The sequence below is a fragment of the Rickettsiella grylli genome (assembly GCF_000168295.1).
Taxonomy (GTDB): Bacteria; Pseudomonadota; Gammaproteobacteria; order Diplorickettsiales; family Diplorickettsiaceae; genus Aquirickettsiella; species Aquirickettsiella grylli.
Genome location: NZ_AAQJ02000001.1, coordinates 275001 through 332671, shown reverse-complemented (window position 1 = coordinate 332671; position 57671 = coordinate 275001). Strand labels below are relative to the sequence as shown.

General features: G+C 39.9%; 46 protein-coding genes, 1 tRNA gene, 2 rRNA genes and 1 pseudogene (2 of these 50 cut by a window edge). 10 read left to right on the top strand and 40 right to left on the bottom strand.

Translation table 11 applies throughout. The features are described 5' to 3' along the window. On the bottom strand, window positions 1–1546 hold the 5' portion of the coding sequence (locus RICGR_RS01475) for an NACHT domain-containing protein (RefSeq protein WP_040615088.1). The gene continues 1178 nt to the left of window position 1, outside the view; only the first 1546 of its 2724 coding nucleotides appear in the window; its start codon is at window positions 1544–1546; its stop codon lies beyond the left edge, outside the window. Between the two features lie 143 nt (window positions 1547–1689). Between RICGR_RS01475 and RICGR_RS01470 the strand changes: the two genes are divergently transcribed. Continuing rightward, on the top strand, window positions 1690–3033 hold the full coding sequence (locus RICGR_RS01470; RefSeq protein ID WP_006035871.1) for an FAD-dependent oxidoreductase: 1344 nt from the start codon (window positions 1690–1692) through the stop codon (window positions 3031–3033). 47 nt (window positions 3034–3080) lie between these two features. Here RICGR_RS01470 and RICGR_RS01465 read toward each other — a convergent pair whose 3' ends face one another. From RICGR_RS01465 to RICGR_RS07625, 7 genes are all read right to left on the bottom strand, one after another. Beyond that, window positions 3081–4703 carry a hypothetical protein gene (locus RICGR_RS01465; protein ID WP_006035273.1) on the bottom strand — a complete coding sequence of 541 codons (1623 nt, stop codon included), beginning with the start codon at window positions 4701–4703 and terminating at the stop codon, window positions 3081–3083. Window positions 4704–4879: 176 nt separating this feature from the next. After that, entirely contained in the window at window positions 4880–7705 is a 2826-nt protein-coding gene (locus tag RICGR_RS01460) for an RAP domain-containing protein (protein WP_006035283.1), read from the bottom strand. Window positions 7706–7996: 291 nt separating this feature from the next. Beyond that, on the bottom strand, window positions 7997–8293 hold the full coding sequence (locus RICGR_RS01455) for an integrase core domain-containing protein (protein WP_240992173.1): 297 nt from the start codon (window positions 8291–8293) through the stop codon (window positions 7997–7999). A 21-nt stretch (window positions 8294–8314) separates the two neighbouring features. Beyond that, the gene (locus RICGR_RS07855; protein ID WP_240992172.1) at window positions 8315–8461 is read right to left on the bottom strand and encodes a hypothetical protein; all 147 of its coding nucleotides are present in this window, start codon (window positions 8459–8461) and stop codon (window positions 8315–8317) included. A gap of 166 nt (window positions 8462–8627) precedes the next feature. Beyond that, window positions 8628–8774 (bottom strand): hypothetical protein, encoded by a 147-nt coding sequence (locus RICGR_RS07850; protein ID WP_240992182.1) that lies wholly within the window; start codon window positions 8772–8774, stop codon window positions 8628–8630. A 23-nt stretch (window positions 8775–8797) separates the two neighbouring features. Continuing rightward, window positions 8798–8971, bottom strand: coding sequence for a hypothetical protein (locus RICGR_RS07845; RefSeq protein WP_240992181.1), 174 nt, complete (start codon window positions 8969–8971; stop codon window positions 8798–8800). Beyond that, window positions 8932–9090 (bottom strand): transposase, encoded by a 159-nt coding sequence (locus tag RICGR_RS07625; RefSeq protein WP_081441657.1) that lies wholly within the window; start codon window positions 9088–9090, stop codon window positions 8932–8934. The genes RICGR_RS07845 and RICGR_RS07625 overlap by 40 nt, the downstream gene beginning before the upstream one ends. 231 nt (window positions 9091–9321) lie before the next feature. On the opposite strand from RICGR_RS07625, the gene RICGR_RS01445 reads away from it, so the two are divergent. Then, a complete protein-coding gene (locus RICGR_RS01445; RefSeq protein ID WP_240992180.1) occupies window positions 9322–9522 on the top strand; it encodes a hypothetical protein in 201 nt (66 codons plus the stop codon). Window positions 9523–9574: 52 nt separating this feature from the next. Here the strand turns inward: RICGR_RS01445 and RICGR_RS01440 are convergent. From RICGR_RS01440 to RICGR_RS01425, 4 genes and pseudogenes are all read right to left on the bottom strand, one after another. After that, window positions 9575–10779: pseudogene (locus tag RICGR_RS01440) on the bottom strand (IS256 family transposase). Window positions 10780–10850: 71 nt separating this feature from the next. Beyond that, window positions 10851–11156: a type II toxin-antitoxin system RelE family toxin gene (locus RICGR_RS01435; RefSeq protein WP_006035741.1), complete on the bottom strand. Its 306-nt coding sequence runs from the start codon at window positions 11154–11156 to the stop codon at window positions 10851–10853. Continuing rightward, window positions 11143–11397 carry a type II toxin-antitoxin system Phd/YefM family antitoxin gene (locus RICGR_RS01430; RefSeq protein WP_006034881.1) on the bottom strand — a complete coding sequence of 85 codons (255 nt, stop codon included), beginning with the start codon at window positions 11395–11397 and terminating at the stop codon, window positions 11143–11145. Before RICGR_RS01430 ends, RICGR_RS01435 begins: the two co-directional genes overlap by 14 nt. Before the next feature lie 181 nt (window positions 11398–11578). Further along, a complete protein-coding gene (locus RICGR_RS01425) occupies window positions 11579–11794 on the bottom strand; it encodes a hypothetical protein (RefSeq protein ID WP_006035201.1) in 216 nt (71 codons plus the stop codon). Window positions 11795–12005: 211 nt separating this feature from the next. Between RICGR_RS01425 and RICGR_RS07385 the strand changes: the two genes are divergently transcribed. Next, window positions 12006–12524 carry an Rpn family recombination-promoting nuclease/putative transposase gene (locus tag RICGR_RS07385; RefSeq protein WP_050763967.1) on the top strand — a complete coding sequence of 173 codons (519 nt, stop codon included), beginning with the start codon at window positions 12006–12008 and terminating at the stop codon, window positions 12522–12524. Continuing rightward, complete coding sequence (locus RICGR_RS07840; RefSeq protein WP_050763965.1) at window positions 12512–12931, top strand: RpnC/YadD family protein; 420 nt, start codon at window positions 12512–12514, stop codon at window positions 12929–12931. Before RICGR_RS07385 ends, RICGR_RS07840 begins: the two co-directional genes overlap by 13 nt. A 1586-nt stretch (window positions 12932–14517) precedes the next feature. Here RICGR_RS07840 and RICGR_RS01410 read toward each other — a convergent pair. The 3 genes from RICGR_RS01410 to RICGR_RS01400 form a co-directional block, all read right to left on the bottom strand. Then, entirely contained in the window at window positions 14518–15741 is a 1224-nt protein-coding gene (locus tag RICGR_RS01410; protein ID WP_006034850.1) for an IS256 family transposase, read from the bottom strand. 581 nt (window positions 15742–16322) lie between these two features. Beyond that, window positions 16323–16832 carry a nucleoside deaminase gene (locus tag RICGR_RS01405; protein WP_006035469.1) on the bottom strand — a complete coding sequence of 170 codons (510 nt, stop codon included), beginning with the start codon at window positions 16830–16832 and terminating at the stop codon, window positions 16323–16325. Between the two features lie 423 nt (window positions 16833–17255). After that, window positions 17256–17332, bottom strand: a tRNA-Ile gene (locus RICGR_RS01400). 351 nt (window positions 17333–17683) lie between these two features. On the opposite strand from RICGR_RS01400, the gene RICGR_RS01395 reads away from it, so the two are divergent. After that, a complete protein-coding gene (locus tag RICGR_RS01395) occupies window positions 17684–17962 on the top strand; it encodes a hypothetical protein (RefSeq protein WP_006034834.1) in 279 nt (92 codons plus the stop codon). A 120-nt stretch (window positions 17963–18082) separates the two neighbouring features. On the opposite strand, the gene RICGR_RS01390 is transcribed toward RICGR_RS01395, so the two are convergent. The 4 genes from RICGR_RS01390 to RICGR_RS01375 form a co-directional block, all read right to left on the bottom strand. Further along, entirely contained in the window at window positions 18083–18715 is a 633-nt protein-coding gene (locus RICGR_RS01390) for a hypothetical protein (RefSeq protein WP_040615085.1), read from the bottom strand. Between the two features lie 81 nt (window positions 18716–18796). Next, window positions 18797–19171, bottom strand: coding sequence for a hypothetical protein (locus RICGR_RS01385; RefSeq protein ID WP_240992179.1), 375 nt, complete (start codon window positions 19169–19171; stop codon window positions 18797–18799). A gap of 361 nt (window positions 19172–19532) precedes the next feature. Beyond that, window positions 19533–19730: a hypothetical protein gene (locus RICGR_RS01380; protein WP_040615084.1), complete on the bottom strand. Its 198-nt coding sequence runs from the start codon at window positions 19728–19730 to the stop codon at window positions 19533–19535. Continuing rightward, window positions 19723–20241, bottom strand: coding sequence for a hypothetical protein (locus RICGR_RS01375; protein ID WP_006035544.1), 519 nt, complete (start codon window positions 20239–20241; stop codon window positions 19723–19725). Before RICGR_RS01375 ends, RICGR_RS01380 begins: the two co-directional genes overlap by 8 nt. Window positions 20242–20444: 203 nt before the next feature. On the opposite strand from RICGR_RS01375, the gene RICGR_RS01370 reads away from it, so the two are divergent. Beyond that, window positions 20445–21665: an IS256 family transposase gene (locus RICGR_RS01370; RefSeq protein ID WP_006034785.1), complete on the top strand. Its 1221-nt coding sequence runs from the start codon at window positions 20445–20447 to the stop codon at window positions 21663–21665. Between the two features lie 5 nt (window positions 21666–21670). Here RICGR_RS01370 and RICGR_RS01365 read toward each other — a convergent pair whose 3' ends face one another. The 11 genes from RICGR_RS01365 to RICGR_RS01315 all read right to left on the bottom strand — a co-directional run bounded on the left by RICGR_RS01365 (window position 21671) and on the right by RICGR_RS01315 (window position 43311). Further along, window positions 21671–21979: a hypothetical protein gene (locus RICGR_RS01365; RefSeq protein ID WP_006034955.1), complete on the bottom strand. Its 309-nt coding sequence runs from the start codon at window positions 21977–21979 to the stop codon at window positions 21671–21673. A gap of 207 nt (window positions 21980–22186) precedes the next feature. Beyond that, the gene (locus RICGR_RS01360) at window positions 22187–22549 is read right to left on the bottom strand and encodes a hypothetical protein (RefSeq protein ID WP_006035532.1); all 363 of its coding nucleotides are present in this window, start codon (window positions 22547–22549) and stop codon (window positions 22187–22189) included. A 17-nt stretch (window positions 22550–22566) separates the two neighbouring features. Then, window positions 22567–22956 carry a ParB/RepB/Spo0J family partition protein gene (locus RICGR_RS01355; RefSeq protein ID WP_006035921.1) on the bottom strand — a complete coding sequence of 130 codons (390 nt, stop codon included), beginning with the start codon at window positions 22954–22956 and terminating at the stop codon, window positions 22567–22569. Continuing rightward, window positions 22934–23227: a hypothetical protein gene (locus RICGR_RS01350; RefSeq protein ID WP_040615082.1), complete on the bottom strand. Its 294-nt coding sequence runs from the start codon at window positions 23225–23227 to the stop codon at window positions 22934–22936. Before RICGR_RS01350 ends, RICGR_RS01355 begins: the two co-directional genes overlap by 23 nt. 126 nt (window positions 23228–23353) lie before the next feature. Beyond that, the gene (locus RICGR_RS01345; protein WP_006034687.1) at window positions 23354–23731 is read right to left on the bottom strand and encodes a hypothetical protein; all 378 of its coding nucleotides are present in this window, start codon (window positions 23729–23731) and stop codon (window positions 23354–23356) included. 19 nt (window positions 23732–23750) lie between these two features. Further along, window positions 23751–24206 (bottom strand): hypothetical protein, encoded by a 456-nt coding sequence (locus RICGR_RS01340; RefSeq protein WP_240992178.1) that lies wholly within the window; start codon window positions 24204–24206, stop codon window positions 23751–23753. 11 nt (window positions 24207–24217) lie between these two features. Further along, window positions 24218–26368, bottom strand: coding sequence for a hypothetical protein (locus RICGR_RS01335; protein ID WP_006035938.1), 2151 nt, complete (start codon window positions 26366–26368; stop codon window positions 24218–24220). A 51-nt stretch (window positions 26369–26419) separates the two neighbouring features. Further along, entirely contained in the window at window positions 26420–26734 is a 315-nt protein-coding gene (locus RICGR_RS01330; protein WP_240992177.1) for a hypothetical protein, read from the bottom strand. 116 nt (window positions 26735–26850) lie between these two features. Then, on the bottom strand, window positions 26851–27237 hold the full coding sequence (locus RICGR_RS01325) for a hypothetical protein (RefSeq protein WP_006035277.1): 387 nt from the start codon (window positions 27235–27237) through the stop codon (window positions 26851–26853). Between the two features lie 11 nt (window positions 27238–27248). After that, on the bottom strand, window positions 27249–39881 hold the full coding sequence (locus tag RICGR_RS01320; protein ID WP_006035920.1) for an RHS repeat domain-containing protein: 12633 nt from the start codon (window positions 39879–39881) through the stop codon (window positions 27249–27251). A gap of 58 nt (window positions 39882–39939) precedes the next feature. Continuing rightward, a complete protein-coding gene (locus RICGR_RS01315) occupies window positions 39940–43311 on the bottom strand; it encodes a leucine-rich repeat domain-containing protein (protein ID WP_006035109.1) in 3372 nt (1123 codons plus the stop codon). Between the two features lie 273 nt (window positions 43312–43584). Here RICGR_RS01315 and RICGR_RS01310 point away from each other — a divergent pair, with 273 nt between their 5' ends. Both RICGR_RS01310 and RICGR_RS01305 read left to right on the top strand, forming a co-directional pair. Next, a complete protein-coding gene (locus RICGR_RS01310; RefSeq protein ID WP_006035681.1) occupies window positions 43585–45663 on the top strand; it encodes a catalase in 2079 nt (692 codons plus the stop codon). A gap of 25 nt (window positions 45664–45688) precedes the next feature. Beyond that, window positions 45689–46390 (top strand): M15 family metallopeptidase, encoded by a 702-nt coding sequence (locus tag RICGR_RS01305; protein ID WP_006035616.1) that lies wholly within the window; start codon window positions 45689–45691, stop codon window positions 46388–46390. Between the two features lie 5 nt (window positions 46391–46395). Here RICGR_RS01305 and RICGR_RS01300 read toward each other — a convergent pair whose 3' ends face one another. Continuing rightward, window positions 46396–47049, bottom strand: a complete 654-nt coding sequence (locus RICGR_RS01300; RefSeq protein ID WP_006035569.1) for a histidine phosphatase family protein — start codon at window positions 47047–47049, stop codon at window positions 46396–46398. Between the two features lie 16 nt (window positions 47050–47065). Continuing rightward, window positions 47066–47857 (bottom strand): 3-deoxy-manno-octulosonate cytidylyltransferase, encoded by a 792-nt coding sequence (gene kdsB, locus RICGR_RS01295; RefSeq protein ID WP_006034776.1) that lies wholly within the window; start codon window positions 47855–47857, stop codon window positions 47066–47068. 169 nt (window positions 47858–48026) lie between these two features. On the opposite strand from kdsB, the gene RICGR_RS07615 reads away from it, so the two are divergent. Next, the gene (locus tag RICGR_RS07615) at window positions 48027–48194 is read left to right on the top strand and encodes a DUF1328 family protein (RefSeq protein ID WP_006035433.1); all 168 of its coding nucleotides are present in this window, start codon (window positions 48027–48029) and stop codon (window positions 48192–48194) included. Between the two features lie 22 nt (window positions 48195–48216). Here RICGR_RS07615 and tgt read toward each other — a convergent pair whose 3' ends face one another. Both tgt and RICGR_RS01280 read right to left on the bottom strand, forming a co-directional pair. Further along, the gene (gene tgt, locus RICGR_RS01285; RefSeq protein WP_006035524.1) at window positions 48217–49371 is read right to left on the bottom strand and encodes a tRNA guanosine(34) transglycosylase Tgt; all 1155 of its coding nucleotides are present in this window, start codon (window positions 49369–49371) and stop codon (window positions 48217–48219) included. Window positions 49372–49383: 12 nt separating this feature from the next. Then, the gene (locus RICGR_RS01280) at window positions 49384–50103 is read right to left on the bottom strand and encodes an RNA methyltransferase (protein WP_006035000.1); all 720 of its coding nucleotides are present in this window, start codon (window positions 50101–50103) and stop codon (window positions 49384–49386) included. Window positions 50104–50209: 106 nt separating this feature from the next. Here RICGR_RS01280 and RICGR_RS01275 point away from each other — a divergent pair, with 106 nt between their 5' ends. Beyond that, the gene (locus RICGR_RS01275; RefSeq protein WP_006035836.1) at window positions 50210–51022 is read left to right on the top strand and encodes an inositol monophosphatase family protein; all 813 of its coding nucleotides are present in this window, start codon (window positions 50210–50212) and stop codon (window positions 51020–51022) included. Here RICGR_RS01275 and secF read toward each other — a convergent pair. The 6 genes from secF to RICGR_RS01245 all read right to left on the bottom strand — a co-directional run. Continuing rightward, on the bottom strand, window positions 51019–51930 hold the full coding sequence (secF, locus tag RICGR_RS01270) for a protein translocase subunit SecF (RefSeq protein ID WP_006035051.1): 912 nt from the start codon (window positions 51928–51930) through the stop codon (window positions 51019–51021). The genes RICGR_RS01275 and secF overlap by 4 nt on opposite strands. 16 nt (window positions 51931–51946) lie before the next feature. Further along, window positions 51947–53809: a protein translocase subunit SecD gene (gene secD, locus RICGR_RS01265; RefSeq protein WP_006035805.1), complete on the bottom strand. Its 1863-nt coding sequence runs from the start codon at window positions 53807–53809 to the stop codon at window positions 51947–51949. 6 nt (window positions 53810–53815) lie between these two features. Next, entirely contained in the window at window positions 53816–54154 is a 339-nt protein-coding gene (gene yajC / locus RICGR_RS01260) for a preprotein translocase subunit YajC (RefSeq protein WP_006035177.1), read from the bottom strand. 88 nt (window positions 54155–54242) lie between these two features. Next, on the bottom strand, window positions 54243–55295 hold the full coding sequence (gene queA, locus RICGR_RS01255) for a tRNA preQ1(34) S-adenosylmethionine ribosyltransferase-isomerase QueA (protein WP_006035392.1): 1053 nt from the start codon (window positions 55293–55295) through the stop codon (window positions 54243–54245). A 196-nt stretch (window positions 55296–55491) separates the two neighbouring features. Beyond that, window positions 55492–55607: ribosomal RNA gene (gene rrf / locus RICGR_RS01250) — 5S ribosomal RNA — on the bottom strand. Between the two features lie 285 nt (window positions 55608–55892). Continuing rightward, window positions 55893–57671: ribosomal RNA gene (locus RICGR_RS01245) — 23S ribosomal RNA — on the bottom strand (it continues 1220 nt past the right edge of the window).

Below are 57671 nucleotides of genomic sequence, written 5' to 3'. Positions count from 1 at the left end.
TTAATACATACTCAATTTCTTCATCATTAAATTTATAATAATCTTTTAATAATTGTTTACTATTGACTGTTTTAAAATTTTTATTTCTAAGTCGAGAAACACGCATATAAAAAGGAATTACGGCGCTTTGTATTGAAAAAAAAAAATTCTTTACTATAAACTGGGACAAATAGATCAAAAAACTTGTTTTACCAACGCCGGATTCACCCAAAATCAATAAACTTTTTTGTTTGTTGGTTTGAATAAAAGAAATAACTTTTTCAACCAAAGAAAACTGAGTTTGATGCGGAAAATCAAACTCAAAATAGGCACGCAATGGGATATAAATTTCAAAAATATCTGCAGCTTCCAGATCTTTTTTTAATCGATTATAAATAGCCGATAGCCTATCTTCGTCACTCACTTCTTGTGAAACCTCATGCGTTTTCATCGGTTTACTTTGAGTTAACTGTCCCGTCATAACTTGCATAAATAAATTTAAATCGCTAATATTTTTTTTAATATCCATTAGCTCTTTTTTTAATTCATTCATCTCTTGATAAATTCTATCATCAGTTTTATTTATCGATATGCTATTTAATTCAAAAAATATTTTTTCCTTTTTTTCATCCAGTTCTTCTTCTTTTAAATGAAAAAGTGTTAAGGTGTTTAATGTACTTTCTGAAACAGATGCAGATTTAGTGTATTTTCTGTTGTCAAGCAACGTTATTTTATCCATGCCCCAGGGGATAGATTCATCGGTATCTTCCTCCCATTTAAAAATAAGTCTAAAATCTGTAAGGTCGTGCGCATTATTTCTTTTATAGCAATACATTTCATTCTCAGAAACCCATTTTAATATCGGCGTATCTTCATAAAAACGTTTTGTACTGATGTTATTATCTAATATATGGCCTAAATGCCGCTGAGGTATGGAAAATATATTGCGATATCGTTTCGATTTTCCTAAAATAATTGCTTTAAGAATATTTGAAACGCTTAAAAAATCTTCTTCTTCTAATAGTGATGGGTTTTCACTAAAAAAATTAAACATTCTCTCAACCGCATCACGTGCTAACTTTATCAACGCTAATTCATGATTTTTTTGAAACGTAGCTTCTCTAAATTTAATTTCAAAACTCTTAAAAACTTCAACGCTTGCAACAACGAGATTTTTTCTTATTTTTAATTTATTGTCTTTATTTCTTTGGTAAATCATTAAAAGATTTATCATTCGAAATAGTTTTCTTCTATTATAATGAACACCCAGGTCAACTGCAGATAACGATGCTAAAGGTAAGAGCAATGAGGAAATTGTAGGCGCGCCAACAACCGCTCCTACTGGAGCACCTACTGTAGCGCCGGTAGCACCCAGCAAGGTCCCTGTCGTAATTATTCTAATAACACAGCTCGCTAAATCAGCCCATTTTCCCGATTTTGGTATTTGCTCAATTAAATTACGGGCATACGTTGTTAAAGAATCTTCAAGAAAAAAAACAAATACCTGAGTAAAACTTTCTAAATATCTATCGCGCTCATAATCAAGCGGCTCGTGATCAAGCGGCATAACAATTCAATAATCCATTATTTGAATCGCATTCAATTATACTAAATTTTTTAAATTTTACAAGCTGGAATATTTTTGTTAGACTTGGTTTGATTTTTTTATTTTTATGTTCGAAAAAGATATAGGGAAATAACCATTGTTTCATGTCACGCAATATAAGGATTAATCACCGTTCTATTTATGATGTTATTATTGTTGGCGGTGGTATCTCTGGCTTAGCGGCCGCTGATTATCTCATCACGCATGGAAAACGCGTGCTTCTTTTAGAAGCGACGAACCGAATAGGCGGTAGAATTTTATCTTTACCGTATTTTGAGTATGCGCTTGATTTAGGCGCTTCATGGATCCATGGCATTCAAAATAATCCTATTGCAAAAATTGCAAACGACTTCAATATAAAAACAAGCCCGACTGTTTATTCGTCTCAATGTTTAACGAATAAATTTAATTCTCAAACATTATTTAATTCACAAGGAAAAATAATCAATGCCTCTCAAATCGCGGAACTCCTTCGGCTGAATAAACGTTTTGAAAACTTTCTTGATAAAATGACGATCATTCACGATAAAAATAAAAGTCTGGAAGATGCATTAAATTTTTTCTGTAACCATCATTCACTTTCAAAAAAAGAATACGTCGATTTAAAGTTTACACTCCGTTCTCTCTATGCTTACGAATTTGGAGACGAGTTAAACAGAATATCGGTTAATGTTGAACAACCTTACAATCACTCGGTAATAGCGGGTGAAAATGTTCTATTTCCTTTCGGTTACGCTCAAGTATTAACTCCTTTTTTAAAAAAACAAAAAATTTTACTCTCTCGAAAAGTGAAAAAAATTGTTTATTCTAAAAAAGAAATTTCTATTGTGACCAATCACGGAGAATTTCTGAGTAAACAAGTTATTATTTCGGTATCACTGGGTGTTCTTAAATCTAATCAAATTGAATTTATTCCTCAATTACCTGATTGGAAAAAATATTCCATTTTTAAACTGGGTTTTAATGCCTTCAACAAAATTTATTTAATTTTTAATCACGTGTTTTGGGATAAGGATAAAGAATGGATTGCCTATATGCCTGACGATGAAAATATCAATAAATCATTTGAAATAATGAATTATTATAAATTTACTGGATTACCCATTTTATGTGCATTTGGTGCTGGAGACTTAGCACGAACAGTAGAAACCTGGCCTAATGAAGAAATTATTAGCCACCTTATCATGCTTTTAAATAAACTGTATCACCATAAAAATATAAGACCTATTTCTTATTTTATTACGCGTTGGATTAAAAATAGTTATCAACGTGGTTCTTTTACGTATTTACCTTTTGGAGTCGATCCCACTATTTTTGCAGTTTTAGCGAGACCTATAGACAATAAACTATTTTTTTCGGGCGAAGCAACGTCAGTGACTGATCCCGGAACAGTACATGGTGCTTACTTATCGGGAATCGAGGCTGCCAAACAAATACTCATGCTGTAGGTTGGTCTATTAAAAATTAAAGTGATTTACGAATGATGTTTTTATTTTCACCGCGTAAAATAAGCTGTTGTTCCCCTCTGTAATGGCGTTGTATTTTCTTGTAACGAATTCATGGCACTTAACCGAGCAATCTCCGCGTTAAGACGAATATTTTCTTCATGAGTCGCTTTATTTCTTTTAGCCAGCTCTATCAGTACAGCGAGTGGATTATCACACACATTGGCAGAAAAAGTACTCCCAAACGCTAAACCAGCCATTTCGGCGAGATAAAGATTACTTTCTTTTAAGCCTGCTTTTTGCGAAAAAATAAATAATTTTTCTTTCAAGACGATACCTTCACGCGCATCACTATTTTCTAGTTGACTTAACCGCATTAACGTTAATTCAAATAAAATAGTATATATTTCTTTTTGTCGTTCATTTTGTAATGGCATTTCACAGGTTAAAGACTGACTTACTTCCTCTACAACTTTAAATGTATTTTCCTGCTGCTCTCCATATAAACTATCTCTGGCATGTTGATACAACCGTATCAATAAATGGGTATAATCTATTTCTACCCCGGTTTCTTTTTTTAGATTCAGTAAGAATTTAATTTCTTTATTTAGTTTTTCCCATCGGTGATGATTGATATAATAAGTTAACTGATGCCATCTTTCATCAACACACTCCTCTCCTTTTATTTCTTTCAATGCAAGTAAAGCCCTTTGATAATTGTTATTGTCATAACAATAATACCGACTTCGCTCAGCAGTTATAGGAAGCTGATAGGATGATAATTCTTTTATACCATATTTTTCTAAAATCTTTTTTTCTTTCGTGTGATATCCGAGATCGATTTCATACTGTCCTTCTTTATTGACAGAAAAAAAACGATGATATTTTTCTTTCATAAATTGATTGATTCCAACTGGAATAATGAACTCTTGTAAACTAGTATTCATCATGAAAATGGGGTCCAACGTCTCTGCATCGACTAACGTTCTGACAATTTGAGTACGTGTCATAGAAAGTTCATTTATTTTTTCATTTTCCTTATAAATCAAAATGATTTTAGGAAAACGATTGACATCAACGAATACTTTTTTTTCTAAAAACGTTATGTTGCTCTTTTTTCCACTATTTTTTTGAATGATAGCACACCATACATCGTCGATAGTGACATGGGGATAGCGTAATAACTTTCCGCAGGTTAAACTCTCAATGCAACGCATGGTTAAATCCCCGTTAAATTTTTTGACCTGGACATCCCAATAAGAATAAAAATCTATTTTTAGAGGATCAGCTAATATCCTATTAATCGTTTGGAATATTTCTAATAGAGAGTCTTCGATCAATGTATAAGGAACATTTAAACGAATGCAAAACCTTTCCTGATTTGAATGGGGATCAATATTTTCGATGCCAATCGCTGAAAACGCCCCCGTCATACAGGCGCGTAAATCATCCATAAAATGGCTCATCGATACCTGATAGGGGGTTCTCAAATAAACAAATAAATTCGGGCATTGAGGGTTATCTGTAAATAGACATTTTTCCGGTACCGCATGGTAACCTAAAAAACGAAGAAAGGCATGTTCAAAAATATCAGAACTCAGCGTAACACGCGGATGTTTTTCCAATAGAAAATAGGATAATTCATCAATTAATTTTTCATAATTAAAAAGCATAAAAAACCTTAGACAACATGATTTAAATAACTCATCCAGTCATTTTTGATCATTATCAATCGTTATTCTATTACTTCATTTGATTGATTACTTGGCTTTGTTGCAGTCGCTTAGTGGACAATATAATTTCTTTATTGCTAGGCACAAGGCCTTGTGATCCCCGTCGAACATTTACGCTATTTTGTTCGATTTGTAAAGTGTTTTTTCGGTCTATTTCTTTTCAATAGTTTTACACCCTCCCGTTCATCATCAATTGAGGGCATATTTATATCCGATCTTTCATTATTTTTATAGAGACTAACTGCGTTGATTGCGTTTTTTTCAGATAATTGCTTTATTAAAGGACCTAACTTTCTTTTAAGATATTTTTTTCGAGCACTCTCTTTTATAAGCGCTTGCCAATCGAAATACGGAATAATAACGACAGACCAACCTAGTTTTTCGAATAGATGATTATTAAATTGACTGGATACATTCAATTTTTTTCCTACATAATGACTCGGACCATTGACTTGCATGAGGATTTTTTTTTCTGGACACGCGATATCGACATAGGTAAATTCTAAAAAATGCTCTTCTACAAATTTAAATTCTGGGAAACAAGCCAAAAGATATTGAAATACCTCGTTTTGTAATCGAGAAGTTGTAATTTCTTCTGATTTAAATTGGCGATTCTTAATTGTTTCGCTAAGACTATACGGAATGAGATCCGGTTGATATAAATAAATTTGATAAAACTGATTCGCTGATATGATATTTAATTCTTCTATAATGGATGTTTCATTATTTTTTATCAATTTTTTAATCATTTCTTCATTATTAATCCATTGAAAATTTGAATCATTCAGAAATTTAAAAAAACACCACGCTAATGTTAAAACAGAAATCTGCTGTATAGTAAAGGTATCCATTTTTTCAGAAATACAATTAATCAACACATCGACTGATTTTAAAGTGGGACATTCTCGAAGACACCATCCAGACCATTTACTCAATGCATTAAGTGTCACTGAAATATCGTGTGCATTAAACTCATGCGCTTTTTGAGGAATACATTGAACGAGCACATCAATCACTTTTACATAAGCCGATTTTTCAATACACGCAGGCCATTTACTCAGCGTATTGAGTGTCACTGAAATACTCTGTGCATTAAACTCATGCACTTTTTGAGGAATGCATTGAATGAGCATATCAATCGCTTTTGTGCAAGCCGGTTTTTCAATACACGCAGACCATTTACTCAATGCGTTGAGTGTGTTTGAAATCTGCTGTGCATTAAAATCGCGCGCTTTTTGAGGAATGCATTGAACGAGCATATCAATCGCTTTTGTGCAAGCCGGTTTTTCAATACACGCAGACCATTTACTCAATGCATTGAATGTCACTGAAATACTCTGTGCATTAAACTCATGCACTTTTTGAGGAATACATTGAACGAGCACATCAATCACTTTTACATAAGCCGATTTTTCAATACACGCAGGCCATTTACTCAGCGTATTGAGTGTCACTGAAATACTCTGTGCATTAAACTCATGCACTTTTTGAGGAATGCATTGAATGAGCATATCAATCGCTTTTGTGCAAGCCGGTTTTTCAATACACGCAGACCATTTACTCAGCGCATTGAGTGTGATTGAAATTTCCTGTGTATTAAACTCTTGCGCTTTTTGAGGAATGCATTGAACGAGCATATCAATCGCTTTTGTGCAAGCCGGTTTTTCAATACACGCAGACCATTTACTCAATGCATTGAATGTCACTGAAATACTCTGTGCATTAAACTCATGCACTTTTTGAGGAATACATTGAACGAGCACATCAATCACTTTTGCGTAAGAAAGCTTTTCAATACATACAGACCATTTACTCAATGCGTTCAGTGTGTTTGAAATCTGCTGTGCATTAAAATCGCGCGCTTTTTGAGGAATGCATTGAACGAGCATATCAATCGCTTTTGTGTAAGCGGCATTGTGAATACATTCAGGCCATTTACTCAACGCGTTCAGTGTGTTTGAAATTTCCTGTGTATTAAACTCTTGCGCTTTTTGGGGAATGCATTGAATGAGCATATCAATCGCTTTTGTGCAAGCCGGTTTTTCAATACACAACCACCATTTACTCAGCGCGTTCAGTGTGTTTGAAATTTCCTGTGTATTAAACTCTTGCGCTTTTTGGGGAATGCATTGAATGAGCATATCAATCGCTTTTGTGCAAGCCGGTTTTTCAATACACGCAAACCATTTACTCAGCGCATTGAGTGTGATTGAAATTTCCTGTGTATTAAACTCTTGCGCTTTTTGGGGAATGCATTGAACGAGCATATCAATCGCTTTTGTGCAAGCCGGTTTTTCAATACACGCAGACCATTTACTCAATGCGTTGAGTGTGTTTGAAATCTGCTGTGCATTAAAATCGCGCGCTTTTTGAGGAATGCATTGAACGAGCATATCAATCGCTTTTGTGTAAGCCGGTTTTTCAATACACAACGACCATTTACTCAGCGCGTTCAGCGTGTTTGAAATTTCCCATGCATTAAAATCGGGCGCTTTTTGAGGAATACGCTGAATGAGCATATCGATAGCTTCCGAATAATAGGCTTCCTTTATGAGTTGAGGCCATTTACTCAACGCGTTGAGTGTCACTGAAATATCCTGCGCATTAAAATTCTGCGCGTGATACGAAATTTTTTGCAATAAATATTTAATCGTTTCTGAATAAGGGGCTTCTTGTATTGAAATAGGCCATTTAGAAAAAACGTTTAATAGGTTAGAAATATTGTTAGGTTCAAAATCATAACACGGAATTAAATAAACTATTTCTGAAATATTTTTTCTACAAGAAAAAAAATATTTTGGCGGGATAATTTTACTCAGTCGATTAATTAAGGTTGATAAATTAACATCATTAAAATTGTTTTTCTCCTCAGAAAAAAGCTCAAATAAACCGCGAGCATCATTTAATAAAATTTTTTTATTAATCGCGATATTTTTTTTCATAAAGTTAATAGAGGATTGACTGTTAAATTATTTCGATGTAATCGCTTAATTATATATTAAAAAACTATTAACTACAAAGCGTCACTATTAATTAGATAATAAACTTATCCAGTTAAACTATTAAGAAAACTTACACAAATTATTTGTCTTATAAGTTAAGTAGCAGCAAAGGTTGTCAATGTATTATCACCCTGTACAATGAACGAATCTTCGGCACTGAAAAATTAAATTTTTTATTATTTACAAAAAGATAATAATCCAGGTGTAAACCTCCCAAACTTCCCCCAGTTTTTAAATAGAGTAGTTTTTGTTTAGGGATTGAAAATAGTATAGGGGTGTTTGATTATTTAAAGCTTCATGGGGTCTTTCCTCGTTGTAATGTTTAAGCCAGTTATCAGTTATGTTCTGTATTTCTTGTATATTTCGAAATAAATACCTATCTAAAACAGCTTCACGATAAGTTCGGTTAAATCTTTCGATAAATGCATTCTGTGCGGGTTTTCCAGGTTGGATATATTGAATTTCAATCCCCTGTATTTTCGCCCATTGCTGGAAGTGACGTGAAATATTTTCTGGGCCGTTATCCACTCGAATACGCTGAGGGTAGCCCTATTTCATGGCGAGTTGATCCAACCATCGGGTAATCCGCTTGGAAGGTAAACCATAAGCCACTAATATTCCTAATCCACCGCGATGATAATCATCAATGATATTTGCTGTACGAATGCGTCGCCCATTGACTAAAGCGTCGCTCATGTCGTCTAACGACCAGCATTGATTGATACCCTCAGGTTGCTGTAATTTAATAGCGGTTCGAGGGGCTAAACGCTTTTTTGGTTTTATCTTTAAATTAAGCTTTAATTCACAGTAAATTCGATAAACTCGTTTATGATTAAAGGGATAATTTTTAAGCCGAATTAAATTAAATAATTTCCCAAATCCGTAGGTATTCAGCAGAATAATTTTTTAATAACGACTCAATCATTTGGTCACCTGATTTTTTCTTAGGTTTATAACGATAAGTTTTACGATCCATCGTGATAACGCGACACGCTTGACTGATGCTCACGCTATAGTTAACTATCAACTCATCTACGATTTCACGCCGCTAAGATCCACGTGGTACTTTTTTTCAAGCACCTCCTTAAGTAACTCATGATCCATACTCAAGGTCGCATACATTTTTTTTAAACGGGTATTTTCATCTTCTAGCTGACGTAGGCGCTTCAATTCCGATAGCTCCATATCCCGTATTTTGTTTGCCACGTATAAATTGTGCTTTCTCCAATTCCATATTTACGGGCTAATTCAACCGCTGGAACTCCCGTTCCATACTCTTTCAGCACGGTGATAATTTGTGATTCACTAAACTTTTTCTTCTTCATTTGTTAACTCTCCTGGTCACTAATTTACCAAAAAACTCTATTTAATGGTTGGGGTATTTTACGGGAGGGTTACCCAGGTAATGTACTATTACCTATCGTTATCCTACTTTCTTTTTCATATTAATATTTTCACATTAATATTAGCTTAATAATTAACGATTAAACTTTTTCTATTCGTTATTTACTTTAAGGTTAAAAATGTCAAAAAATAATAAATATTTTGCAAGCATCATGTCTTTTTTCGGAAAATCAAAACAACTTGAATCAAGAACGAAACAGGAAATCATAACACCTGTTGATTGTGTCACTAAAATTGGTGATAGAATAAATTTATTCGACTATCTTGAAGACGCATATAAAGAACATGTTGCAAAATTAGAAATACAATGTATCGAAGAAAAATATAAACAATTAACAGGAAGCCAACAGTAACCCCATTTCCTTCGGTGAGAGCCTGTAAACCGTTTTGTGTAAGTACGCTGTTTTAGGAGAATCTGTCCTCGAATTCGATAGCGAATCGATGTCAATAGCGGCTCTCCAATCATGTAAAGACATAGTCCACTTTTGTGATGCCTTCTGTATCGCTAAATAGACTACTTTTAATGCGGATCGGTCACTAGGAAATATCTTACGATGATTAATTGATTTTCTAATCACACGATTGAGTGATTCAATGGCATTTGTCGTATAGATAATTTTATGTATTTCATCAGGATAATCGAATAGGGTTATAATATTGCTCCAGTTCTTATACCAGGAACAACTGATCCCTGGATATTTTTTATCCCATTTTTCACTAAAAGTGAGAAGGGCTTCTTCTGCTTGTTCAATGGATATAGCACGATAAATAACTTTAAGATCAGCGGCAACAGCTTTCATGTCACATAGCGTAACGAATTACGAATAAGGTGCACAATACATAATTGAATTTTAGTGTTGGGAAATACTGCATTAATGGCATCTGGAAAGCCGGTTAATCCGTCAACACACGCAATAAAAACATCCTTCACACCACGATTATTTAACTCGGTTAATACCGATAGCCAAAATTTAGAGCCTTCCGTTTCGGCTATCCACAAGCCTAGTAATTCCTTCTGGCCACGGCAATTAATCGCTAATGCCAAATAAATCGATTTATTGATAACACGTTTATCTTGATGACACTTAATAACGATGCAATCTAAGTAAAGTATCGGATACACCGTTTCTAATGGACGATTCTGCCAAGCGTTAACCTCGTCAATAACCGCTTCAGTGACCTTGGAAATTAAACTGTGCGATACTTCTGCGCCATACATTTCTTTAAAACGTAGCCGCAATATCGCGGGTGGTCATACCTCTGGCATAAAGAGCCAAAATTTGTTCGTCAAATTCAGTAATGCGTGTTTGCCCTTTGCGAATAATTTGAGGGTCGAATGTACTATTTCGGTCACGTGGCGTACTAATTTCAACTTCACCGAAATTACCCTTTAGGCTCTTAGAAGAATAGCCATTACGACTATTTCCTGTATTCTTTCCTTCAACAGCATGCTTTTGATAACCAAGATGCTCATCTAATTCAGCATCCATCGCACGTTCTACGGTGAGTTTTAGCAAGTGCTTGCTTAGCGCGGCTAAATCTTTTTCACTCTTAATAGACTTCGCCAATTCATTTATTAATTTGGGGTCAATATCAAATTGTTGTTCCATTGCTTATTCCTTATTTATCAGCATCGCTCGAAAGCGATAGCTTAGTTAATGAAGCACTTACACAATTTTATTTACAGGCTCACACAAAATGGTTTACAGGCTCTTTTTCGTTTAAATTTTTTATACACCTCGTTATCATTGCGCTTTCCAATAAAAGCAATGATTACTATTTTCTCTTCTGAATCGACTCTATAGATGACCCTATATTCCCCTATATCAACTCGATGATAATCAGAAGTGCCTTTTAACTTTTTTGAATCCTGTGGAAATGGATTTTCTCTTAAGGACTCGAGGGTCATCGCTAACTGTCTTCCATGTTTAATTGAAACTTGTTTTAAAAACTTTAAAGCGTTTTTAGAGAGTTTAATCTTTAGCATTACGTAATGACTTTAAAAAATCTTCACTCTCTTTGTCACTTATTAATCCCTCTATTTCTGAGGTTTTTGCTAACATTTCCCACAGCTTATCGTGAGCATTTTCTAATAATTGATACTCTTCTATGGACAATACAACGGCTACTGGACGCCCTTTTTTTTCAATAAGCACGTTTTCACGTTGGGCTGCATCAAGCATACGACCAAACTCATTTTTTGCTTCTCTGGCTCCAAGTGTTAACATAATTCACCTATAATGTTTATTAAGTATATAATAGCTCTAATGGATCATAAGATCCACTCAATTATGAGCAGATTTTATGAGCAGATTTAGTTGGTTGTGTTTGTCCTCAAGGTGATCAGACTTTGGGGGACGTTTTTTTGAGTTAATTAGGTTTTCTAAACCTATATCGCACCATATGGTATTAAGTAAGTTCTTCTATAATTAATTTTTTATCAGCAATTAAAGAATCCAAACCCTTTCTTAACAAGCTATTAACTATTCCTATTTGACTTTCAGAACAGTATTTTTCCATATCTTGATATACATCTTTTCTAAATGGAATGTTAGTTGGATTTGTAAAGTTTTTACGATTCGCCTTACCAGAAATAATTAACAATTTCTTTGTTTCTTTACTCACTGCTATTTTCCTAATTTAGAAATATCTGCTTAATAAATTCTTAACTTGATTCTATGATCCCCTATTATACGAAGTAGTACTGTGTCGAACCCTGTCTTCGATTGCACACCTGTATATTTGTCATTAAAAAATTCAGATTGCATATTACCATTTTAGACATTTAATGATAATATAGATATATCAGTTTAATGACAAATAAGGAAGAATAACAATGTCAGAAAAAAAGCAGCGAGCAAACCACGACTCCGCGTGGAAAGATATTTTAGATGCTTATTTTAAAGAGTTCATGGAGTTTTTCTATCCAGAAATCGCACAGAAAATTGATTGGGTAGCTGAATATGAATCACTTGATAAAGAACTTCAGACTATCACAACTGATGCTACAGTTGGTAAGCGCTTTGTTGATAAATTATTTAAGGTTAAAACATTACAAGGACATGAAGAAGTCATCTTAATACATGTCGAAATTCAGGGGAAAAAAGAGGACGAATTCTCTTTACGTTTGTTCCAGTATTATTACCGACTTTTTGAAAAACGCGGTCATTCTATTTTAACGCTTGCAATCCTCACAGACGGAAATAGTAATTGGCATCCTAAAAGTTACCAAAAACAAGTTCTAGACCTTCCTATACTTAGTTTTCATTTTCAAACTAACAAACTACTTGATTATCAAGCTCGTAAAAAAGAGTTAGAAGAAACCCATTTGGGATCGTCGTTTTGGTACAATTAGCCGCTATAGAAAATAAAAGAAATCCTAAAGGTCGCTATGAGATGAAGTCTAAAATCACTCGACTTTTATTAAAAAAAGGATATAAAAAAGATTATATACTTAATCTATTCAAGGTAATTGATTGGGGCCTTGTTTTGCCACCTGACCTAAAAATTCAGTATAATAACGAGATAGAACAGTTAAAAGGTGAAAAAGGTATGGGTTATGTACTAAGTGCCGTCCGCGAAGAGGTCGAGAAAAATCATCAAGCATGGCTACAAAAAGGCCTAGAACAGGGCCTAGAACAGGGCCGAAGAGAAGAAGATTTTGTTATTGCTAAAAAAATGTTAGCTAAACGAATTAATCCTTCACTTATCAAAGAAATAACGGGTCTATCCGATCAGGATTTACTGATTCTAGAAGAGTAGCCATTTTTTTCTTCTCACTATTATGGGTATTATGGCCCTTGCGCAGCCACTAGAACAAAAAGGCCATAAAAAGTGGCCTTAAACAAGGCGAGCACCGTAAGGCGGCCATGGCAAAAATGCTTCTAGCGGAAGGTAGAACGCCAGAATCCGTTTCAAAAATTGACTTTGATTTCCCTCTGTCTAGTCAATAAAGGTTTATCTCCTGAGAAAATAAAAAATATTACCGGTTGGTCTAGATGGAATAGTTCAGACTGGATGTGACACAAAGGAATGAGTAAGGTTACCCGAAGCATGCTGTCGAATGGCCGACTCGCTTAAAAAAGCGTACTTACACAAAAACTGGCGGCCTATCCACCATGATCGAGTATGAGTAGTTTCTTGATATCTTTTTTTAGATTATCACTTACTTTTTTCCACAACAAGTTAATATCACGCGTAAAACTATACGTATATTGACCTAATCCTACCTGTTCTGAGCATTGCTGATACTAAACTCCATATCGGGTTATTTGATCCACAACCGTTTCACATTCTGAGTATTTTTTCCCTAAGATGAATATATTTTTTGGTATCGCGCCCAATCGGATCATGCTATCGATTAAATTTATCGATGTTTTCAACGGATGATGAATGTAAACAATAGCTATATCGCTCAATGAAAATTGTTTTTTCATCAGCGCGTGATCGATTAACTTTTAGAGTATAGGAAGATAAGCAAGAGATGGTTTGTTAAAAAATTTCTGAGATGAAGAACGATTTACGTACATTTTTATTTAACTTATCAATTTAGTTTTTATTTTTAAGGAAGCGTGATTAGCTTATTGCATAGTATTATGAGTATTCAAAAAAAATACCGAGTATAACAGGTAAAATATTTATGATACATTGCGCACCCTATTTAGAACCATTTATTAAAAGTATATACCAATCAAATGCTTAACGAATTTAAAGTCATCAGACAATATTTGGATCCCGAACATCTTGATATCTTCAGCTTTTTAACTCATATCAACAAAGTAAAAGCAGCCCTTTGGCAAATGAATCACTCTAAAATTGGGAACTATCTATACGGAAAATTTATCTTTTGGCTCAGTCGCTACTTCAAGAAATAAAAATTCACCCGTATTTACGACATTATTTTTCTTCAGATAAAACCTTAAATTTTATTTGCAATAATTTTATTCGCTATTGCTTTAGCCATAACATTAAACTAGATCCCAAAAACATTACAATCGTTTAAAGCCCATAATCAACTATCTGATAATGCCGTAAAAAACGAGCTATTGAAAATAACACGTAAATCTCATGTTAATGTGCTAGGCTTTGGACTAGATGACGGCATCTATGAAAAAGAATTAGCAAATTTTCTCATTTTACATAAGATTGTAATACAGTAACTATTTATGGCATGGATCCGCACGCTAAAAAAGGCAATGATATCCAGTATATAACCCCCGATCAACTTCGCATGGATCTTGTAAAGTTTGACGTTATCATCGCACGTTGGTCATTACACCATGTTAAACTTGAAAATAGATGGACTGATCTTTCAGAGAGAGTGTTCACCAAACTGTGTCATTAATAATTTATCGTAACTGTAAATTTAGCCTGCCATCAAAAAATATCTGCAGTTGAGAAGCAATTAAAGCCCAATTATGCAGGGGCTGGCACCACTTTTCTAGTATTTTTTGACAGGCACAGTAAATTAATTTAAGTAAGGCATTTTCACTGGTAAAAGCCCCTTTATTTTTTGTATATTTGCGTACTTGCCGGTGAAACCCTTCAATAATGTTGGTTGTGTAGATAATACGCCTTAATTCTTCAGGATACTTAAAATACTGGGAAAGCTTATCCCATTGAGTTTGCCAAGACTTAATCACAGCAGGATATTTTTTACCCCATTTTTCATCGAGTTCTAATAGGTGATGCTCGGCTAAGTCCTTGGAACTCGCACGATAAACCAATTTTAAATCAGCCATAAAGGATTTTTGATCTTTGCTGGTCACATACTTTAATGAATGACGGATTTGATGAATCACACAAAGCTGAATTTCTGTCTGGGGGAAAACCTCAGCAATGGCTTCGGGAAAACCTTTTAATCCATCGATGCTGGCAATGAGAATATCCTCAACTCCCCGAGCACGTAAATCATTTAAGACACTTAACCAGAAACGAGAACCTTCATTTTCAGAAAGATACAGCCCTAAAATTTCTTTACGACCCTGGTTGTTAACCCCTAAAACCGAATAAAAAGCACGGCTACTGACTTTACCTTCAATACGTACCTTAAAATGCATGGCATCGAGAAATACGATCGGGTACACAGATTCTAGCGGTCTATTTCGCCATTCCGTTATAACCGGCATTAACTTATCGCTTATCAGGCTTATTTTAGCCGCTGAAACCTCAAGACCATACATATCCGCCAGATGGTCTTGGATCGCCTCATAGCTCATCCCAAGTGCATACAGCGATAGTATTTTGTTATCCAAGGATTCGTTTAAAACCGTTTGACGTTTTTTTACCATTTGCGGTTCAAACGTTCCTAGACGGTCTCGGGGTGTTTCCAGCTCAAAACTTTCTGTCTCCGTTTTTAATACTTTACTTGTTTTTCCATTGCGTCGGTTCGATAACTCAGGCGTTTTCGATTCTGATAATAAATGGGATTCTAATTCACCTTCTAACGACGCTTCGATAATTTGTTTTATTAACGGCGTTAATATTCCGTCTTTTCCTGTTAACGATTCTCCTGATTTTAGTCGGGCTATCGCTTCAGCTTCAAATTCTTTACTCAGTATCGCTTGTTTCATGTCAACTCCTAAAATTCTTAATTTAGTTTAGCGTTGACACAGTTCCTTGAATACTCCCCTTTCAGATTGCATCAGTCGATGTAACGCGAATGCGTCCATTATCTTCATTGAACACGGTTATTTACAGAATAGTCACTTTCCTGCCGAAAAAAAACTCTATGAATTGTTGAATGCGCTATTTGACATCATTGCTAATATTGGTCTCAGGCCGACATACTTTACCGAAACTGCCCCCGCCTTCGGAGCACATTTTTTTATTCATTATCTTGAACCTAACGATTTTATTTCTATTTGCAAAAATTCTTCACAGCGTGTTATCTCTCAAACTATTTATGCCCCTCTTTTCCTAACTAAACTATGTGTTGTTTTCGTACCGCTAAACTCAAGTCTGGATAATGTCGTCTTAGCTCCACGACCTTTTTATTTTTGACTCCATCTCAATATAGAATTTTATTGAGCGATATCTATTTGGAGCCACTATCTCGCTAAAATGATAATTGCTATGATTTGATCCCCGCATGCAAGCTAAAATTAAATCCGGTAAACCACGCAACACAACCTGATTAAAAAAAGAGTAGGATTTATATCCACTGAAACAAATCTTTATATTTATTTAACGTTTGTTGTTCTGTTAAACCAATATCTTCCCCCCATAGTTTAAGATTTTTTCTGATGAAACTTAACATCATCGCGATGCATTTTTCCTGGTTTACCACGATAACTTCTGTTTGATTTTGTTTTAACCATAACTCAGATTGTTCAAAGGTTTTATTTTCTCCGACGATAACTCTAGGTATTTTATGTAATAGAATAGCTCCCGCACACATAGAGCAAGGAGATAATGTCGTATAGAGCGTTGCGCGTTGTAAATCTTCTGGTAAAACTTTACGGCGAGTATTTTCGAGGCAATCCGTTTCTCCATGTTTGATCATACTGTGTTCTTGGATACGTTTATTACGACCTTTTGCTCGCACTTTGTTCTCTACCACTAAAATGGACCCAATCGGAATTCCTCCTTCTTTTAAACCTAGTAAGGCTTCCTGATAGGCGAGATCAAGAAATTCTCTTTCCTTTTTATTGAGCTGAGCCATATACTTTCTCCTAAAAAATATTTCCCTTGGGGTATTTTAGCTTAAATATTTCATCGGTCTTTGATTGAGCAACTTTAATTTCCATTGAACTGTTTGTTCTAGCGAAATTTTATTCATCGTCACGTTTTTAGAAAACCATTCCCTTAATTGTTATTACCATTTTCTATCTTTTTTTATTTAAGAAGTTTTTCAGGAGTATTTTTCTTTTCAATTTAAAATAAACAGCTGTGCGCACTTATTTATCGGCATTTTTCATGTGTTTATTCAGACTGGAAGAAAGCAAGGAAGTTCAGGTTTTCCAAATGTAAAAGGGGCTTGCTTCACTTTGCTGAGAATGAAGGAAGAAAGAAGCAGAAATCACGCAAAAGTCCCGCAATCGAATTTATAAGAACATTTAAAAGCAGCTGAAGTGTTTGATTATACTGGTGGGCCCACTAGGACTTGAACCTAGGACCAACGGATTATGAGTCCGCTGCTCTAACCAACTGAGCTATGGGCCCTTCATAAGGAGGTAGATTGTAATCAATCTCGAGAAACTTAGCAATTTTATCTATTTTCTCTCATTTTTCATTTTTTCTCATTCCGTTATTGGAAGCCTGTATTGAAGTGTGGTTTCGTTTTATATCACTCAATGCTTAAATAATTTTCAACCTCATTGCATAAACTTCTTATGGCTTTTTTGAAAACTGTCTTTATTCGTTTTTCTTAAAAAGAATTAAATAAGCTCGAATTTTTTGATTCTATATAATGGAGTTTTATAAAAGTAAAAATATATTTATTATGGATCAGATCTCATTGAGTTAAAATTTTAATTTATAGTTTGTTTTAATTAAATAAAAGGAGAAATAAATATGCCCCATTGGAAATTAATTAACTGGGATAGGTTCTCAAAATTGGAGCTTCTCTATCGCACACAAGGAATTGACGATACTCAAAAAGGAGAACGGGTTTTTTCGGCTAACTTTGGACTTCAAAAAACGGATAGCCATTATCAATCATTAAAAAGTCGTGAGGTCGCCATTCCCCTCGATTTATTATTAAAAAATTATCACCCTATTGGATCAATTGCATGCTATGAAGAACTACTGTATGTCCCTGTAGAAAATCGATCGAATCACTATTTGAATTGACTGCTTAATTGAGTTATATCCCAGGAAACGAAATCAAGTGAAGTCATTTGATTTCGTCTTTAACTTACGAAAATAAAAAAGGTGCTTATAAATGATTTAAATATCATTTACTCTTCGAGACTATGAAGCGAATGACTTCATTAGTTTTTTAGAAACAACTTTTGCTGCAGCATTCCAAGCTAAAAACAAATTATGTGGATCTTGTAATAATTCTGCCGCTTCAAAACGAGGTAAATTTTCGAAGGATCGAATACTCTCGCTGTCTTGCCATAAAACTTTACCCGTATGATGAGTAAGTCTACCCACAACGATCAAAATAGGCTTTAATTTGCTTGAAAATCCTGAAGTAACAAATCCATATCCGCGAATCTCAAGCGTTACCCTCGCGTCAGAATATTCTTTATTAGCCAGTTTAAAACGAGAACCTTGTTTCAATTGGTTAATAAATTCATTTCTGACAATTTCAGTAATTTGAATTTTTTCTTTAAGGACCGCTTCTTGAATAGCTTTCTCATCATTAAAAGGAATTGCACACGCTAACAGGCCTATATAAGCACTGGCCCATAATTTTCTTTGATCCAAATAAGTCATTCTTTTAGCAGGCGTAACTTTTTGACTGACTTCTATCGTTTTAATCAATTTTGCTTCTTCAGGTGTCATGATTATTGTTGAGACACAACCCCCCAAGAAAAAACAAATATTTAACGCAAGTAGACGTTTAAATAGCTTAAAAAAACAGATTTTTTTTAACATCGAACTATTCTATTATTATTTAAAACTTGAGATGGATTAACATCTCAAGTTTATTGAAAGATAGCGATAAAAAATTAAATTTTATTGATCTTGAAATTTAATGGCAGGAGGTAATTCACCACATTTTTTCTTAAAATAAAGTGTACGCAGCCAATTATCACGTAGTTGATAGGATTGGATTTCAATGCGTTCCGCATCAGAAAAATCCATGAAAAACCAAGGTACAATAACAAACGCACCCGCAACACCGAGTAGAACATTTTTTTCTATTTTGTTTTGTTGAGGAATAAGATTTTTTATTTTCGTTTGATTATTCATTAATTCGAGTTTCAGTGCATTACAAGTCAGACCGCCATCTCCAGGTTGATGCAAAGGAACAGGATTAGGTGTTCTTCCGGCACACGCAGAAAGTAAAACACTACACGCTAATAAACTAACTAATTTTTTCTTCATCATTTATAATCCTTTTGTTATTGTTATTAAAAATAATAAACGCGCGAATACTACTCTATTATGACAATAAATTAAAGCGTTATTTTAAAAAAATATTAAAAAAAATTATCTCAGCGATAGAAAAATGAATTATTGATTTTAGAGATCAGAAAAAGTTAGGAAAGACGTATCCAAACTCAATGAATACGATTAACCAGTGCTCATTATCTTTAACAACGCGTAAAAATTCTGTGTCAATACAAAGTTAAATCTATTAAACGATTAAAGCGTAAAAAAACAATATAGGTGTTATTCGGGCAGATCCCAGGCTCAGTGCAATCGCATAGAACCTCCTTGTTATTTTTAACGTGAGAAACGCTATCATTTAGTGCATATCAACTAAGTCCATCACTTCATTTTCAGATAAATGGATTAGATCGTGAATATATTGAATGGATCGGCCTTGAGCAATAAGCTTTTTAGCGATTGTAATAGCATTAAGGTGTATGCCTTCTTCTCGGCTTAAACGTTCAAAGCTTGTCACATAATTCATATTTTTCTCTTTTATTAAAGAATTAGGCATCTTCAAGTTCAGTTAAAACTAGATCAGGCAATTTAGTAACTTTTTTTACTAGTTCTAAAGGCAGACCTTCCGCTAGAAGGTTTTTAGCCATTTCATACCGCTCCTCTTCTCGCCCTTGTTCTAGACCTTCTTGCCGGCCTTTCTGTAGGCCTTGCTGTAGGCCTTCTTCTCGGCTTAAACGTTCAAAACTTGTTATATAACTCATATTTTTCTCCTCCTCTAATTCATGGAGTTTCTCTTTATATTCTAATTCTAAATCCTTGGGTATAACGAGTGCCCAGTCTATCACCTTGAGCAAATTTATTACATAATCTCGCCCATAGCCTCTCTCGTAGAGCAACTGCGTTAATCGGAGCTTCATAATAAATCGCGCTTTAGGATCTTTCTTTGTTTCTAGAAAGATAAGATGAACGAGCACGACGATTGCAAAGGGATTATTCGAGGTCTCTAGTTCTCGTTTTTTAGTGCGATAATTAATCAATTTATGCGTTTTAAAGTTAAACGTTAACACTGAAAAATCAAAGACATCTCTTTGATAATTTTGAGGATGCCAATTTCGGTTGCTATCTGTCAGAATAGCTAAGGTTAAAATAGATTGATCGTACTTTGTAAATAGTTTGCAATAATACTGGAATAGTCGTTTAGCAAAAATCCTCGGGAGTATTCAATTAACTGTGTCAACGCTAAACTAAATCAACAATTTTAGGAGTTGACATGAAACAAGCCATACTCAGTAAAGAATTTGAAGCTGAAGCGATAGCACGGCTAAAATCAGGAGAATCGTTAACAGGAAAAGATGGAATATTAACGCCGTTAATAAAACAAATTATCGAAGCATCGTTAGAGGGGGAAATAGACGCTCATTTATCAGAATCTAAAGCAACGGATATCTCAAATCGACGCAATGGAAAAACCAGTAAGTTATTAAAAACGGGGACAGAAAGTTTTGAGCTAGAAACACCCCGAGACCGTTTAGGAACGTTTGAACCACAAATGGTTAAGAAACGTCAAACGGTTTTAAACGAGTCCTTAGATAACAAAATACTGTCATTGTATGCACTTGGGATGAGCTATGAGGCGATCCAAGAACATCTGGCGGATATGTATGGTCTTGAGGTTTCAGCCGCTAAAATTAGCTTGATAAGCGATAAATTAATGCCGGTTATAACGGAATGGCGAAATAGACCGTTAGAATCTGTGTATCCCATCGTATTTCTCGATGCCATGCATTTTAAGGTGCGTATTGAAGGAAAAGTCAGTAGTCGTGCTTTTTATTCGGTTTTGGGTGTTAACAATCAGGGTCGTAAAGAAATTTTAGGGCTGTATCTTTCTGAAAATGAAGGTTCTCGTTTCTGGCTACACGTTTTAAATGATTTGTGCGCTCGCGGAGTTGAGGATATTCTCATTGCTAGCATTGACGGATTAAAGGGTTTTCCTGAAGCCATTGCTGAGGTTTTCCCCCAGACAGAAATTCAGCTTTGTGTGATTCATCAAATCCGTAACTCATTAAAGTACGTGACCAGCAAAGATCAAAAATCCTTTATGGCTGATTTAAAATTGGTTTATCGTGCGAGCTCCAAGGATTTAGCCGAGCATCGCCTATTGGAGCTTGATGAAAAATGGGGTAAAAAATACCCTGCTGTGATTAAGTCTTGGCAAACTCAATGGGAGCGTTTGTCTCAGTATTTTAAGTACCCAGAAGAGCTACGACGTATTGTTTACACAACGAATATAGTGGAGGGGTTTCATCGGCAAGTGCGTAAATATACCAAAAATAAAGGCGCTTTTACTAGTGAAAATGCCTTACTTAAATTAATTTACTGTGCCTGTCAAAAAATACTAGAAAAGTGGTACCAGCCCCTGCATAATTGGGCCTTAATTGCCTCTCAACTACAGATATTTTTTGATGGCAGATTAAATTTACAGTTACGATAAAATTATTAATGACACAGTTTTGTGAACACTCTCAAATCCTCTTCTTTTTTCCCTTGGATCTCAATGTGAATTAAAACAACTTCTTCTTTTCCTTTGAGCGATTTGATTTTTATGAGTTTATCAACAAACGTTTTCCCTATCATTGACTCCGTGGTAATCGACTGCAGTTCATTATCTAACGTTTCATACGGGACTCCCCAATCCATTTCTTTTGCAATTTTTGGATAGAAAAACTCCATGAACTCTTTAAAATAAACATCTAAAATATCTTTCCACGCGGAGTCGTGGTTTGCTCGCTGCTTTTTTTCTGACATTATTATTCTTCCTTATTTGTCGTTAAACAGATATATCTATATTATCATTAAATGTCTAAAATGATAATAGGAAATCTCAATTTTAACAAACGTTCCATATCGAATCGGCCACGGACGACACTTATACTTAAGATCTCAACATCCGCCAGAGGCGGAGTAACCGAATGGAAACATAACGCATGTTTAGTAAAGTATTTCTTCGTTAGACTAACTTTTAGTGGCTAAATCTCCTAATAAGCTGATTGTTTTTTTTATCCTTTTCGCATCATTAATTTTCTCCAAATACGATAATAGTTCAACAGTATAAAAATAATCTGAGTTCCATATTTCGGGTGATCCAAAGCAAAAGTTATGAATTAGCTGAAGTTCCTGGGTAGCACTTTCAAAATTTTTATTTTCAATATCTGATTTACAATTTTTAATCGCATTAATTGCTACTGCTTTAAAAATAGTATTTTCTATATCAATTTTTTTTTCAATTTGAAGAAGTAATTCAGCATCATTCTCACTAAATTTATGAGAAGCTAACTGATTTCTCAAAAACGCTAACTCTAAAATTTTATTACTCATAATTTATTCCTATTTATTTAGAATCCTGGATTATAAAAATCGAAATCATCAATCGACTTATATCCTAGATATGGTAATTCGACTTTTTCAACTGGAATTTCATTCAGATCTAACGTTCTAGCAGCCACTAACCTATGATTACCATCAACAACGTAATTCTTACCATTATATTCAATATATTTTACAGCTTCACTTATACCATTTTCTTTAATATTTTTTACTAATCTAGCAAAAGCTTTTCTACCCATAGTTCTTGGGTGAGTCACTTCTAGTTCAGTTCGAGATAGATGAGTTAATGTTGTTTCAGCTCCCTCATTCCGACTAAAAAATCCCCATTTATTTTCAGCCAACAACCTTGTTGCTTGAATTCCTAATCGAATAGTTTTAGTCGCAGGTACTTCTGACATTGCTATCCAGCCGGCTCGCGTTTGAGCAACACTCTCGGCATACCCCTAAATCCAAATCATTTTGTTGGTTTGCTGTTGCGTTCCCTAAACGTTCATGCATCACTTCACTGTTTGCGGCGGCGCGACCTTCGGCAATGAGTGCACGACGTTCGAAAACATTTTCATACCGTTGCCAAAATCCACTGGGGTTTCTTGGAGGCGGTGTGGGATGATAAAAATGACTCACGTCTTCGCCGACACGGTGTGCAAGGAAATCATCGTTGACGTCCAACGTTACCGACGGTAATGCTGTATTTGCCGTGAACTGGGCATCGTTGATTAATTCGGATTCCCACGGTGATAACGCATTTCCTCCGCGGTAAGATTGATAACCCTAGATGGCTAAAAAATATTTATTCTACAATTCACCTTCTTCTTCGTAAATAATTCTGGCTTCGCGTTTATAGATTTCTAAAGCTTTAGGGTCATGGTCATAACAATCTTCCCAAAAACCTGGTTTTCGCCAATCCTTTGGGCCCATAACCATTAAATTTTGGTTAACGATCGTTATAACCCAAGTACTCGAAATTGAATTTGAAGTTATTTCAAATTGCGATGCGGAATATAATGCTGGCATTTTATTTTCGTTATCGCCAATTAAACGATAAAACGTTTTTTCTGATAAAGAAACCTCCACTTCAAGAACAATATATTCTTTGCCTATCGTTATCCAACTACTTTTTTTTTCATATGTTTTTGTATGTTCATTATAAATATTTTTACATTTAACTTTCATTTTCACGTCCCTTCAAAAATTATAGGTTAAATCTTGGTGGCTCATAATCAAAACTTGGATTTAATTCAAAATTCCATCGCCCTTGATGATCGAATACGGACTTATAATCCATACCATAATATATTTCGCCAGTAACATTGTTTTTATAAAAATGCACTTGAAAATTGCCTGATGGACTAAAGGTTGAATCTGTAGAATATTTAGCCCAATCATATATATTACCTTTAGAAGAAAGAATATCTCTAAGCTGCTTATTACCTAATCTGTTCCCTTGAGTAATTAAAATAGAGTTATTTATTGCTTCATTAGTCAACTCACCTGTTTCATCAAAAATAGATTTAGCTTGCTCAATAGCTAATGTTCGCTTTAAGCGCAACCCATTAATATGATTAATTGCTTCGTTTGCAGCTATTCTGTCCGTAGGGATTTGCTTTCCAAACAATCCCCATCGATTCATTAAGCGTGAAGCTTGCATGATTCCTTTCGCTACGGGGGCAACGGTAGTTCGGTTGCTGCGATCCATCCGGCTCCATACTGAGCATTACTCTCGGTATAGCCTAAATCCAAATCATTTTGTTGATTTGCTGTTGCATGTCCTAAACGTTCATGCATCACTTCACTGTTCGCTGCGGCGCGACCTTCGGCAATGAGTGCACGACGTTCGAAAACATTTTCATACCGTTGTTCGATACGTTGCCAAAATCCACTGGGATTTCTCGGCGGATCTACATGTTGGAATCGACTCACTTCTGCGCCAATGTGTTGCGCTAAAACTTCGTCATTAACATCAAACGTTACCGACGGTAATGCTGTATTTGCCGTGAACTGGGCATCGTTGAGTAATTCGGATTCCCACGGTGATAACGCATTGCCTCCGCGGCTCGCTTGCTTGCTTTCTTGATAGTCCTCGGAAACGGATTGTGATTGGCGCTGCGCCAGATAACCGGCCGTATCTGTCATCATTTGCATGGCAAGATTTTCCATATCGAATCGTCCACGGACGACACCACTCATCGCCGCAACACCCACGTCGGCGGCGAGACGCCGTTCTAACGGATTATCGAGTTTTATTTTAGAATTTAATCCAGCCGATCCCATCGCTAAGGCAACACCCGCCAGATCAAATTGCTGCCGGATTCCGATTGCCATTTCGGTTAATTGTTCGGAAACATTGATGGCGCCTGCTTTCACAATAAATTCCGTTAATTGCGCAGCGTCTGCATCCACAGGGAATGCACCCAATTGGGCACCAAAACCGGTGGTAATCATCGTGGTGGCCAGTTCCGTCAATGAAAATTGATCTTGGATGCCTAAGCCGATACATAAACCTTGGCCCGCTGCATCGACTAAGCCCGCTCCCAGGACTAATACGCCCGTTGGACCCAAGGTCGCCGTTAAGGACGCGAGCAATTCTGGGGCAATTTCAGGAACCACAATACAAATGACCACGGCGACAATGGCTTTTATTAAAAAACTTAAAAAGTCATCGTGGGGCGGTTGCGGCGTGTCCAGATGCGGTGTCAATGAACCCTGGATGATTTGCAGAAATTGATAATACGGACGCGACATCCCCGCTTTGTTATGCACCGAAATCAGTTGTGGGATCACGATCGTTTGGCCCGCAACCAGGCTCACTCCCCCATTCGCCGCATCAATATAACTTCCTAAACTCCCATCCCCATACAGATTCCGCGCGACCGATTCATAACTCTCTCCCGCTCCACACGTGTAAATCTCCGGAACGCGACCCCAATCCTTCGTCGACGCTAAGCCGATTTCTTTTCCGGCTTCTCCTTGCGGTCTGATAAAGTTTAGCGCTAAATCAAATGCATGTTGATAATCTTTTTTATAACTCGCTAAGTACTGACCATTGACCCGATAAAAATAATACGTCTCGACGGGGCTATAAAAATAACCCGCCACAAACGAATTCAAATGCACCCGGTGCAGAATTAAACCGTCCGGCGTCGCTACAAAATATTTATTTTCTCCCTCCGGATCCACTCCTCCCACCACCGCGCACGGTTCCCCATTCGGACCACGGTACGTCTTCACCAACGAATAACCACTCCGCCCATGCCGATTGCTTCGATACCCTCCCACCACAGCAACACGCCACGTCTCCCAGCCCACATACGTGTAATCCAGATGATCCACATTCCTGTTTCTATCTTGATAATCGATCGTTTGCGCCGTGGGAAATCCCATCGCCGTTAAGGATTGGTAATCGGTACGGATGTTATACTCACCCCCTTCTCCCTCTTTTCGCTGAACCGTCTGCACTAACCAGCTGTTTTCATTATAGGTTCGTTCCTCTTCTTTTGAAGACCAAAGATAGTTTGTCACGGCTCTATAACAGATTTGTCGGCCCGCCGGATCAAATTCTCTTTCCGTCCGCTTTCCCGTATTCGATCGTGAACCGATAAGCCCGCCATCTCGGTCATAACCGAACGTCCACGTTACTTTTTTATCTTTATCCGATAATAACTCACTTTCCGTAACGCGACGATCTTCCTTGTACGTAAATTCACGGCCTTTATTCGCGCTGATTCGGATTTCTCCTTCTTCCAGTACACCCTCAATCACCACGCGATCGTCGCTGTCGTATTTCCACCACACTTCGTCGCACAATTCCATCCATTCCGCAGCGGTTGTCACAGTAACCAAATAACTAAGTTTTCAGACAATCTACAGCTCATAATCATCTGGATTTTGTTTTTTAATTTTAAAACACTCTAATCCATATTGATCTACAAGCTCTCTAGCTTTTGCTCTTCCACTATCAGTAATATTATAAACTGGAAGCGCTGGACCTCTATTTGATTTTATTTTTTTGGTAATAAGTAAGTCCTTTTCTAAAATATCAGTAATATCACTAGTTTTTACTTTTCCAGCTAATCCACGCCATTCCAACTCACGTTCCAATTGATACCATGTGTATTTGCCATCATGGGCACAAACTAAAACTAACAATAACTCTTTAATCGATTTTTTCTTTTGCATATCCATCACCATTTTTAATTATTTTAGAATTTAATCCAGCCGATCCCATTATCTGTATAATGCCATTGTTAAAATTCTAGATATTATTTTTTTAATAAAAATGGCACGATAAAAAATTAAATTATACTTTCTTCACGATATATTTGTTCAACTTCTTTATTGAATAGCTCTATCGCCTTAAGCTCCTGATTTTCCACATCTTCGAAAAAACCATCATGACTCCAACTAGCAGGTAACATCGTTATAATTTTTTCATCGCCAAGTTCTTGAATCTTAATAGCCCATGAAGAAGGTATCATTTGAGAAATAAATTCAAAACCATTTAAGGAAATAAAACGAGGCTCTTTATAATGCTCAGTCTGTATATAGGCTTCGATACCATCTTTACTGCTCCAGTCTAACGCGAGTATTACATACTTGTTCCCCTTCACAAGCCAAAGACTTTTATCGCCTAGATCTTCTTTTGTGACGGGGCTAATAATTTTATTACATTTCACAATCATTACATTCCTCCTTAAAATTTAAACCCATATCGATCCAAAACTGATTGGGGAGAACCAACACCTTTAAATACATCAACTGGATTTTTAACTTTAAAGTCTGGATGGGTGTAATTGATTTCCTCCGTAAATCTATTTTGATAGAAATGAACTTGAACTCTTTGGCCACTAGGTAATTCAATTGATTGGGTAGACAATTTTCTCCAATCTGTTATTTGACTCCCATCTTTAGTAAGTTCCTTAACAACTGTTGGATTTTTTAAAACTGTACCTCGTTTCATCGCAGGAAATGAATTCTGTAATGCTTTGGTCGTTAACCTTCCTTCTAAATCAAGAATTCCTGCTTCTTTTAAAGCCAATTCTGAGCTTAACTTTAACCTAGTAACTTGGTTATTTGCTTCGAAATTTGACAGGGTATCTAAACCCTCCGCCTCATTTCCTCCAAAAACTCCCCATCGATTCATTAAGCGTGAAGCTTGCATGATTCCTTTCGCTACGGGGGGCAACGGTAGTTCGGTTGCTGCGATCAATCCGGCTCCATACTGAGCAACACTCTCCGTATACCCTAAATCCAAATCGTTTTGTTGATTTGCTGTTGCGTTTCCTAAGCTTTCACGGATTACTTCACTGTTTGCGGCCGCGCGACCTTCGGCAATGAGTGCGCGGTGTTCGAAAACATTTTCATACCGTTGTTCGATACGTTGCCAAAATCCACTGGGATTTCTCGGCGGATCTACATGTTGGAATCGACTCACTTCTGCGCCAATGTGTTGCGCTAAAACTTCGTCATTAACATCAAACGTTACCGACGGTAATGCTGTATTTGCCGTGAACTGGGCATCGTTGAGTAATTCGGATTCCCACGGTGATAACGCATTGCCTCCGCGGCTCGCTTTTTGGCTTGCTTGATAGTCATCGGAAATGGATTGTGATTGGCGCTGCGCCAGATAACCGGCCGTATCTGTCATCATTTGCATGGCGAGATTTTCCACGTCAAAACGGCCACGGACGACACCACTCATACCCGCAACGGCAATATCCGATACCAGACGCCGTTCTAACGGATTATCGAGTTTTATTTTAGAATTTAATCCAGCCGATCCCATCGCTAAGGCAACACCCGCCAGATCAAATTGTTGACGGATTCCGATCGCCATTTCGGTTAATTGTTCGGATACATTGATTGTTCCTGCTTTCACAATAAATTCCGTTAATTGCGCAGCGTCTGCATCCACAGGCAATGCACCCAATTGGGCACCAAAACCGGTGGTAATCATCGTGGTGGCCAGTTCCGTCAATGAAAATTGATCTTGGATGCCTAAGCCGATACATAAACCTTGGCCCGCTGCATCGACTAAGCCCGCTCCCAGGACTAATACGCCCGTTGGACCCAAGGTCGCCGTTAAGGACGCGAGCAATTCTGGGGCAATTTCAGGAACCACAATACAAATGACCACGGCGACAATGGCTTTTATTAAAAAACTTAAAAAGTCATCGTGGGGCGGTTGCGGCGTGTCCAGATGCGGTGTCAATGAACCCTGGATGATTTGCAGAAATTGATAATACGGACGCGACATCCCCGCTTTGTTATGCACCGAAATCAGTTGTGGGATCACGATCGTTTGGCCCGCAACCAGGCTCACTCCCCCATTCGCCGCATCAATATAACTTCCTAAACTCCCATCCCCATACAGATTCCGCGCGACCGATTCATAACTCTCTCCCGCTCCACACGTGTAAATCTCCGGAACGCGACCCCAATCCTTCGTCGACGCTAAGCCGATTTCTTTTCCGGCTTCTCCTTGCGGTCTGATAAAGTTTAGCGCTAAATCAAATGCATGTTGATAATCTTTTTTATAACTCGCTAAGTACTGACCATTGACCCGATAAAAATAATACGTCTCGACGGGGCTATAAAAATAACCCGCCACAAACGAATTCAAATGCACCCGGTGCAGAATTAAACCGTCCGGCGTCGCTACAAAATATTTGTTTTCTCCCTCCGGATCCACTCCTCCCACCACCGCGCACGGTTCGCCATTCGGACCACGGTACGTCTTCACCAACGAATAACCACTCCGCCCATGCCGATTGCTTCGATACCCTCCCACCACAGCAACACGCCACGTCTCCCAGCCCACATACGTGTAATCCAGATGATCCACATTCCTGTTTCTATCTTGATAATCGATCGTTTGCGCCGTGGGAAATCCCATCGCCGTTAAGGATTGGTAATCGGTACGGATGTTATACTCACCCCCTTCTCCCTCTTTTCGCTGAACCGTCTGCACTAACCAGCTGTTTTCATTATAGGTTCGTTCCTCTTCTTTTGAAGACCAAAGATAGTTTGTCACGGCTCTATAACAGATTTGTCGGCCCGCCGGATCAAATTCTCTTTCCGTCCGCTTTCCCGTATTCGATCGTGAACCGATAAGCCCGCCATCTCGGTCATAACCGAACGTCCACGTTACTTTTTTATCCGATAATAACTCACTTTCCGTAACGCGACGATCTTCCTTGTACGTAAATTCACGGCCTTTATTCGCGCTGATTCGGATTTCTCCTTCTTCCAGTACACCCTCAATCACCACGCGATCGTCGCTGTCGTATTTCCACCATACTTCGTCTGCAAGCTCTATCTCACTGGACTGAATGACCCCTTTTAGAAAACGACGGTTACTCACGGCGTCATAGGCGGTTGTAAACACCGCTTGGTGATCGCGCGTTAAAATTTCTCGTCCTAACGCGTCAATTTCACTGACGGTTTCACGCAAAACTTCGCCGGTTTGACTGCGGACGTTGACGGCAATCCGACGACCTTCGGTGTCATAACGATATACGGTTTTTTTATCCGTGGCTTTATCGGTGATCGCTGTCACTTGACCGGAGACATACTGATAATGCAGCTGTTGCTCTAGGCCGGCTTGTTCCACGAGTGCGTAGGCAAAAAAACCACCGTCTTCAATAACCGATTGCAATTTTAAATAATCCCCATGCTTCCCGTTTTCTGATCGACTTTCGATTAATTGGCCTTTGTAATCGTACGTGTAATGGGTGGTCGTTCCGCTCAAATCAGTGTGGTTGAGTGCGCGACCCAACGCATCCCGTTGCCACGTTAAACGACTGTTGTCGGGATTTTCTATGTTGATAAGTTGATGGTTACGTCCATACACCATACGCGTGCATTGACCGAGTGGTTCGTAGCGTTCAATGAGATTCCCTAACGCATCAAAATTATATCGACGGGTATTAGTGGCCGGATCGGTGTCACTCGTTCGTTGTTTTAATTCGTTATAGGTATAACTGCGCCGACGACCGGACGGTTTTTGAAACGCTAAAAGATTGTTTTCGTGGTCATAAAAATAGTGCGTGACTTCTCCACGGGCATCGTGCGCTTCGATCACTCGATTGAAGGCGTCATACACCTGTGTGTTTCTTCTTGTTCCATCGGATGCTATTTCTTGGATTCGATGTCCCGCGGCATCCAACACGAAGGCACGCGTGTTGCCATTGGCATCCCGTTTTGCGATTTGCCAGCCGCGAGGATGGTAACCCCATTGGGTGATGGGATTCATTGCGTGCGTCTCGCCGTGCTCATCGACTACATTCACTTGGGGTTCTTGTTTTTGAATCCGTTGATCGGCATCGTTATAGACGAAGTGCGTGGTATGGCCTAAGGTATCGGTTTCCGTTAATGGATTATTCCACACATCATAACGGTAACGACGTGCGGGCTGCACCAGATGTTGTCGATCGGGTGGATTCATCGATTGTGTCGGAAAGACGTGACCCTCCCAACGAATCACTAAATTTCCAGTACTTTCTTGACAGCGAAATGGATACACGCCGGCAGAAAAAGGGGTGACATCGATAACCAATCCGTCGGTCATGGTATTCACTGTGTCAAATTGTCTCCACACGCGGAGTCTATCGAGACTGACATCGAGATAGTCTAAAACCGGTGGTTGTTGGTCGGGCGTTATATCAGGGAGCGGATGGATGAGTAACAGATTTTTGTTCGCACAATGCAGTTCAGTAATCTGTTCGGGATCAAATGCGGGTGCAAGGGGTGTTTCGTTACGGTAAAGGGGGATCCATTCTTTAGGTGGTGCGTCTAAAAAGGCTGAAGAATGCGGAGGGACCATTTCCCATTCTTCTTCATCACTACTCTCCGAATTTTCGGTAGCCACCATTAACCAATGCGCGTGCAAGTGCGTTGTCGCAGGGGGAGTGTTGCTCATTGGCCATTGCACGGCGAAGGACAGTTTTTCGATCGCTAAAATAGGCACTCGGAAGTCTACGTTGCTTTGAATCGTATTGCCTTTTTTATCGGTATAGGGGGTGCGTTTTTGATCGGGTGCAATTTCTACGCTGTGGAATTGCGATTGATATTTTCTGTCGAGATAGTGACACGTCAATTTTACGACTTGGGATTGTAAAAAAGGGGGAAGGTACCAATCGAGTTCAACATGATTGTCTAAAAAACGACATTGTAAACCGGTGGCCAATTCGCGAGACAAGGGTTTATGCGCCGGTTTATGCGTATAGAGGGTAAACGGTAAACTGAGGTCATGCGGTTTTTTATCCTGTGTCAGTGGTTTTAATTGATAAACACCGGAGGAATGATGACTGAGATCGACCGAATACGTGTGGGTTATTGGATCGATTTGTAATTCTAGTGTTTCACGTTTTCCAAATTCATCCCATAATTCTACAGCGGATAGTCCCGTGGTATTCCCGGTTAAACGAACCAAACTGGGTTGTTGCGCGTCGGTGAGCGGCACCAGATGATGACTGCCGGTGGTATTCCCGGTATCAAATTGTACGGTACCGGAACTGATATAGACCTGTTTTTTTTCATGCGTTATGGGATCGGTGAACGTATAGTCCACTTGATAGTCATACACATCGGTGGCCCATGTCGATACATCGACGCCACACCGTCCTTCTTGCGTTGCGAGAGGCAACGTTTGTTTTTGTTCCGGAAAATCTTTCGGCCATAACGAAAATGCAGCCACTGCATTTTTTTCTTGTGGAATCGGCCAACTCAAACTTTGGATCTGCCCAAAATAGGGATACCGATGACTGGCTAAAATACTTAACGGAATAATCTCGGGCTGCGACGTATCGACTTGATAATTCGCGGGCAAGCTGCGCGTCATAATACGTCCGGCTAAATCGCGTTGATTTTCGGTGCGTTCCAGATCGTTGATATCCCATTCGAGTAAGTTTGGTATTTCTCGATAGGAAATCACGCTTAAATCCTTGCTCGGTGATTGCAATCGTAAGATCGATTGACCGGTTAAATCATAAAGCGTTATCGTGGGAATCCCTTTTTCGGCATTGCTCGACCACAACCGACCTAACCTATCAAAACGTCGATAAATAAACCCGTTTTCGGCTGTTTCACCTTCTGCTATCGCGTGATCAAAGGCATCATAGACCACGCTGTTCGTTTCGACCGTTTTTGTATCCCGCCGAATGTCAACACGCACTACGCGCTGGTGTGCATCATAGTAAAAGAACTTTTCATCCAAATGAATTTTGGTTTCATACTGATTGGCTTCTTTTTGTTGCCAGTTCGTTAACGTCCACCATTGACGTGCGAGTTTACCATGCGCTGTATACGTCAATCCTTGCGGTCGTTGTTGATTCGATTGTTTCCATTGCAATTTGCCACGTGCGTCATAGATTCTTTTTTCGTGCTGATCGGCTGAATCGACGGCGACCGGTTCGGGAATAGAGCCGGCTTGAACGGGTTTTGCGCCGTGTTGAAAACGCGTGGTTAAGACTATTTGTCCATGGGCATTATGTCCATAATAGGTTAATGGAATAATAACGTTGGAATAACCGGCATTGTCACGTGCCACTTCGGTTTGTGCAAGCTTGCAACCGCGTGCATCATAATAATGCCATTCGACGCTACCATCTTCTAAGGTTTTAGCAATCATTTGTCCGTTGGCGTTATAGTGGTAGCTTACGCTGAGATCGTGAGGTGAAGTATCCGTAAACGTGGGAAGTCCATCGGTTACTTGTAAGGTTTGACGAATCGCTTGCACACGCACTTTTTTGATTAAGCGATTGGCTTTATCATAATAAAATTGTTCTTGACGATCGGTTGGTGAGGCTATTTTGTCGAGTGCCTGTTTGAGTTCTTCAAAAGGTAACGATGCATCCAGCGGTCGATTTAAGGTTTTTGCATACGCAATCTGTTTCATTCGTTGATTAAACTGATCATTCTCAAAACGTTGACAACGATACTGCGGCGTTTGGTTTTCTACGTCGATGCGATCGAGTTCTGCCACGGGTGTACCGTTGCGGTCCAACCAATAAACGTGTTCTTTATGGCGTAATGCGTCGATCTTTTCAGATTGCGCAATCTGTTCGCCCCACGCATTATATGTTTTTTTAATTTCTGCTTTTTCTTGACTGAGTCCTGCGCCTGCTTTGTTTTTGAAATGTTGTGTATAACAATAAACGGGGCCTTGACGTTGTAAAATCATTCTCCCACAGCGATCGTATTGGTAATCGGTGATTTGATCGGCGTCGGTATGTCGGGTTCGATAATAATCATCCAAAACCGATTTCGGAATCCCTGTTTGACCATACACACTGAGATCGAGTGTACACGGCGTCGCATTGATTATTTTTCGACGGGTTTGACCAAACGCATCCCGTTCTTTTTTTGTTGTCACGCCGACTGCGTTCACCTGATACACCAGACGGTGTTGTTGATCGTACACCCAAAATTGCCAATGACCGGCGGCGTCTTGATCGGCGACTTTGAGCCCTTTGGCATTCACGGTTCGTGTGGTCGTTAACGTTTGTTTGCTTTCGGGACGATAACGCCAATCATCGGGTTTTAAGCGGGTTCCATTATCAACTGCAATACCGGGTACATGGGTTCTGTGCCATTGATTGAGTCCGTTGTATTCTGCTTCAAACACACGGGGCTCTTGCGTATTGGCAGCCGTCATCATGCGAACAAGGTTACCGACTTGGTCGTACGTTTTATGTTTTTCGAGGACCACCGTCGAATCGCTTGCAACCAAAAAGCCGGATGCATCTTGAGACATTTCAGTCATCGTGACAGGGGGTGTCCTTTCAATCATCGGTCGTTTGGCGCGATCGAACATTGTTTTCCACATCGATTGTTGTCGATCGGTATACGTCGTTCGATTTCCTAAGGCATCATACTGGTAGGTTTCCACAGCGCCCACAGCGTCGGTGTGTTTGATCAAACGATTGGCTGCATCATATTCTTTTTTGGTGATGCGGTCTTGTGTCGCATCGGGTTTTAAGAATTGTAATTGCGTCAATAACCACGCATATTCTTGAGGAACCTTCAAACGTTGATTAAACTGAACCGCTTCAATCAAATTTCCTTTGGCATCGTGTTGATAACGAATCACCTGACCTTCCGATTTCACCGTGTAGCGCGGTTGACCGAAACGATCAAAAAAGAAAAACTGATAACGATCCTGGCACTCATCTTTTTTAAGATGGGATAGCACGTCTGCTATGGGTAATTTGACGAATTGGCTCGGATCCTCAACCGGATTGGCATAGCGGATTTGACTTATCACGCGTCCTTGTTTATCAAAGCGTTGTTCGCGTACATAATGTTGTGGATCGATAGAAAATCGCAACTGGCCTACTTCATCGCGTAAGAAATAGTGATGTCGATCCGACGTGGCATTTTCAATTTTAGTCACCTGTTTCGCAAGTTGTTCGGTCGTCCGCTTTTCGATGTTGTCTAGGGCGATGCCGGTTGCATATTGGATCGTTTGTATTTCTTGTTGTAAGGCATCATAGCGTTTTTCGTTGACGTAACCCTGTTGGCCGTCACAACACACCACAAAGCGTTGCTTGCCATTGGCATCGTAAAAGTAATACGTGCGCGTATCTTCTGCATCGGGCTTTAGCATCGCGCGTAATTGTTCGGGTGTGGTGTCATCCTGAATCTGTAAAACGTCATTGATGGGTTGTTGATAGTGTCTTTCTAAAATGATTTGATCGACTGCGTTATATTTCCATTCCGTCACGCCACCTAACGCGTTGATCTGAAAACAACGTCGTCCGGCGGCGTCGAGAATAAATCGGGACACTTGGCCATTGGCATCGATTTCTGCCAGCAGGCTATCTTGGCCATTTTTATGGTGTTGGGTTTGGATGTTTAACGCGTCTTTACGCGTTTCAGTGAGCGGATCGACCGTGGTTTTGTCGTGTCGATTTAAACCATCATAATCCAGTTGACGCGTATAGCAATCGCTCTCGTTGACATCCCCTTGTGTTTCACGCACTAATTTTTTTTGGCCGTTGTAGGTGCGGGTTGTGATGAGGTTTAAACCGTTTTTTTCGGCATCGAAGCATTCTTCAATGACTAATCCCCGCCTGTCATATTTATTTTCTTGAACGATGCCTTTGGCATCGATGGTTTTTACACAGTGTCCTAAAAGATTATAGTGAGCGTGTGTTTGTCGTTTTATCCCTTCCGCATCGTGTATTGTTGTGATGACGCGTCCCAGGGCATCATAAATAAATTGTGTTTTAATGCCGCTAAGGATCTGTTTTTCCGTTAACCATCCTAATAAATTGTAAACCGCCGAATAGCCTCTACCCAATGCATCGGTATAATGACTAATCTGGCCACAGGGGGTGTGTTGCCAGGTTTGTGTGTGTAGATGGGCATCAATTTCTTTAATCTTTTCTGCAAAAATATTGCGGATGATGATTCGCTGATGACCCAAAGGATCAATAATCACTTCATAGCGTTTGTTAAGATGGTAATGATAGTGTGTCGTTTGGCCTAAGGCCGTGCTGGTTTGCGTCGGTTGATCCCAGGCATCATAGCTTATCTGACGACGCTGTTGTTGCAGCGGGTTTTGTGTCCAGATTAAACGGCCTTTGCGATCATACCCGTGTTGATAATCGCCTTTTAATTCATCACGGAGATGCGTCAACTTCCCATAAGGATTACTGTAATCCCGTTTTACTTTAATGCTTAACGCATCGGCTTGACGCTGCGTGCTTATTTCTAATCCGCGTGCATCAAATTGGCGCTGGATCATGAGGGTGGGTTGTTTCGATCCGACCGGTAAAAGGGTTTGTATCCCTTCAGAAAAAGCATTGGGAATGTGTTGTGTCTCAAAGCCTTCTGGATCGATACGCGTAATAACCTCGTCGCGTTTGTTATAAAACGTTTGTGTGACCACATCCTGGTCCTCTTGCAGTGCATCTAACGCGTGACGCAATGCATCCGACATAAAACCACCGGTCAGTGGTTCATTCCATTTGTCGGCTAAAACGGCTTTCACTTGGCTGTAATCACGCGTTTTAACGATATTATTAAAGGTATCGCGCGTATATTCTCGAATCTGTGTTTGTTTATCCGCAACAACGTGTAGGCTTACTATTAACTGCCGTTCAGTGTTGTAATAGAAGTAGGTTAATTGATCGCTAGCCTCTGGGGTTGCACGAACCGCGGTCGATAATTTTAACCCGCTGGCATCATAAACATGACGTCGCGTCTGTTCATTCCATATTTTTTCTTTTCGCTGCTGTTTTTCTTCCGGTTTCAGTGTGTTATCGGCCTCAATCCGCGCCAGTAATTCACTATTCTGTGCGGATGCTTTGGCAATGATTTGACCCCATCCATCAAAACGCATTTCGTTGGCGCGGTAGGTATCGCCGTTAATCTCTAAGCGTGTTCCATCCTGTTCTCCTTTGGCAATCACTTCCCCCATATTATCGTAACGGGTGAACGTTACTTTTCCATCGGATCGGTGGCGTTCTATTTCACGATTCAGTACATCGTATTCATAATCTGTGGTCTTGTCATCCACTGAACCCTCTGGCAAAGCTGGAACACGCTGCGTATTTTTATACCACGTTGCATCGACCGGATTGGCATAACGCGTTTCACGACTGACTAAACCGTTAAGCAAATAATCCTTGGTCGTCACATAGCCTTCGGCATCGACGCTTAAAACCACCCAACCCCGCGGATTATAGAAAAAGTAATGATGCGCATCTTCCGCACTGGCAACGGGTCGAATCTTGTCAAAGTTCTGCGTTGTGATACTGATGATTTGAGGGTGGGGGTATCGAATGATTTCAGTCAACCATCCTGCACCATTGTATTTGTATTCGATCACGTAGCCGGCGGCATCTTGTGTTCCTATCCGGTATTGATCGGCGTCATAAAACGTGCGCTGGATGCGATCGCATTGCGGGTCTGCGGATAAAGCAATACTTTCGCCTTTCAGCAAGGCGGCTAACTGTTCGGGTTTCATGGGTGTTGCATAATTGATCTGTGCAATCACCGCATCCCGCTCGTTATAGAGCGTTTGGCGATAATAATTTTCGGCATCAACTTGGATGCTTAATCGATCGGAGTGATCATAAAATTCATAACGGATGTGATCATGCTGAGGATCGATGATGTCCATTTGTTGGATTAGTTTTGATAAATCATCAATAATGGGCAGATCATTCTGATCTGCCATGGCATCCAGCTTTTTTATATCCAGCTTTTTTGCATAACCAATCGTCATTTTACTCCGCTTTTGGGCGTCATAACGATATTCAGTGAGACGTCCACTCGAATGAACCACAAACCCTACACGATTTTGTTTGTCAAAAAATCGATAGCTGAATTCGCCATCGGCTGTAGTGCATTTTTCAGTACAACAATCTAAAATATTTCTGCGGTAAGTCGTCTCGCGTGTGACCCACTGATTATTGAATGATATCGTTTGTTGTTCTTTAGCAACCCATCCACGGGCATCCCATTCAGTGATTTCTTTTCGGTTATTCGGCCGAGTAATCTGCATATGCCGGCTATCGTATTGATACGTGGTCATTTCTTCGGCGGCATTTTTCTCGGATAAAAGGCGTCGCAGACTATCGTAATCGCGGTAGGTATCCAATGAATTTTTATCGCTCATTTTGCGGTATTCGCTATGGAAGCACCAATCCCCAAAGGCGGTATAATGCGTATTCACAAGGCTTGCCTTGTCATCTTTGACACCTTCTCCTTGGGCATTGATCGTCCCATAATAATAGGTTCGTCGGCGACGGACGCCATATATTTGGGACTCCGTTAAACTTATTTTTTGTAAATTTTGTTGTGCAAGCCAGCTTGTCATTTCTGCGAGCGTGGGCACTCCATTTTTCGGATAGTGCTCAATCGGAAAGCGTGCCTCCAAATAAATGCGCGTGTATTGATGGTAACCAAAGTATTCATAACGGTATTCAGTAACGCGACCTTCGGGACTGATTTCAAAGCGTAAAAATAAACCCCGATCCAGACTAAACGCTTGATCATAAACTTTACGCGTCACCTGTGCTTGACCATTCACCGTATGAATTTGCGCAATCAAATTATGGCGGGGACTGGTTTGGTCATAAACATATTCGGTTATTTGTCCATTGGCTTTTTGGTGTTTCATTAACAAGCCGCTCGGCTCTTCGTATTGAAAGTATTGTTTACCTTGACCTGCAGAGGTCATACTCGCTAATTGACCTTTTTCGTTGTAACGATAAAAGCGGCTATCGACCGGATTCAACATCGTGAAGGGATAACCTCTTTCTCGATCGATTTGTGTGATCGACGCGTGTTCATTAAAATATAATTTTGTAGTTATCTTGGTATAACTTTGTATGATCGTATTGTGGCGCTGGTAAGAAAGTCTCATTAATAAAATGCTGGTATCGGCAGGATTCGGGTAATTAACTTGATTAATCCGTCTTACTGCATTCTCCGTGAGATCATGGTATCTAAAAGATAAATTGCTTCCATCGGTTTGTTCCACTCTATCGAGATAAGCAAAGGTCAAAACATCATCGGTCAACTCAGCGGGGTGTTGACATTGAGCGCGGTAGACAAAATTAATTTTTGGGTATTTTGCACGATCGTACGTTTTTTTAGGGAGTATGGTCTGTCTTAAACGGCCATGCGTATCGAACACCGACGTTCTTAATGACGTTGAGCCTAGTGAATTCACTTGAACAATCCACTCGATACGTTCACCGTTTACCACGTCTTGACGAAATTCATAAGTAGACCCAGGCGCATCTATGCGAAGCAGGTAGTGCATTTGAAAACTATCATAATAATAGGTTGTTGACTCATTTTTACTATTTAAACATTCAATCAAATCACCGTCTGCGTTGTAGATCTCAGTCATCTGTGTTTTCGGATCAAACCAACGCCATTCTTTCGCTGCAGCATCATATTTAAGAGAGGGACGGCTATCTGACCAATAGGGAGCCATCCACGCATTCGTTTTACGATCAAATTGATACAGGGTTTCATGTCCATCTTTTTCGATTAATAGCGCTGGTGAAGTCTGACCCGGTTGAGGAAGACGTTTGAAACGTTTATGCGCAAAACGCCAAACATCCGCCATGGTTTCAGCCTGACTGTTATACACATAATAAAATTCTAATGGGAAATTATTTTCTTGGATCACTATCTTATGATCAAAAATAATGTGGTTTCCGGTGTTTACATTAATAAAGGTTTGCATTTTTAACTCGCCGAAATCACGGCTGGGTAATGCAGGGCCTATTTGAGTCCAGGATGAATAAGAAACACCCAGACCTTTTCCGGAAATAAGATTAAATGGATATGCTAAATTCATAGGAATATTCCTTATTTTTTAAATTTTTTATCAACGAAAAACCTTCGGCCAATTCCCTTTAAGAACGCGGTGAGGGTCGACCGTTATCGTTGTTTATTTCAGCGGATTCGGCCTCAATGAACGGTAATCTCGGCGGCGCTGCACGAAAAAATCGGCAGGTTGATTGGCTTGCGCGATAAACGCCATAGAACAACGCAATGACACATAAAATACCTCCTGCACACAGCACACTGATTAAAAATGGGCTGCTACCCAATAACAGGGCACTCTTCACGGAGGGGGATTGTTTAGAGGGTGGTGAAACATGCGTTTGGTTGAATTGAACCACTGGCGGGGTGTTTGTTGACAACCGACACGTATGCCAATCAAGCTGTTGAATACGATGATCAAGAAAACGAATCGGTGGTAATGAAGCTGCAACACGACAGAAACTTCTGCGCGTTGAACGATCAGGCTTCGCATTGATGATATCAAGCTGCTTTAATTTTGTTGCTGGTCGCATGGGATAAAATACACGCTTCATTTGCCGCGATAACTGCGTTGCATCGAGATCAGAACGATGGCAAGGCAGCTCAACTAATGCTTCTGCAAACTGTTTCAGTGAGCTTGCTTCACGTTTATCGTCATTCAAACGGAGTTGTTGTAACTGCGACTGATGGAGTCGCGGTGCTAAGGCATTAAAAAAATTCTCATCCAGAACGTTGTGACTGAGATCGAGAAAAGTGAGATTGGTTTGACTGAACCCCTGCGCTAAAAGAGGCGCACTATCATTGGAATTACTGATTTTATTGTGATTAAGATGCAATTCTCTCACATTGGTTTGTGGAAGCACCGCGAACCAATTCATTAATGGGATATCGGTTATTTTATTATCATTTAAATTTAATGCACGTAATGATAAGGTATGGTTTGCAAAAATCTCCGTTAACTCTACAACCGCTTCATCGTCCAGTTCACAGCGTTCGCAACTCAAACGAACTAATTGTGAGTCAGGCAGTGCGCTTGCCAGTTGTTTAAATCCTTGCGTTAACGAATTATCTGAAAGATCCAAATCCTGCAAAACAGACGTTGATAATTCCTCTGCAATCAGCGCGCCCGCTTCTTGCTTGAGATCGTTGTGAGCGACATTTAAGATCTTTAAATTCTGTTGATTCGTTTTTAATAGCCATTTAACCGCTTTACCTGTCAGTAAATTAGATGAAACATCGAAAGATTCTAAATGTTCTAAGCACGTCTGCAAGGCAATGAGGTGATCGCCTTTTAGGCCAGCATTACTTATTTTCAATCCCTTTAAAGAGGAATTCCCGTTTAATGTTTCACTGAACACTTTAAGTGCACGTGCGGAAAAGGGTTGACCGGATAAATCTAAGTGATGCAGCGAACTTTGTTGAATGCCTTGCGCAAGCGTTTGCAGACCTACATCAGTCAATGGATTGTTGGCTAGATTGAGTATGCGTAGCGAACGCTTAGGGAATGCTTCACTCATGCGCGCTATCCCCTCATCCGTTATGTTATTATCGGCTAATTGCAGATTGTTTAGATTTTGAAAATCACTGTAAATTGAATGCGCCAAAAATGTTGCGCTCACATCGGTCATATTCGTATGCGTCAAATGAAGTTCTTGTAGCGTGGACGCCGCTAAAGAACCTATTAATAAGTGAAACAACGCATCGTTTAAGAATTGATTGCTCATATCCAAACGCGTGACATTGATTCGTGTTAAAAATTGCGCTAAGGCGTGCATATGTTGCTGACTAGGTTCTTCCCGCGCATCATTTTTTAGAGCGCCTGAGACATTGAACACTTGCAAGGGTGTAATCACCCTGGATTGCACAGTCAACAAAAATTGTTCCCAGGTCGAAACGGGCCAGCTTGGCCAGTCTTGTTGTGAAAGATCAACGCGTGTCATTCCACGCACCGCCGGTAATTCACTGAGATAACGGATGAATGTGCTCGGCGGCATTTTTTGCTGCAATAAATTTTCAAGACACGCTTGCGCGCTAAAACTCTGTTGATAATTTACAAAAGACCAATCACACGCGACACATTCGTAGCGTTCGCTGAGCGTCAGAAATTTGAAATAATTTCCATTATTTTCACAAGCCGATTTATCCTGAAAATAATCACTGATATCGATCCATTTTTTTACAATGAAATCAAGATAACGACAGAGAGAATAAAAGGTGCACACCGAAATGAATAACGAAGGAATCCAAAACAATTGCGTGAGTGGCCGTGTATCGTCCCCTAAGGTCCACCGAAAATAACGTGCCATCCAACGTGTTTTCTTTCGTCGATCGCTTTCGATAAGCGCCGTATCTTCTATTTCGAAGGGTTGCGATGACATCTCTGTCGATTCACGTTCAACGGCGTGGCGAATATGCACTTGGCACGGATCGTTACGAAGGGTTGCTAAAATAATTTCTCTTAATTCTGTTAAATCCGCTTTATGGATGGGGTCAGCAATAAATCGTTCCAAATTCTCTGGATGAAAGCTGGCTGCGATTTGCGTCAGTAACTGCATTGCGCGATAACGGATGAGAAAATAACGGGATTCTGTCAGTTCAATTAAAGTATTGACTAACGCTTTTTTGAGGTGAAATGAAATCAGTAAATGGTGATCATTTGTTTTTCTACCGTCCCACAGCACCATGAATTTAACCTGAGCGAACCTTTTATTTAACGTACTCAAGGGAAACAACACTGCACAAGCGTCTAAAAACGTCAGTGATTCTTTATCCAAATGACGTAAAACCGTTGTTATATGGGTTGTAACCTCTTGTGTATCCAGTGGTTGCAATGGGTCGTGATATAAAAACACAGAACTTAAACCGGCCAAAGGCGGAATCAATACAATGCCTAACCAGGACCAATAAGACGCTTCATGAATCACATCACTGCCCAAATGATTCGTCCACGTGATTTGATTGGTCGCGGTTCCTTTTAGAATATCAAACCCTGTCACACCACATCGTTCTTCTGGAAAAAGACGATAACTCCTCCAATCATGAAATAATAAAGCCGCCAGGATTACAGCGCCTACATTCGAGAAGACAAAACGCGTTGAATCGATAAAACGTCTTATGAGATTTGCTTGTTGAATCAATGACACATCATTCAGAGGAATGCCTTCACCCTTCAACCAAAATAAACGAATTGAATTTCGATTTTCCAATGAATCATCAACTTCAAACGAATGTTTTAGTTCCCACCACGCTAAACGGTTAATAAAATAAGGCGAATGCCAATATCGCGTGAAGACGGCGAGCGAGGAAATTGTTTGGCTTAACGTTTGGCTTAAATCCGTATTCGATTCATTGGATTCGCGCTCGTCTTCTTCGGAGCGCTCGTTATTTTGATCATTCAATTCATCGGCAAGTAGAAATGGATCAAAGTCCTCTTCCGATTGCAAAAATTCCTGTGTGTTCATTTTGTCCTTTTTATTTTTCGTGTTGGTTTACATTTTTCTTATTTCTTAATCCATAATAAAAAATAAATTTTATCTTCGCAAGTGCATTTATTTTTTTATTCATAAAAATTTTCCGATTGCGCGCATGTTTATTTTTTATACTTCCCCTTACAAATTTTAATTCCTATTCGTATCGTCTCTCATTTCTTCTATACTCTAATCTTCTATACTCTAAATAATTTTTTGAAAAATGTCGTTTTCTTCGTATCCCACTTTTTTCAAGGACGTTCTCACATGGCTAAAAAAATTCAACGGAAAAAAATGAAAGCAACCGTTCAGAAAAAACGAAATCGCGCAAAAACGCATCAACACGCACGCGATCACGTTCCCCTTTTAACAACCGCACAAGGTGTACCGCTTTCGGATAACCAAAATTCTTTAAAAATAGGTGCGCAAGGACCCACCTTACTTGAAGATTTTCAGCTTCGTGAGAAAATTTTTCATTTCGATAACGAAAGAATTCCTGAACGGGTTGTACACGCGAGGGGGTATGGTGCACATGGTTATTTTGAAAATTACCGATCGCTTGCACAATACACCTGTGCGGATCTCTTTCAACGAAAAAACGAAAGAACACCGACGTTCGTCCGTTTCTCGACGGTCGTTGGAAATAAGGGTTCTGCTGATCTGGCACGCGATGTTCGTGGCTTTGCGGTTAAGTTCTATACGAAAACAGGAAACTGGGATATCGTGGGCAATAATATACCGGTTTTCTTTATTCAAGATGCAATCAAATTCCCCGACTTAATCCACGCCGCTAAAGAAGCGCCGGACCGTGGTTTTCCGCAAGCGCAAACGGCGCATGATAATTTTTGGGATTTTATATCGTTGAATCCTGAAAGTATGCATATGATCCTGTGGGTCATGTCAGACCGCGCACTGCCACGTTCGTTCCGTTTTATGCCGGGATTTGGTGTCCATACGTTCCGACTTGTTAACGCGAAACAACAATCGACCTGGGTTAAATTTCATTGGCTCCCCCAACTGGGCATCCAATCAGTAACATGGGATGAAGCGGTTCAACTCAATGGTGCCGATCCTGATTTTCATCGTCGCGATTTATGGGAAGCGATTCAATCTCATCAGTATCCGGTGTGGGAATTGGGAATGCAGCTTTTTGATGAAACCCGTGCGAAAACATTTGATTTTGACGTCTTCGATGCGACCAAATTAATTCCTGAAGAATGGGTTCCGATTCAAAAAGTGGGCCGTTTAGTCTTAAATCGTTGTGTCGATAATTTCTTTGCGGAAACAGAACAAGTGGCTTTTTGCACGCAAAATATCATCCCAGGAATTGATTTTAGTCATGATCCTTTACTTCAAGGACGCAATTTTTCTTATTTAGATACGCAAGTCAAACGTTTAGGAAGCCCAAACTTTACTCAGTTACCCATTAATGCCCCTCAATGTCCTGTCCATCATTTCCAACAAGACGGACATATGGCTTTTCATTCGGTTTCTGGAAGGGCCAATTATGAACCCAATTCGTGGGGGAAAGGACCTCGTGAATCGTTAAAAAAAGGATTTAAATCCTTTGCGGCGACGGAGTCCGGTCAAAAATTACGATACCGGTCAAAACGTTTTTCTGATTATTATAATCAAGCCCGTTTGTTTTACATCAACCAAACCGCGATTGAACAAGCGCATATCCAATCGGCCTTCGTTTTTGAATTAAGTCATGTCACAACCCCTGCCATTCAAAGGCGTGTGATTTCACATTTATTGAATATTGATACGCAACTCGCCCATACTGTTGGAAAGCAATTAGGGTTAACGCGTCTACCCAAACCTGCGCCTGTATTTTGTAGTCAGAAAAAAAATCCGTTGCATGCCCCGTCGTTAAGTATCCTACTCAATAATCCCAATACGTTTAAGGGAAGAAAATTAGGGATTATTCTCACTGAAAAAAGTCATTTTTCGTTGTTGACGCATTTAGAAAAAGCAACTAAAAAAGCAGGGGGAACCGTGGACCTCATTGCACCTACGCTTTCTCATTTTAAAACTAAAAAAAAAATAACACCTCAACACAGCTTTGAAACCGCCGTTTCAGCACGCTGTGATGCCATCGCCATTTTAGCGCGCGCAAACGATTTAAAAAAATACAACACCCTCAAATTAGTGACGTTTTTACGTGAAAGTTTTTATCACAATAAATTTATCGGCTATATCTCCGAGTTGACGGATCTTTTTAAATGTTTAAATCTAAAACTGGATTCCGGAATGATCTGTTTAGAAAATGTGGATACCTGTCAACAATTTATAAATCAGTGCCGCACCTTGCGCTATTGGGAGCGTCATAAAACGTCCTCATGATGGACGCTCCGGAATACGGATTTTTATGATTTATTTTTCGAGCGTTAAACGTCATTTTCAACTTCTTTTTATCGGCTTTATCCTATTGGCGTTGACCACGCATCGGATTTTTGGTGAAGAAAAACAGGATGATTTTGTTTATGCGCGTGCAATTATTCCTCGACTTCAACAAGACATTCGTTATTGTGGTATGCATAATTTTGTGGGCCACCCCATCGATGGCTATAAAAGACCGGTCTGCATCCTCACGCGTGCTGCGGCACAGGCGCTCTTGAACGTTCAAATTGCGTTGAATAAAAAAAATTTAGGTTTATTGGTTTATGATTGTTATCGGCCGCAAAGGGCGGTTAACGAATTTATTCAATGGAGTCAAACGCGCGATCAACGCATGAAATCTCGTTTTTATCCACGCATCGATAAAAGCAGACTTTTTCAATTGAATTATATCGCGCCGCGTTCAGGCCATTCACGGGGCAGCACCGTCGATCTGACAATACTTGATCTTGGAACGTTGGACGTTCTTGATATGGGTACCCCTTTCGATTATCTCGATCCGTTATCTCATCCTAACAATCGGAATATCACAAACGCTGCGTTTCACAATCGGATGTTGTTACGTCAATTAATGATCCAATTTGGCTTTAGACCCTTAACAACGGAATGGTGGCACTTCACGTTAAACCATGAACCGTATCCACATACCTATTTTAATTTTGACGTAAAATGAGGGGATTAATGCGCGAAATAGTGCATTAAATAATCGGGATTTTTATTCCAAAATTCCATTTTCCATTTATTTTCGGTATACGTGAATAAACAAATATTTCCGGTGGCCACTTTAAAGGTTTTCGCCTCTACCCGTTGTTCAAATAAACCGGGAATCAGTTTAAGAAAATAACGTAATCGACCGTTACTGGTCACCACGACGAGCGTGTCTGTGGATGCATGTTGACTGACCAGATGATGACTAAACGCTTGAATTTCCTGAATCATTTGGGCAGGTGATCCAGACCATCCAGCTGTTTTCGGCCAAATACTCTTATTTTCCCAGTCGGACAACGCGTGACCTTCACCGCGTGCTTGAATTTGCGATTTGTTTAAACCGGACCAATACCCGTAATCAATTTCATTTAAACGCGGATCGATCATCGGCTTTAAGGATGAATGTAATTGTTTTAGGAGGATAGTGGCATAGTCACGCGTCCTTTTTAAAGGACTGCAATAGATCATTGTAGGCAGTTGTTTTGCCTTTTGTAAGGCGTGTGCTAAACATTTCGCTTGTAAAATGCCAGAACCGACTAAAGGAAGATCGTGTGTCGCACCGACCCATACGGTCGGTTCATGATCAGAAAAAGTATTACCGTGGCGCGAAAAAATAACGTTCATCTTACTGCATCGCTTATCATAAAGGAACACATTCACCTTGAGTTTCGATTAACCGTTCAACGCGCATAACGTCGTCGGGGCTGTCAATGGACGCGGTTGTACGACCTTTATAATCCACCAGAACAATTTTAATCGGCTGTCCATTTTCTAACCAACGTAATTGTTCAAGTCCTTCTAATTGCTCTAAGGGTGTTACGGGCCGTGAATAATAGTCGCGCAGTGCAGCGTATCGATAGGCGTAAAGACCAATGTGCCGATACAGTGGTGGCTCTTTCATTTGGGTGTCTCTTACATAGGGAATCATGCGTTTAGAAAAATACATGGCGTTCAACGCCTTATCACAAACCACCATCGTACCGCCCACTTCTCCTTTTAATTTGGCTTCGTGCAGGGCGGCATACTGATCGCTATTAATGCGCGTGGCTGGCGTTGCAACGTCTAAATCCTTGTTCGCTATCATCATATCGACTAATGTTTGTAAGATCCAAGGCGGCGTTAAGACCGCGTCGCCTTGTAAATTTAAAATGAGGTCTGGTTTTTCATCTAACCCAGAAAGTGCAGCAAAACACCGTTCTGTTCCATTATGATGTTCGGTGGTCATCACGACATTGGCGCCAAATTCACGTGCATGGTGTTGAATCTTTGCATGATCGGTTGCAATGTAGACTTCATCAATGCCTTGAATGGCTTTCGCAATAGACCACACCCGGTAGATTAAACGATGACCTTTAATCCGGACTAATGGTTTTCCTGGGAAACGAGAAGAGGCATAACGTGCTGGAATCACAATAACCTTTTTATACGACATATGAATAAATTCCCGTGATTGATTTTTTTATGAACAGTTTTTATTTTCTTTTGCTTCAAAACAATCCAAAATGCGTGCGTTTTCTCAGAATCTCACGCATCACTTGCGATGACTGAATTCATCAACTACGCTTAAGTCCTCAACGTAGTGTAACAAGGGGAGAAATCGTATGTTAGCGTGGGCCTTTATCTTTCTTATCATTGCTATTATTGCTGCCATTGTTGGGTATACGGGCGCTTTTGCAGCGGCAGCCGGTATTGCAAAAGTTCTTTTCTTTATATTCATCATATTAGCCATCATTGCGTTTATAACCCTGCTCTTCCGTCGACACCAATAAAAAACGAAGGCATTTGTGTCACTTAGCATTCGTTCAAAATAAAGCGCCGTATTTGCTCGCAAACCTGATGCATCGTGTGTATATTATGAATGCATGCCAGCTGATAATAAAGCGAGGCGCTTTGTTTAAATAAAAAGTGTAAATAAGCACGTGTAAAGTGCCGGCACGTGTAACATAAACAGTCGGCTAAAAGAGGCGTTTCATCTTTGGCATACATCGCTTTTTTAATCAAAATTCTGGATTTTTTTTCTTCGCTAACAAACGCTAAGCGATTATTTCGCTTTATCACGTGCCCATGATAAAGCGCGCCATGCCGCGCATTGCGTGTCGGGGCTACGCAATCAAATAAATCAATGCCTTTCGCCGCGACATCAATCAAATCTTGAGGGTTTAGCCCAACGCCCATGGTATAACGAATTTTATCTTCGGGTAATAACGGGCGAATCCAATCAATGACTTCCTGTGTTTTTTGCATATCAAATCCAATCACTTCTCCACCAAGGGCTATCCCCGCAAGGTCCGCTTCTACAATAAATTGTGTACTGAATTCACGAAGATCACGAAAACTTCCACCTTGAATAATGCCAAATAAAGCTTGTGGATAACCATACCGCGAATCTGAACGGGTATAGGCTTCCCTCGAGGCTAATAACCATCGATGTGTACGATCCATCGCCGCTAATGCAGCTTCCCTTCCTCCTTTTTCGGGTGTACATTCATCAAAAGCCATGATGATATCCGCACCAATGATTCGTTGCGCTTCGATTGAACTTTGGGGTGTCAAATGAATCACTTTTCCAGTGACAGGATGTTTAAAATGCGCGCCTTCTGCGTCAATGCGACATATTTTTGCATTTTTCGATAAGCTCAATACTTGAAAGCCTCCACTATCGGTTAACAGGGGTCGATCCCAACCCATTAAACGATGCATTCCTCCGCTGGCTAAAATAACATCCAAACCAGGATTCAAGAGCATATGGTAGGTATTACCGCCTAAAATAATTTGCGAACCTGCTGTTTTGAGATCATACGGTGTCATATGATTAACGAACGCGCGCGTCCCTACCGGCATAAACGCGGGTGTTAACACGTGGCCATGCGCTGTTGTCAATTGCATCACACGACCATAAGAATTTTTACTGGATTTAATAAGTTGACAATGCAATGGATTATTCATAAAAAAAGCACATTAAAATGGGGATTCTTTTTTTTCTAGCGCGCTGAATATGCCTTGCAAAATTTTTATTTCATCGCTATCTAATTCAGCACGACTAAATATTCGACGTAATTTATCCATCACGTGTTGACTACGATTGGGTTTCAAAAATTCGATTTTTTTCAGTCGTTTCTGTAATTGACCATAAAAATAATCGTGTTGTTTGACATCCGCAAGTGGAACCGTTCTTTTTTTAATGTTTTTTTCTTGTAAAAAAGCATTCCGTAATTCATAGCAAACAATTTGCACGGCAGCGGCTAAATTTAATGAGTTATACTCAGGATTCGCTGGGATGGTCATTTGAAAATGACAGCGTTGTAATTCTTTATTCGTCAAACCACATCGCTCTTGCCCGAATAGAATCGCTATTTTTTGTTGGCAATGATTCATTATTTTTTCAGCCGCAACGCGTGGGGTTAACGAAACCCAATTGAACTCGCGGACTCGTGTACTGGTTCCAAACACGAGTTGACAGTCTCCAAGCGCTTCCTCTAACTGATCAACGACGATTGCATCGGCTAAAATGTCAATCGCATGACTGGCTCGCACAGAGGCATTGATATGCGGAAACGATTGAGGCGCCACTAAATAAAGTTGCTTTAAACCCATCGTTTTCATCGCACGCGCCGTTGCGCCAATGTTACCCGGACAGGTGGTCTTCACCAGTACGATCCGAAGTTGTGAAAGCGGCATGATTTTTTCCTATTTATTTTTATAAACGCATTTAAGATATTTTAGAGGGCCAAGCTATGGTATCATTCTGACACGTTTAAAAATATATCATTTTCATCTTAAACCCATGCACCCTTTCTTAAAAATAGCCGATCGCGCGGCCCGTCTGGCAGGTAAAACGATTTTAGATGGTTTAAACCGTTTAGACCGACTTCGCATGCAAGAAAAATTGGACAATCGCGGCGTTGTCACGGAAATTGATTTAAAAGCGGAAAGAATTATTATTTCCATCATTAAAGAAGCTTTTCCTCAACATGCGCTACTCGCTGAGGAAAGTGAACCGATTGAAGGGGATGAATATACGTGGATTATTGACCCGTTGGATGGAACCTGTAATTACGTTCATGATTTTCCGCATTTTGCCATTTCTATCGCGATTAAAAACAATGAGAAAGATCGTATCGAGCACGCCTTAATCTATGACCCCTTACGTCAAGAAACATTTACTGCAACCCGAGGACAAGGGGCTTATTTAAATAATACACAACGGTTTACGCGTCGTTTACGGGTCAGTTTGCGTTCAACGATTCCTGAGTCTTTATTAGGAATCGCTATTCCAAGTCGTGGGCTTACGACGCTCGGTGCTTCTATTAACAAAGATGCTTTACGCGCCATGATGTCACAAGCCAGTGGCATACGTCGAACGGGATCAGCCGCGCTTGATTTAGCGTATGTTGCTGCAGGGCGTTTAGATGCCGCTTTGGAACTTGAGCTTGCACCGTGGGATATGGCCGCAGGTATTTTGCTGGTTCAAGAAGCCGGTGGAATTGCCTGTGATCTTAAAGGTGGTGAAGATTATTTTAAGACCCGACATATTATCGTTGCGAATCCTAAACTTTGTCCATTAGTACTTCAGGCGATTGATCGCAATGGGGTTTAGGGTCTATCGTCCACCTTTTTTATGTGCAGAAAATGACGTCGATCAAGACCTAATGCAACCGCAATGCTTCCTGCCACATAGATCGACGAATACGTACCGACGACGATACCTATTATCAACGCTAATGCAAAACTATGAATCATTGTTCCACCCAATAGGCAGAGCGAAAGCACAACCAGTAATGTTGTCGCCGATGTCATAATCGTCCGCGAGAGGGTTTGATTAATCGACAGATTAACCACGTCGACAGCGGTCCCTTTACGCAGTCTACGAAAATTTTCACGAATTCTATCAAAAATAACGATCGTATCATTTAATGAATAGCCAATGACCGCTAAAATCGCTGCAAGGGCCGTCAGGTTAAATTCAATGTTAAATAAAGAAAACATTCCTAAAATCACGATCGGATCATGGATCAATGCAACGGCTGCGCCCATTGCAAACCGATATTCAAAACGCAACGCGATATAAATCATGATCCCTAATAATGCGATAAAAACGGCTAACGCACCTTGTGTTGCCAGTTCTTTTCCAACCTGTGGACCTATATATTCAATTTGCTTTAATTGTGCACCCGGTAACGCTTTTATAATGTGTGCACTTAAATCCTGCTGTGTCATTTGCTGATGGGCGGCCAAACTTATCACTACATCTCGTGAGGTTCCGTAACTTTGCACTAAAATATCTTTAAATCCTGCTGCCACTAATTGTTTCCTCAATAAGGGTATATCTGCAGTGTGATTAAAAGAAACTTGCAGTTGACTACCGCCGGTAAAATCTAAACCCCAACGTAATCCTTTTGTCAGTAACGCGCCCGCAGAAATCATCATGAGCAATAACGATAAGCCGACCGCCCAAGAACGTAAGCCTAAAAAATTGATATGCGTTTGTTTTTTAAAAAATTCCACCCATTTACCTTTAAAACTAAATACCAATCGGCAACCGTTTGAGAGAACGTCCGCCATACCACGCATTAATCAACGCACGCGTCACCATGATTCCAGTTAACATCGAGGTTAATAACCCGAACGTTAATGTTACTGCAAACCCTTTAATAGAACCTGTACCTAAACCAAATAAGATGAATGCGACAATTAATGTTGTGACATTCGCATCAATAATCGTGATTAATGCACGATCATAGCCTGCATCAATACTCGATTGTGGCGAAACACCACGGCGGAGCTCTTCACGAATTCGCTCAAATATGAGGACATTGGCATCAACTGCCATACCCACCGTGAGGACAATCCCAGCCATCCCCGGTAACGTTAACGTCATCCCCAATAAGGATAATAACGCCACTAATAATACAACATTGAGCGCTAACGCAATGTCGGCAATGAAACCGAAAACACTATAATAAGCCGCCATAAATATAACCGCTAAAATAAACCCGACAACAATCGAGAGGATCCCTTTATGAATATTTTCAGCACCTAATTGGGGTCCGATGGTGCGTTGTTCAACCACGTAAATGGGTGCGGGTAACGCGCCTGCTCGCAATAATAAAGAAAGATTTAAGGCTTCTTGTGGATTGGTTAACCCGGTGACTTGAAAATTAGGCGGTAACGCCGTTTGAATTCGCGCAATGCTGATGATCCGTTCTACTTTACGCGGAATATGGATCATTTTTCCATGGATACGTTTGACGCTATTTTTGGTTTCTACATAAACAATCGCCAATGGTTTACCTACATTTTCACCGGTCACTTGATGAAAATAACTTTCTCCGCCGCCACCTAAGCTAATACTAACTGCCGATCGTCCGGATTCATCAAAGCTTGTTGACGCATCGGTAATTGAATTCCCCGTTAAAATAACTTGCTTTTTCAATAATACCGGTTGATTTTCATAGTGATATAATTGTGAGCCCGCAGGTGAACTATTATTGACTTGAGCGAGATAGGGATCATGCGTGATATCGACTAAACGAAACTCTATTGTTGCCGTTCCCCCTAAGATCTGTTGTGCTCGCGCTATATCCTGAACACCTGGCAAATCGACTAAAATTCGATTACTTCCCTGCTGTTGAACAATGGGTTCTGCAACGCCGAGCTCATTAATTCGGTTACGCAGTGTATTCACTGTTTGATCAATGGCGAGTTGACGCAAATTATTGAGTCCTTGTTTCGACCAAACAACGATAAGCTGTTTGGGATTTTCCGTAGCTTCAGTAAATTCAAATGCTGGAAACTGTTGTTGCAACAAACGTTTGGCTTGCGTTAGGCTATTTTTATCTCTGAATAAAATGGATAATTGTTTTTCTTTTGGTGTTAAATCCAAATAACGAATACGCGCTTGTTGTAGATTTTCACTAATATTCTTCGCTAAACCCTCCATGCGTTGTGCAATCAGATTATTGATATCGACTTCTAACGCAAAATGCACACCGCCCCGCAGATCCAATCCGAGTTTCATTGGCACAGCACCAATAGCCTGCATCCAACGGGGAGCTGAAGAAAGTAGATTAACCGCTACGGTATAATTATCACCCAATGCGGAAGATAAAATATCCTTGGCTTTAAGCTGGGTATCGGTATTATTAAATCGCAATACCAGCGTTTGGTGACGACGTTCTTCTTTAGTAGGAGAAATTTGTACCGATTTCATCAGGTTATTCACCGTGGACTGTAAAGCATCCAGATTCACATGCAGTATGTCTGTTGACGGTGAAATTTGCACGGCCGGCTCCTCTGGAAAAAGATTCGGTGCGGCATAAATAAAACCCAATACGAGCAGCACGATTAGTAATACATTTTTCCAGAGAGGATATTTATTGAGCATAAAAAACTAAGACTTTATTGTTCCTTTCGGTAAAACACTTGAAACGGCTGCTTTTTGCAAATTAATTTCCACATTTTCTGCAATTTTTAACGTAATTAAATCACCATTTAAGCGGATCACTTTCCCCACTATCCCGCCGGTCGTTGTGACTTCATCACCGATTGCCAAATTCGCCATTAATTGTCGATGCTCTTTTGCACGTTTCGCTTGCGGCCGCCACAATAACAAGTAAAAAATGACGACAAATCCTAATAAAATTAAAATTTGCGAAAGTCCACTCGATTGCGGTGTTATCGCAGATGTTGTCGTTGATTGTGCGAACCCATCAGTAATAAAAAAATGCATACTTTTCTCCTTAGGAAATCAATAATTGAGCCAAGCAATTTACCTGGTTCGTTGTTCATTCGCAAATTTTATAGGTTGCCACACTATTCTAACTAATCCACATCGCATCGCCATAGCTAAAAAATCGGTAACCCTGGAAAACCGCCTCTTGATAAGCCTGCATAATCAATTCATACCCGCCCAATGCACACACTAACATCAATAATGTTGATCGCGGTAAGTGAAAATTGGTAATTAATGCATCAATACAATGAAAGTTAAAACCTGGATAAATAAAAAGATTCGTTTCTCCTGCCAATGGATTGATCTGGCCCTGTAAAGCGGCGGTTTCTAAACTTCTTACGACAGTCGTTCCTACTGCAATAATGCGCTTATTGAGTTGCTTAGCACGTATAATTTGTTCACAGACCGTTTTTGATACCGTAACGTATTCATGATGCATGCGATGATCTTCCAGACGATCGCTACGAATCGGTTGAAAAGTTCCCGCACCCACATGTAAAGTAATATACGCAATATGAACGCCTTTCGTTTTTAATTCAGTTAATAAATCTTCATCAAAATGTAAACCCGCAGTCGGAGCAGCAATCGCACCGGGTACAGAAGCGAACACCGTTTGATAACGTTCCCCATCGAATAATTCATCCGCTCTTTGAATATAAGGAGGTAATGGGATATGACCTATCTGATTTAATAATTCTAAAATAGATAAATTCGGCTCAATTAAAAAAACCAACTCATACATCGTTTCAGTTCGATTGACTATTTCCACATGCATCTCATTTTCTAAGATCAGCCGAGTCCCTCGTTGAAGCGATTTGCTGGATTTTAGTTGCGCAAGAATACGTTGTCTCTCTAAAATTCGCTCAATTAAAATTTCGACTTTTCCGCCTGTGATTTTTTTAGCAAACAAACGAGCAGGTATCACCTGCGTGTTATTTAAAACTAATAGATCACCTGGATTTATAAAATCTAAAATATCTTTGAATTTTTTATGTTGCATGACGCCGGTTGTTTTATTTAAACACAGCAATCGACTATCCGTCCTTTGCTCTGTGGGATAGTGCGCGATCAGTTTTTCGGGAAGTTCATAAAAGAAGTCTTCCGGTTTATATTGAGTTTGTAAGCGAGTTTGTAACATAAAGTACAAGTAAAGCAAAAGTGAAATTATTGTAATAATCAAGTCTGTTGCTTTAGTTCGAGGCAAATTGTTTTTGAGTAGTGGAGTGTACTAGAGTACATGAGCAACGGAAAAAACAATTTAACAACGAAATAAAGCAACAGATGCCGATTATAAAGAAAAAACCCGCGATTAGCGGGTTTTTGTGTATCAAGTAGCCTGGCAATGCCCTACTTTCCCATGGGGGAACCCCAAAGTATCATTGGCGCAGAATAGTTTCACGACTGAGTTCGGAATGGGATCAGGTGGTACCTATTCGCTAAGGTCGCCAGGCATTCATTTTGCGCCACTGCTAAATTAAGTATTTGATGAATAGCTGCGTTGTCGTCTTTTTTGCGGTACTCATTTACTCATGAGTAAACTCCGTTCCTAAAAAAGACGACGCCTTGCTCTTCAGTCAAATCCCTTCTTTAGCAGTGGCGCGAATCCGTTAATCTTTTAACTTTCGCTAATCTTTACATTAGCGGAAATCTTTAACAAAAAAAAATCTGTAAAAAGTAGTTTGTAGATATGCTTTATTCAACTGAAGTCATCCTAAAGAATAACCAGTAGGATTCTCAAATTAAGCCACACGGTCAATTAGTATGGGTTAGCTCAATACATTACTGTACTTACACACCCCACCTATCTACGTCGTCGTCTTCAACGGACCTTGAGGAGGATTAAATCCTCGGGAGATCTTATCTTGAGGGAGGTTTCCCGCTTAGATGCTTTCAGCGGTTATCCTGTCGGTACGTAGCTACCCGGCTATGCTTCTGGCGAAACAACCGGACCACCAGCGGTACCTCCACGCCGGTCCTCTCGTACTAGGCGTAGCTCCTCTCAAATCTCCAGCGCCCACGGCAGATAGGGACCGAACTGTCTCACGACGTTCTGAACCCAGCTCGCGTACCACTTTAAATGGCGAACAGCCATACCCTTGGGACCTGCTTCAGCCCCAGGATGTGATGAGCCGACATCGAGGTGCCAAACACCGCCGTCGATATGAACTCTTGGGCGGTATCAGCCTGTTATCCCCGGCGTACCTTTTATTCGTTAAGCGATGGCCCTTCCATTCGGAACCACCGGATCACTATGACCTGCTTTCGCACCTGCTCGACGTGTTTGTCTCGCAGTCAAGCACCCTTGTGCCATTACACGCAATGCGCGATGTCCGACCGCGCTGAGGGTACCTTCGTGCTCCTCCGTTACTCTTTAGGAGGAGACCGCCCCAGTCAAACTACCCACCATACACTGTCCCCAAACCCGATAAGGGCCCTAGGTTAGAACTTCAACGTTAACAGGGTGGTATTTCAAAGGTCGGCTCCACGAATTCTAGCGAACTCGCTTCAATGCCTCCCACCTATTCTACACAGTTAAATTCAAAGTCCAGTGTAAAGCTGTAGTAAAGGTGCACGGGGTCTTTCCGTCTTGCCGCGGGTACGCTGCATCTTCACAGCGATTTCAATTTCACTGAATCTTGGGTGGAGACAGTGTGGCTGTCGTTACGCCATTCGTGCAGGTCGGAACTTACCCGACAAGGAATTTCGCTACCTTAGGACCGTTATAGTTACGGCCGCCGTTTACCGGGGCTTCGATCCGCAGCTTCACCTGCGCTGACATGACTTTTGAGCTTTATTTTCGAATTATTTTTCTTTCTAATTCATTGTCAAAAGCCATCTCAGCGCAAGTTAACTACTTCAATTAACCTTCCGGCACCGGGCAGGCGTCACACCCTATACTTCCTCTTTCGAGTTCGCAGAGTGCTGTGTTTTTGGTAAACAGTCGCAACCACCTGATTATTTCAACCTCCCTCAGCTTGTGGGGTATACCCACTCACCAAAAAAGGTGCACCTTCTCCCGAAGTTACGGTGCCAATTTGCCTAGTTCCTTCACCCAAGTTGTCTCATCGCCTTAGTATTCTCTACCTGTCCACCTGTGTCGGTTTGCGGTACGGTTCCTATAGACCTGAAGTTTAGAGAGTTTTCCTGGAAGCAGGGCATTAATTACTTCATCGTTAACCGAGGTTAACAACTCGTCATCACGTCTCGAGATTAACGAAACTCCGGTTTTTCCTAGAGTCTCTCTCTACTCGCTTAAACCGGAACTACCAGTCTCCGGCTAACCTAGCCTTCTTCGTCCTCCCATCACAATCTATAAAAGTACAGGAATTTTAACCTGTTTCCCATCGACTACGCGTTTCCGCCTCGCCTTAGGGGCCGACTCACCCTGCGTCGATTACCGTTGCGCAGGAATCCTGGGACTTTCGGCGGGCGAGGTTTTCACTCGCCTTATCGTTACTCATGTCAGCATTCGCACTTCGGATACCTCCAGCAACCCTTACAGGTCACCTTCAAC

What these genes read in the sequence shown, in the direction of transcription:
- RICGR_RS01470 (WP_006035871.1), top strand. Translation starts at nt 1,690, where the DNA reads ATGTCACGCAATATAAGGATTAATCACCGTTCTATTTATGATGTTATT.
- RICGR_RS01465 (WP_006035273.1), bottom strand. Translation starts at nt 4,703, where the DNA reads ATGCTTTTTAATTATGAAAAATTAATTGATGAATTATCCTATTTTCTA.
- RICGR_RS01460 (WP_006035283.1), bottom strand. Translation starts at nt 7,705, where the DNA reads ATGAAAAAAAATATCGCGATTAATAAAAAAATTTTATTAAATGATGCT.
- RICGR_RS07855 (WP_240992172.1), bottom strand. Translation starts at nt 8,461, where the DNA reads ATGAGCGACGCTTTAGTCAATGGGCGACGCATTCGTACAGCAAATATC.
- RICGR_RS07625 (WP_081441657.1), bottom strand. Translation starts at nt 9,090, where the DNA reads ATGAAGAAGAAAAAGTTTAGTGAATCACAAATTATCACCGTGCTGAAA.
- RICGR_RS01445 (WP_240992180.1), top strand. Translation starts at nt 9,322, where the DNA reads ATGTCTTTTTTCGGAAAATCAAAACAACTTGAATCAAGAACGAAACAG.
- RICGR_RS01435 (WP_006035741.1), bottom strand. Translation starts at nt 11,156, where the DNA reads ATGCTAAAGATTAAACTCTCTAAAAACGCTTTAAAGTTTTTAAAACAA.
- RICGR_RS01430 (WP_006034881.1), bottom strand. Translation starts at nt 11,397, where the DNA reads ATGTTAACACTTGGAGCCAGAGAAGCAAAAAATGAGTTTGGTCGTATG.
- RICGR_RS07385 (WP_050763967.1), top strand. Translation starts at nt 12,006, where the DNA reads ATGTCAGAAAAAAAGCAGCGAGCAAACCACGACTCCGCGTGGAAAGAT.
- RICGR_RS01410 (WP_006034850.1), bottom strand. Translation starts at nt 15,741, where the DNA reads ATGAAACAAGCGATACTGAGTAAAGAATTTGAAGCTGAAGCGATAGCC.
- RICGR_RS01405 (WP_006035469.1), bottom strand. Translation starts at nt 16,832, where the DNA reads ATGGCTCAGCTCAATAAAAAGGAAAGAGAATTTCTTGATCTCGCCTAT.
- RICGR_RS01395 (WP_006034834.1), top strand. Translation starts at nt 17,684, where the DNA reads ATGCCCCATTGGAAATTAATTAACTGGGATAGGTTCTCAAAATTGGAG.
- RICGR_RS01390 (WP_040615085.1), bottom strand. Translation starts at nt 18,715, where the DNA reads ATGTTAAAAAAAATCTGTTTTTTTAAGCTATTTAAACGTCTACTTGCG.
- RICGR_RS01385 (WP_240992179.1), bottom strand. Translation starts at nt 19,171, where the DNA reads ATGATGAAGAAAAAATTAGTTAGTTTATTAGCGTGTAGTGTTTTACTT.
- RICGR_RS01380 (WP_040615084.1), bottom strand. Translation starts at nt 19,730, where the DNA reads ATGCCTAATTCTTTAATAAAAGAGAAAAATATGAATTATGTGACAAGC.
- RICGR_RS01370 (WP_006034785.1), top strand. Translation starts at nt 20,445, where the DNA reads ATGAAACAAGCCATACTCAGTAAAGAATTTGAAGCTGAAGCGATAGCA.
- RICGR_RS01365 (WP_006034955.1), bottom strand. Translation starts at nt 21,979, where the DNA reads ATGTCAGAAAAAAAGCAGCGAGCAAACCACGACTCCGCGTGGAAAGAT.
- RICGR_RS01360 (WP_006035532.1), bottom strand. Translation starts at nt 22,549, where the DNA reads ATGAGTAATAAAATTTTAGAGTTAGCGTTTTTGAGAAATCAGTTAGCT.
- RICGR_RS01355 (WP_006035921.1), bottom strand. Translation starts at nt 22,956, where the DNA reads ATGTCAGAAGTACCTGCGACTAAAACTATTCGATTAGGAATTCAAGCA.
- RICGR_RS01345 (WP_006034687.1), bottom strand. Translation starts at nt 23,731, where the DNA reads ATGAAAGTTAAATGTAAAAATATTTATAATGAACATACAAAAACATAT.
- RICGR_RS01340 (WP_240992178.1), bottom strand. Translation starts at nt 24,206, where the DNA reads ATGCAAGCTTCACGCTTAATGAATCGATGGGGATTGTTTGGAAAGCAA.
- RICGR_RS01335 (WP_006035938.1), bottom strand. Translation starts at nt 26,368, where the DNA reads ATGGAATTGTGCGACGAAGTGTGGTGGAAATACGACAGCGACGATCGC.
- RICGR_RS01330 (WP_240992177.1), bottom strand. Translation starts at nt 26,734, where the DNA reads ATGCAAAAGAAAAAATCGATTAAAGAGTTATTGTTAGTTTTAGTTTGT.
- RICGR_RS01325 (WP_006035277.1), bottom strand. Translation starts at nt 27,237, where the DNA reads ATGATTGTGAAATGTAATAAAATTATTAGCCCCGTCACAAAAGAAGAT.
- RICGR_RS01320 (WP_006035920.1), bottom strand. Translation starts at nt 39,881, where the DNA reads ATGAATTTAGCATATCCATTTAATCTTATTTCCGGAAAAGGTCTGGGT.
- RICGR_RS01315 (WP_006035109.1), bottom strand. Translation starts at nt 43,311, where the DNA reads ATGAACACACAGGAATTTTTGCAATCGGAAGAGGACTTTGATCCATTT.
- RICGR_RS01310 (WP_006035681.1), top strand. Translation starts at nt 43,585, where the DNA reads ATGGCTAAAAAAATTCAACGGAAAAAAATGAAAGCAACCGTTCAGAAA.
- RICGR_RS01305 (WP_006035616.1), top strand. Translation starts at nt 45,689, where the DNA reads ATGATTTATTTTTCGAGCGTTAAACGTCATTTTCAACTTCTTTTTATC.
- RICGR_RS01300 (WP_006035569.1), bottom strand. Translation starts at nt 47,049, where the DNA reads ATGAACGTTATTTTTTCGCGCCACGGTAATACTTTTTCTGATCATGAA.
- kdsB (WP_006034776.1), bottom strand. Translation starts at nt 47,857, where the DNA reads ATGTCGTATAAAAAGGTTATTGTGATTCCAGCACGTTATGCCTCTTCT.
- RICGR_RS07615 (WP_006035433.1), top strand. Translation starts at nt 48,027, where the DNA reads ATGTTAGCGTGGGCCTTTATCTTTCTTATCATTGCTATTATTGCTGCC.
- tgt (WP_006035524.1), bottom strand. Translation starts at nt 49,371, where the DNA reads ATGAATAATCCATTGCATTGTCAACTTATTAAATCCAGTAAAAATTCT.
- RICGR_RS01280 (WP_006035000.1), bottom strand. Translation starts at nt 50,103, where the DNA reads ATGCCGCTTTCACAACTTCGGATCGTACTGGTGAAGACCACCTGTCCG.
- RICGR_RS01275 (WP_006035836.1), top strand. Translation starts at nt 50,210, where the DNA reads ATGCACCCTTTCTTAAAAATAGCCGATCGCGCGGCCCGTCTGGCAGGT.
- secD (WP_006035805.1), bottom strand. Translation starts at nt 53,809, where the DNA reads ATGCTCAATAAATATCCTCTCTGGAAAAATGTATTACTAATCGTGCTG.
- yajC (WP_006035177.1), bottom strand. Translation starts at nt 54,154, where the DNA reads ATGCATTTTTTTATTACTGATGGGTTCGCACAATCAACGACAACATCT.
- queA (WP_006035392.1), bottom strand. Translation starts at nt 55,295, where the DNA reads ATGTTACAAACTCGCTTACAAACTCAATATAAACCGGAAGACTTCTTT.